69 protein-coding genes, 3 pseudogenes and 2 other annotated features (1 of these 74 running past the window's edge) are annotated in these 55,976 nt (G+C 45.0%); of the genes and pseudogenes, 70 read left to right on the top strand and 2 right to left on the bottom strand.

All coding sequences use genetic code 11. From position 1 onward, the window contains the following. Window positions 1–303: 303 nt before the first annotated feature. From AS030_RS23275 to rpsI, 70 genes and pseudogenes are all read left to right on the top strand, one after another. Window positions 304–598 (top strand): annotated as a pseudogene (locus tag AS030_RS23275) (iron chelate uptake ABC transporter family permease subunit); the annotation flags it as partial. After that, window positions 598–1,332, top strand: a pseudogene (locus AS030_RS24475) (ABC transporter substrate-binding protein); the annotation flags it as partial. The pseudogenes AS030_RS23275 and AS030_RS24475, both read left to right, overlap by 1 nt. 208 nt (window positions 1,333–1,540) lie before the next feature. Then, a complete protein-coding gene (locus AS030_RS21535) occupies window positions 1,541–2,011 on the top strand; it encodes a CtsR family transcriptional regulator (RefSeq protein WP_061975615.1) in 471 nt (156 codons plus the stop codon). 37 nt (window positions 2,012–2,048) lie between these two features. Next, window positions 2,049–2,585 carry a protein-arginine kinase activator protein McsA gene (locus AS030_RS21540; RefSeq protein ID WP_061975617.1) on the top strand — a complete coding sequence of 179 codons (537 nt, stop codon included), beginning with the start codon at window positions 2,049–2,051 and terminating at the stop codon, window positions 2,583–2,585. Between the two features lie 45 nt (window positions 2,586–2,630). Continuing rightward, entirely contained in the window at window positions 2,631–3,656 is a 1,026-nt protein-coding gene (locus AS030_RS21545) for a protein-arginine kinase McsB (RefSeq protein ID WP_420889667.1), read from the top strand. Window positions 3,657–3,681: 25 nt separating this feature from the next. Further along, complete coding sequence (gene clpC / locus AS030_RS21550) at window positions 3,682–6,114, top strand: ATP-dependent protease ATP-binding subunit ClpC (protein ID WP_061975767.1); 2,433 nt, start codon at window positions 3,682–3,684, stop codon at window positions 6,112–6,114. A 196-nt stretch (window positions 6,115–6,310) separates the two neighbouring features. Next, entirely contained in the window at window positions 6,311–7,687 is a 1,377-nt protein-coding gene (gene radA, locus AS030_RS21555) for a DNA repair protein RadA (RefSeq protein ID WP_061975621.1), read from the top strand. A gap of 3 nt (window positions 7,688–7,690) precedes the next feature. Continuing rightward, window positions 7,691–8,764: a DNA integrity scanning diadenylate cyclase DisA gene (gene disA / locus AS030_RS21560; protein ID WP_061975624.1), complete on the top strand. Its 1,074-nt coding sequence runs from the start codon at window positions 7,691–7,693 to the stop codon at window positions 8,762–8,764. An 84-nt stretch (window positions 8,765–8,848) separates the two neighbouring features. Then, the gene (locus AS030_RS21565; protein ID WP_061975626.1) at window positions 8,849–9,940 is read left to right on the top strand and encodes a PIN/TRAM domain-containing protein; all 1,092 of its coding nucleotides are present in this window, start codon (window positions 8,849–8,851) and stop codon (window positions 9,938–9,940) included. A 60-nt stretch (window positions 9,941–10,000) separates the two neighbouring features. Continuing rightward, window positions 10,001–10,714 (top strand): 2-C-methyl-D-erythritol 4-phosphate cytidylyltransferase, encoded by a 714-nt coding sequence (gene ispD, locus AS030_RS21570; RefSeq protein ID WP_061975628.1) that lies wholly within the window; start codon window positions 10,001–10,003, stop codon window positions 10,712–10,714. Further along, window positions 10,689–11,165 carry a 2-C-methyl-D-erythritol 2,4-cyclodiphosphate synthase gene (gene ispF / locus AS030_RS21575; protein ID WP_061975630.1) on the top strand — a complete coding sequence of 159 codons (477 nt, stop codon included), beginning with the start codon at window positions 10,689–10,691 and terminating at the stop codon, window positions 11,163–11,165. The genes ispD and ispF overlap by 26 nt, the downstream gene beginning before the upstream one ends. Before the next feature lie 51 nt (window positions 11,166–11,216). Next, window positions 11,217–12,683 carry a glutamate--tRNA ligase gene (gltX, locus tag AS030_RS21580; protein WP_061975632.1) on the top strand — a complete coding sequence of 489 codons (1,467 nt, stop codon included), beginning with the start codon at window positions 11,217–11,219 and terminating at the stop codon, window positions 12,681–12,683. Between the two features lie 65 nt (window positions 12,684–12,748). Next, window positions 12,749–12,992, top strand: a binding site (T-box leader). 337 nt (window positions 12,993–13,329) lie between these two features. Then, window positions 13,330–13,980, top strand: a complete 651-nt coding sequence (epsC, locus tag AS030_RS21585) for a serine O-acetyltransferase EpsC (RefSeq protein ID WP_061975634.1) — start codon at window positions 13,330–13,332, stop codon at window positions 13,978–13,980. After that, the gene (gene cysS / locus AS030_RS21590; RefSeq protein ID WP_061975636.1) at window positions 13,977–15,377 is read left to right on the top strand and encodes a cysteine--tRNA ligase; all 1,401 of its coding nucleotides are present in this window, start codon (window positions 13,977–13,979) and stop codon (window positions 15,375–15,377) included. Before epsC ends, cysS begins: the two co-directional genes overlap by 4 nt. Further along, window positions 15,378–15,800, top strand: a complete 423-nt coding sequence (locus tag AS030_RS21595; RefSeq protein WP_061975638.1) for a Mini-ribonuclease 3 — start codon at window positions 15,378–15,380, stop codon at window positions 15,798–15,800. Then, window positions 15,800–16,546, top strand: coding sequence for a 23S rRNA (guanosine(2251)-2'-O)-methyltransferase RlmB (gene rlmB, locus AS030_RS21600; protein ID WP_061975640.1), 747 nt, complete (start codon window positions 15,800–15,802; stop codon window positions 16,544–16,546). Before AS030_RS21595 ends, rlmB begins: the two co-directional genes overlap by 1 nt. Beyond that, window positions 16,546–17,055 carry an NYN domain-containing protein gene (locus AS030_RS21605; protein WP_061975642.1) on the top strand — a complete coding sequence of 170 codons (510 nt, stop codon included), beginning with the start codon at window positions 16,546–16,548 and terminating at the stop codon, window positions 17,053–17,055. The genes rlmB and AS030_RS21605 overlap by 1 nt, the downstream gene beginning before the upstream one ends. Before the next feature lie 104 nt (window positions 17,056–17,159). Then, window positions 17,160–17,789 (top strand): annotated as a pseudogene (sigH, locus tag AS030_RS21610) (RNA polymerase sporulation sigma factor SigH). A 163-nt stretch (window positions 17,790–17,952) separates the two neighbouring features. Continuing rightward, window positions 17,953–18,102, top strand: coding sequence for a 50S ribosomal protein L33 (gene rpmG / locus AS030_RS23280; RefSeq protein WP_074440646.1), 150 nt, complete (start codon window positions 17,953–17,955; stop codon window positions 18,100–18,102). A 59-nt stretch (window positions 18,103–18,161) separates the two neighbouring features. Then, window positions 18,162–18,368 carry a preprotein translocase subunit SecE gene (gene secE, locus AS030_RS21615; RefSeq protein ID WP_061975644.1) on the top strand — a complete coding sequence of 69 codons (207 nt, stop codon included), beginning with the start codon at window positions 18,162–18,164 and terminating at the stop codon, window positions 18,366–18,368. Window positions 18,369–18,452: 84 nt separating this feature from the next. Next, window positions 18,453–18,986 carry a transcription termination/antitermination protein NusG gene (nusG, locus tag AS030_RS21620; RefSeq protein ID WP_061975646.1) on the top strand — a complete coding sequence of 178 codons (534 nt, stop codon included), beginning with the start codon at window positions 18,453–18,455 and terminating at the stop codon, window positions 18,984–18,986. A 169-nt stretch (window positions 18,987–19,155) separates the two neighbouring features. Beyond that, on the top strand, window positions 19,156–19,581 hold the full coding sequence (gene rplK, locus AS030_RS21625; RefSeq protein WP_053356210.1) for a 50S ribosomal protein L11: 426 nt from the start codon (window positions 19,156–19,158) through the stop codon (window positions 19,579–19,581). A 200-nt stretch (window positions 19,582–19,781) separates the two neighbouring features. Continuing rightward, on the top strand, window positions 19,782–20,483 hold the full coding sequence (gene rplA, locus AS030_RS21630) for a 50S ribosomal protein L1 (RefSeq protein WP_061975648.1): 702 nt from the start codon (window positions 19,782–19,784) through the stop codon (window positions 20,481–20,483). A gap of 43 nt (window positions 20,484–20,526) precedes the next feature. Continuing rightward, window positions 20,527–20,674 (top strand) — a sequence feature (ribosomal protein L10 leader region). Between the two features lie 40 nt (window positions 20,675–20,714). Next, window positions 20,715–21,215: a 50S ribosomal protein L10 gene (gene rplJ, locus AS030_RS21635; RefSeq protein WP_061975650.1), complete on the top strand. Its 501-nt coding sequence runs from the start codon at window positions 20,715–20,717 to the stop codon at window positions 21,213–21,215. 51 nt (window positions 21,216–21,266) lie between these two features. Further along, window positions 21,267–21,629: a 50S ribosomal protein L7/L12 gene (gene rplL, locus AS030_RS21640; RefSeq protein WP_061975652.1), complete on the top strand. Its 363-nt coding sequence runs from the start codon at window positions 21,267–21,269 to the stop codon at window positions 21,627–21,629. A 102-nt stretch (window positions 21,630–21,731) separates the two neighbouring features. Beyond that, window positions 21,732–22,334 (top strand): class I SAM-dependent methyltransferase, encoded by a 603-nt coding sequence (locus AS030_RS21645; RefSeq protein ID WP_061975654.1) that lies wholly within the window; start codon window positions 21,732–21,734, stop codon window positions 22,332–22,334. Window positions 22,335–22,602: 268 nt separating this feature from the next. Next, entirely contained in the window at window positions 22,603–26,145 is a 3,543-nt protein-coding gene (gene rpoB / locus AS030_RS21650) for a DNA-directed RNA polymerase subunit beta (RefSeq protein ID WP_061975656.1), read from the top strand. A gap of 30 nt (window positions 26,146–26,175) precedes the next feature. Next, window positions 26,176–29,796, top strand: coding sequence for a DNA-directed RNA polymerase subunit beta' (gene rpoC, locus AS030_RS21655; protein WP_061975658.1), 3,621 nt, complete (start codon window positions 26,176–26,178; stop codon window positions 29,794–29,796). A gap of 83 nt (window positions 29,797–29,879) precedes the next feature. Then, window positions 29,880–30,128 (top strand): 50S ribosomal protein L7ae-like protein, encoded by a 249-nt coding sequence (locus tag AS030_RS21660; protein ID WP_061975660.1) that lies wholly within the window; start codon window positions 29,880–29,882, stop codon window positions 30,126–30,128. A 117-nt stretch (window positions 30,129–30,245) separates the two neighbouring features. Beyond that, window positions 30,246–30,668, top strand: a complete 423-nt coding sequence (gene rpsL, locus AS030_RS21665) for a 30S ribosomal protein S12 (RefSeq protein ID WP_061975662.1) — start codon at window positions 30,246–30,248, stop codon at window positions 30,666–30,668. 43 nt (window positions 30,669–30,711) lie between these two features. Continuing rightward, window positions 30,712–31,182 (top strand): 30S ribosomal protein S7, encoded by a 471-nt coding sequence (rpsG, locus tag AS030_RS21670; RefSeq protein WP_061975664.1) that lies wholly within the window; start codon window positions 30,712–30,714, stop codon window positions 31,180–31,182. A gap of 80 nt (window positions 31,183–31,262) precedes the next feature. Beyond that, the gene (fusA, locus tag AS030_RS21675) at window positions 31,263–33,341 is read left to right on the top strand and encodes an elongation factor G (RefSeq protein WP_061975666.1); all 2,079 of its coding nucleotides are present in this window, start codon (window positions 31,263–31,265) and stop codon (window positions 33,339–33,341) included. Window positions 33,342–33,456: 115 nt separating this feature from the next. Continuing rightward, window positions 33,457–34,647 carry an elongation factor Tu gene (tuf, locus tag AS030_RS21680; protein WP_061975668.1) on the top strand — a complete coding sequence of 397 codons (1,191 nt, stop codon included), beginning with the start codon at window positions 33,457–33,459 and terminating at the stop codon, window positions 34,645–34,647. Window positions 34,648–34,988: 341 nt separating this feature from the next. Beyond that, a complete protein-coding gene (gene rpsJ / locus AS030_RS21685) occupies window positions 34,989–35,297 on the top strand; it encodes a 30S ribosomal protein S10 (protein ID WP_007203552.1) in 309 nt (102 codons plus the stop codon). Window positions 35,298–35,354: 57 nt separating this feature from the next. Continuing rightward, window positions 35,355–35,993: a 50S ribosomal protein L3 gene (rplC, locus tag AS030_RS21690; protein ID WP_061975670.1), complete on the top strand. Its 639-nt coding sequence runs from the start codon at window positions 35,355–35,357 to the stop codon at window positions 35,991–35,993. A 17-nt stretch (window positions 35,994–36,010) separates the two neighbouring features. Continuing rightward, window positions 36,011–36,634, top strand: a complete 624-nt coding sequence (gene rplD / locus AS030_RS21695; protein ID WP_061975672.1) for a 50S ribosomal protein L4 — start codon at window positions 36,011–36,013, stop codon at window positions 36,632–36,634. Then, window positions 36,634–36,921 carry a 50S ribosomal protein L23 gene (gene rplW / locus AS030_RS21700; protein WP_061975674.1) on the top strand — a complete coding sequence of 96 codons (288 nt, stop codon included), beginning with the start codon at window positions 36,634–36,636 and terminating at the stop codon, window positions 36,919–36,921. Before rplD ends, rplW begins: the two co-directional genes overlap by 1 nt. 31 nt (window positions 36,922–36,952) lie before the next feature. Then, window positions 36,953–37,783: a 50S ribosomal protein L2 gene (rplB, locus tag AS030_RS21705; protein ID WP_061975676.1), complete on the top strand. Its 831-nt coding sequence runs from the start codon at window positions 36,953–36,955 to the stop codon at window positions 37,781–37,783. A gap of 57 nt (window positions 37,784–37,840) precedes the next feature. Next, a complete protein-coding gene (gene rpsS / locus AS030_RS21710; RefSeq protein ID WP_061975678.1) occupies window positions 37,841–38,119 on the top strand; it encodes a 30S ribosomal protein S19 in 279 nt (92 codons plus the stop codon). A 19-nt stretch (window positions 38,120–38,138) separates the two neighbouring features. Next, window positions 38,139–38,480, top strand: a complete 342-nt coding sequence (gene rplV, locus AS030_RS21715; RefSeq protein WP_007203546.1) for a 50S ribosomal protein L22 — start codon at window positions 38,139–38,141, stop codon at window positions 38,478–38,480. A 3-nt stretch (window positions 38,481–38,483) separates the two neighbouring features. Then, window positions 38,484–39,143, top strand: a complete 660-nt coding sequence (gene rpsC / locus AS030_RS21720; RefSeq protein ID WP_061975680.1) for a 30S ribosomal protein S3 — start codon at window positions 38,484–38,486, stop codon at window positions 39,141–39,143. A gap of 1 nt (window position 39,144) precedes the next feature. Next, entirely contained in the window at window positions 39,145–39,579 is a 435-nt protein-coding gene (gene rplP, locus AS030_RS21725; RefSeq protein ID WP_061975682.1) for a 50S ribosomal protein L16, read from the top strand. Then, complete coding sequence (rpmC, locus tag AS030_RS21730) at window positions 39,569–39,772, top strand: 50S ribosomal protein L29 (protein ID WP_061975685.1); 204 nt, start codon at window positions 39,569–39,571, stop codon at window positions 39,770–39,772. The genes rplP and rpmC overlap by 11 nt, the downstream gene beginning before the upstream one ends. A 21-nt stretch (window positions 39,773–39,793) precedes the next feature. Continuing rightward, window positions 39,794–40,057, top strand: a complete 264-nt coding sequence (gene rpsQ, locus AS030_RS21735; protein WP_061975687.1) for a 30S ribosomal protein S17 — start codon at window positions 39,794–39,796, stop codon at window positions 40,055–40,057. A 44-nt stretch (window positions 40,058–40,101) separates the two neighbouring features. After that, entirely contained in the window at window positions 40,102–40,470 is a 369-nt protein-coding gene (rplN, locus tag AS030_RS21740) for a 50S ribosomal protein L14 (RefSeq protein ID WP_061975689.1), read from the top strand. A 62-nt stretch (window positions 40,471–40,532) separates the two neighbouring features. Continuing rightward, complete coding sequence (gene rplX / locus AS030_RS21745; RefSeq protein WP_061975769.1) at window positions 40,533–40,841, top strand: 50S ribosomal protein L24; 309 nt, start codon at window positions 40,533–40,535, stop codon at window positions 40,839–40,841. 24 nt (window positions 40,842–40,865) lie between these two features. Next, entirely contained in the window at window positions 40,866–41,405 is a 540-nt protein-coding gene (rplE, locus tag AS030_RS21750) for a 50S ribosomal protein L5 (protein ID WP_061975691.1), read from the top strand. Window positions 41,406–41,430: 25 nt separating this feature from the next. After that, window positions 41,431–41,616 carry a 30S ribosomal protein S14 gene (gene rpsN / locus AS030_RS21755; protein ID WP_007203538.1) on the top strand — a complete coding sequence of 62 codons (186 nt, stop codon included), beginning with the start codon at window positions 41,431–41,433 and terminating at the stop codon, window positions 41,614–41,616. A 32-nt stretch (window positions 41,617–41,648) separates the two neighbouring features. Next, on the top strand, window positions 41,649–42,047 hold the full coding sequence (gene rpsH / locus AS030_RS21760; RefSeq protein WP_061975693.1) for a 30S ribosomal protein S8: 399 nt from the start codon (window positions 41,649–41,651) through the stop codon (window positions 42,045–42,047). Window positions 42,048–42,075: 28 nt separating this feature from the next. Beyond that, window positions 42,076–42,612: a 50S ribosomal protein L6 gene (rplF, locus tag AS030_RS21765; protein ID WP_061975696.1), complete on the top strand. Its 537-nt coding sequence runs from the start codon at window positions 42,076–42,078 to the stop codon at window positions 42,610–42,612. Between the two features lie 36 nt (window positions 42,613–42,648). Next, window positions 42,649–43,011 (top strand): 50S ribosomal protein L18, encoded by a 363-nt coding sequence (rplR, locus tag AS030_RS21770; protein ID WP_061975699.1) that lies wholly within the window; start codon window positions 42,649–42,651, stop codon window positions 43,009–43,011. Window positions 43,012–43,025: 14 nt separating this feature from the next. After that, a complete protein-coding gene (gene rpsE / locus AS030_RS21775) occupies window positions 43,026–43,526 on the top strand; it encodes a 30S ribosomal protein S5 (protein ID WP_074440648.1) in 501 nt (166 codons plus the stop codon). 14 nt (window positions 43,527–43,540) lie between these two features. Beyond that, the gene (gene rpmD / locus AS030_RS21780) at window positions 43,541–43,729 is read left to right on the top strand and encodes a 50S ribosomal protein L30 (protein WP_061975703.1); all 189 of its coding nucleotides are present in this window, start codon (window positions 43,541–43,543) and stop codon (window positions 43,727–43,729) included. Window positions 43,730–43,760: 31 nt separating this feature from the next. Further along, complete coding sequence (gene rplO / locus AS030_RS21785) at window positions 43,761–44,201, top strand: 50S ribosomal protein L15 (RefSeq protein ID WP_061975705.1); 441 nt, start codon at window positions 43,761–43,763, stop codon at window positions 44,199–44,201. Next, window positions 44,201–45,502, top strand: a complete 1,302-nt coding sequence (gene secY / locus AS030_RS21790) for a preprotein translocase subunit SecY (protein ID WP_061975707.1) — start codon at window positions 44,201–44,203, stop codon at window positions 45,500–45,502. Before rplO ends, secY begins: the two co-directional genes overlap by 1 nt. 72 nt (window positions 45,503–45,574) lie before the next feature. Continuing rightward, window positions 45,575–46,228, top strand: a complete 654-nt coding sequence (locus AS030_RS21795; RefSeq protein ID WP_061975709.1) for an adenylate kinase — start codon at window positions 45,575–45,577, stop codon at window positions 46,226–46,228. Beyond that, window positions 46,225–46,971 carry a type I methionyl aminopeptidase gene (map, locus tag AS030_RS21800; RefSeq protein WP_061975711.1) on the top strand — a complete coding sequence of 249 codons (747 nt, stop codon included), beginning with the start codon at window positions 46,225–46,227 and terminating at the stop codon, window positions 46,969–46,971. Before AS030_RS21795 ends, map begins: the two co-directional genes overlap by 4 nt. A 14-nt stretch (window positions 46,972–46,985) precedes the next feature. Next, entirely contained in the window at window positions 46,986–47,309 is a 324-nt protein-coding gene (locus AS030_RS21805) for a KOW domain-containing RNA-binding protein (RefSeq protein ID WP_061975713.1), read from the top strand. Further along, the gene (gene infA / locus AS030_RS21810; protein WP_007203527.1) at window positions 47,302–47,520 is read left to right on the top strand and encodes a translation initiation factor IF-1; all 219 of its coding nucleotides are present in this window, start codon (window positions 47,302–47,304) and stop codon (window positions 47,518–47,520) included. The genes AS030_RS21805 and infA overlap by 8 nt, the downstream gene beginning before the upstream one ends. A 36-nt stretch (window positions 47,521–47,556) precedes the next feature. After that, entirely contained in the window at window positions 47,557–47,670 is a 114-nt protein-coding gene (gene rpmJ / locus AS030_RS21815; RefSeq protein WP_007203526.1) for a 50S ribosomal protein L36, read from the top strand. A 19-nt stretch (window positions 47,671–47,689) separates the two neighbouring features. Then, window positions 47,690–48,055 (top strand): 30S ribosomal protein S13, encoded by a 366-nt coding sequence (gene rpsM, locus AS030_RS21820; protein WP_061975715.1) that lies wholly within the window; start codon window positions 47,690–47,692, stop codon window positions 48,053–48,055. A gap of 19 nt (window positions 48,056–48,074) precedes the next feature. Continuing rightward, on the top strand, window positions 48,075–48,473 hold the full coding sequence (rpsK, locus tag AS030_RS21825; protein ID WP_061975716.1) for a 30S ribosomal protein S11: 399 nt from the start codon (window positions 48,075–48,077) through the stop codon (window positions 48,471–48,473). 176 nt (window positions 48,474–48,649) lie between these two features. After that, window positions 48,650–49,594, top strand: coding sequence for a DNA-directed RNA polymerase subunit alpha (locus tag AS030_RS21830; RefSeq protein ID WP_061975719.1), 945 nt, complete (start codon window positions 48,650–48,652; stop codon window positions 49,592–49,594). Window positions 49,595–49,683: 89 nt separating this feature from the next. Beyond that, the gene (rplQ, locus tag AS030_RS21835) at window positions 49,684–50,046 is read left to right on the top strand and encodes a 50S ribosomal protein L17 (protein ID WP_061975721.1); all 363 of its coding nucleotides are present in this window, start codon (window positions 49,684–49,686) and stop codon (window positions 50,044–50,046) included. Window positions 50,047–50,149: 103 nt separating this feature from the next. Then, entirely contained in the window at window positions 50,150–50,989 is an 840-nt protein-coding gene (locus tag AS030_RS21840) for an energy-coupling factor ABC transporter ATP-binding protein (protein WP_061975723.1), read from the top strand. Next, a complete protein-coding gene (locus AS030_RS21845; RefSeq protein WP_061975725.1) occupies window positions 50,965–51,837 on the top strand; it encodes an energy-coupling factor ABC transporter ATP-binding protein in 873 nt (290 codons plus the stop codon). The genes AS030_RS21840 and AS030_RS21845 overlap by 25 nt, the downstream gene beginning before the upstream one ends. Continuing rightward, window positions 51,831–52,634 carry an energy-coupling factor transporter transmembrane component T family protein gene (locus AS030_RS21850; protein WP_061975727.1) on the top strand — a complete coding sequence of 268 codons (804 nt, stop codon included), beginning with the start codon at window positions 51,831–51,833 and terminating at the stop codon, window positions 52,632–52,634. The genes AS030_RS21845 and AS030_RS21850 overlap by 7 nt, the downstream gene beginning before the upstream one ends. Window positions 52,635–52,649: 15 nt before the next feature. Then, window positions 52,650–53,390, top strand: a complete 741-nt coding sequence (gene truA, locus AS030_RS21855) for a tRNA pseudouridine(38-40) synthase TruA (RefSeq protein WP_061975729.1) — start codon at window positions 52,650–52,652, stop codon at window positions 53,388–53,390. Between the two features lie 224 nt (window positions 53,391–53,614). Beyond that, complete coding sequence (gene rplM, locus AS030_RS21860) at window positions 53,615–54,052, top strand: 50S ribosomal protein L13 (RefSeq protein ID WP_007203517.1); 438 nt, start codon at window positions 53,615–53,617, stop codon at window positions 54,050–54,052. An 18-nt stretch (window positions 54,053–54,070) separates the two neighbouring features. Continuing rightward, a complete protein-coding gene (rpsI, locus tag AS030_RS21865; RefSeq protein WP_061975732.1) occupies window positions 54,071–54,463 on the top strand; it encodes a 30S ribosomal protein S9 in 393 nt (130 codons plus the stop codon). A gap of 117 nt (window positions 54,464–54,580) precedes the next feature. Here the strand turns inward: rpsI and AS030_RS21870 are convergent, their stop codons facing one another. Both AS030_RS21870 and AS030_RS21875 read right to left on the bottom strand, forming a co-directional pair. Continuing rightward, the gene (locus tag AS030_RS21870; protein WP_061975734.1) at window positions 54,581–55,732 is read right to left on the bottom strand and encodes a site-specific integrase; all 1,152 of its coding nucleotides are present in this window, start codon (window positions 55,730–55,732) and stop codon (window positions 54,581–54,583) included. 21 nt (window positions 55,733–55,753) lie between these two features. After that, on the bottom strand, window positions 55,754–55,976 hold the 3' end of the coding sequence (locus tag AS030_RS21875; protein WP_061975735.1) for a helix-turn-helix domain-containing protein. It continues 329 nt past the right edge of the window; the window shows 223 of its 552 coding nt (coding positions 330–552); the start codon falls outside the window, past its right edge; its stop codon occupies window positions 55,754–55,756.

Below are 55,976 nucleotides of genomic sequence, written 5' to 3' on the forward strand. Positions count from 1 at the left end.
GCGCCGATGGTAGTTGGGGGCTTCCCCCTGTTAGAGTAGGACGTTGCCGGGCAAAAATTAAGCACTGTTGAGAAATCAGCGGTGCTTTTTTGTTTTGTCGAAAGATGAAAATGACGTGATATGCAAGTAAATCGTGTCGAACCGCAAGTATCCTAGCCACCAGGGGATCAGCAGAGCCTCAAATCCTCGAACCCTCCTGAGTTCCAGCTTTGCCCGCACAAAAAACCCCTCAATTAGTCCTTTTTCTTTTCAAAAAAACAAAATCTTGCCCCGAAAAGCTCCTGACTGGTCCCAAAAATTCATTACGATCCTGCGATTACTTCGCAACAGATCATTCGTGAGCTGCGGCATCCGCGGGTGATTGGGGCTGCGATTGTAGGAGCTGCATTTGCGGTAGCAGGAACACGTATGCAGGGGATTGCCCGGAACCCTTTGGCGGATGCAGGTATTTTAGGAATAAACGGAGGCTCCATGCTGGTCGTCGCACTCTGTTTTGCCTTTTTCCCTCATCTACCGTATTGGGGCGGTTCTGAGCATGTTATTTATTGCGCTTGGTTCGATGTCCCCCGGGGGGATGTCTCCGCTTAGACTTACAGTTTAAAGGATTTTCTTCCTCACGTGAAAGACGAGTTGAAAAATACAAAAAACTTGGGCCTGCAGCTAATCCTGATATGAAAGCCCTGCTTGCTTTAAAGCGCTCAGCTGTTTATATGGACGAAGAATATGGTGGAAAAGAACTTGACAAATTCAAAAAAAATTGCGCCTATTCATGTTTTTAACCTTGATGAAGGGACATGGAGCACCATTTGAAAAAAATAGGGAAACTTGTTAATCGTGAAAAACAGGCTAATGAATTTGTCGAAGATACGAGAAGGAAACAAAAGAAGTAAAAGGCTTAATCAAACAAGAACTTGGAAAAAACAGCAGGGCAATGGCGATTCGTGTAACCGCCAAAGAGCTGCGTGTATTTGGCACCGCTCGTCCCATGGGGCCCCTTTCTATTTGATGATTTAGGGCTTACTCCTGCAAATGGGGTTAAAAAAGTGGATGCCAGCCAGCCATATCAAGTAATCTCCCAGGAGGTGCTGCCTGGTTTTGATGCAGATGCAATTTTTGTCGTAGTGAATCAGGACGATCAATCAAAAACCGATCAATCAAAACCGCCTTTAAGCAGATGGAAAACTCTGCGATCTGGAAAGGGTTAAAAGCAGTAAAAAACAAACATGTTTATGTGATTCCCGATCAGCCGTGGCTTGATTATTCGGCGATAGGCAATAGATGGCGATGGACCAGGCAAAAAAATCTTTTCCAAGCAATAGGTTGTTTCAGTAGAAGTCCCGGCGGTATTTTTGAGGGGCTTCTTTTTTTAATCCTTCAAAAAGGAACGATTAACAGGAAAAATATCGGGTAATACTGTGAGAGAAATACCTTGTTCCCCTATGAGGCAGAAAGTATTCATTAGTTGCATAAAACCTGGGAAACGGACTATAATATATACATATAGTCAAAGATAGTCAAAGTCAGAGGGGAGGGTAGCAGGTTGAGAAATATCTCAGACATTATTGAAGAATATTTGAAGCAGGTCCTTGCAGGTTCGAATGATAAATTTATTGAAATCAAACGGACGGATATTGCTGAAAAATTCCAGTGTGTCCCTTCCCAGATCAACTATGTTATTAATACACGATTCACCGTAGAAAAAGGATTTGTTGTGGAAAGCAAACGGGGGGGCGGGGGATATATCCGCATTATTAAGGTCAAAACAGAAAATTACGTCCACCTGATTGACCAGCTGCTGCTTTTGATCAATGACCGCATTTCACAGGGGAATGCCGAAAATGTGGTGCTGCGGCTGCTGGATGAACAGATCATATCGGAACGCGAGGCGAGAATTATGCTGAGTGTCATTGACCGCACTGTTCTTCAAGTGTTAGACCTTCCTGAGCGTGATCAATTGAGAGCCGAATTATTAAAAGGCATGATTCGGACGCTAAAATTTAGAACCAGATAACGTTGTATCACATTTATTAATAGGGGAGGAGAATAAAATGTTTTGCCAGGATTGCCATGAACGGCCTGCCACTTTGCACTTTACAAAGATTGTAAACGGACAGAAAACAGAATTTCATATTTGTGAGCATTGTGCAAAAGAAAAAGGAGAATTCCTTCCAGGGTCGAATACATTCTCTATTCATCAGCTGCTTTCCGGACTTCTTTACGGAGATCCGGCGATATCGGGAACAGCTTCTCCGGGACTTTCTCAGCAATCAGTTCTGGTGTGCCCGAAATGCGGCATGACATATCAACAGTTTGCCAAAATTGGCCGTTTTGGATGCAGCCATTGCTACGAAGTATTTGACTCCAAGCTTGATCCAATTTTAAAGCGGGTGCACGGAGGAAATACAAAGCATGAGGGGAAAATTCCAAAGCGGATTGGCAGCGGACTTCAGGAAAAACGGGAATTGGAGAATTTAAAGAAATCGATGCAACAGTATATCCTGAGTGAGGAATTCGAAAAAGCTGCTGAAACCCGTGATAAGATCCGGCTTTTAGAGAAGCAAAAGCATCAGGAAAAGGGGGAATAGAGCGTGTCACTTGAACATTTTATAAGTGAAGCCATCAGTCCCTGGATGAAGGAAGAAGGACCTGATTCTGATATTGTGCTAAGCAGCAGGATCCGGCTCGCCCGAAACCTGGAAAATTATAATTTCCCGGATTTTGCTTCCAAAGAAGAATCTGAAACCGTGATTCGTAAATTACACGAAGCGAATGGGGACCAGGAGTTCGGAAATTGGGGCGAATTTGAAATTCTTTCACTGGATCAGCTAAAACCCCTGGCAAAAAGGGTATTGGTAGAAAAGCACCTTATCAGCCCTCATCTTGCCGAACAATCCAAATATGGAGCGGTCATGCTGAATGAGGATGAATCGGTAAGCATTATGATCAACGAAGAAGATCATTTGCGAATTCAGTGCCTGTTTGCAGGCTTCCAGCTGAAAGAAGCGTTAAAGCTTGCCGGAGAACTGGATGACTGGCTTGAAGAAAAAGTGGATTATGCGTTCGACGAAGAAAGAGGCTACCTAACAAGCTGTCCGACCAATGTTGGAACGGGGCTTAGAGCTTCTGTTATGATGCATCTTCCGGCTTTGGTTATTACCAAACAAATAAGCCGCATTATTCCGGCCATCAACCAGCTGGGGCTGGTGGTGAGAGGAATATATGGAGAGGGAACAGAAGCTCAGGGAAATGTGTTCCAAATTTCCAATCAAATTACGCTTGGGAAATCGGAAGAAGATATCGTTGAAGATTTGCGTGGCGTTGTCCTCCAATTGATCCAGCAGGAAAGGGCCGCGCGAAACAATCTCCAGCAGGGATTGAAAATTCAACTGGAAGACCGAATCTTCAGGTCATATGGCGTCTTGGCCAACAGCCGGATCATCCAGTCGAAGGAAGCGGCGCAATGCCTATCCGATGTAAGGCTGGGAATAGATCTGGGAGTGATCCAGGGGATTTCCCGATCGATATTAAATGAGTTAATGATACTTACACAACCGGGCTTTTTACAGCAGTATGCCAATGAAATGTTAAATCCGGATGAGCGTGATATCCTTCGGGCCGCGCTGATCCGGGAAAGAGTTGAACTTGAAGAAGCTTAAAATCCGAATGGGAGTGTGAATGATTATGATGTTTGGTCGATTTACAGAACGAGCTCAAAAAGTACTTGCGCTGGCACAGGAAGAAGCCATCCGTCTTGGCCACAATAATGTTGGAACGGAGCACATTCTGCTTGGCTTAATCCGCGAAGGAGAAGGAATTGCTGCTAAAGCGCTCCATGTCCTCGGACTCGGTCCTGAGAAAATCCAAAAAGAAGTGGAAACACTGATTGGACGCGGTCAGGAATCCGTGCAAACCATCCATTACACTCCAAGGGCAAAAAAGGTGATTGAACTGTCAATGGATGAAGCGAGAAAGCTCGGACATTCTTATGTGGGAACAGAACATATTCTTTTGGGTCTGATTCGTGAGGGAGAAGGAGTAGCAGCCCGTGTACTTAACAATTTGGGCGTCAGCCTGAACAAAGCCCGCCAGCAGGTGCTTCAGCTCCTTGGAAGCAATGAAGCATCCTCCAACCACAGAGGGGCTTCCACCAATGCCAATACACCGACTCTGGACAGTCTTGCGAGAGACTTGACCGCAATCGCCAAGGATGGCAGCCTGGATCCGGTCATCGGCCGATCTAAGGAAATCCAGAGAGTCATTGAGGTGTTGAGCCGCAGAACAAAAAACAACCCGGTTCTGATCGGTGAGCCCGGTGTAGGTAAAACAGCGATCGCCGAAGGCCTTGCCCAGCAAATCATCAACAATGAGGTACCTGAAACCCTTCGTGATAAAAGGGTAATGACATTGGATATGGGAACAGTGGTTGCGGGAACAAAATACCGCGGCGAATTTGAAGACCGTCTGAAGAAGGTGATGGATGAAATCCGCCAGGCCGGAAATATCATTCTTTTCATTGATGAACTTCATACCTTGATCGGGGCAGGCGGGGCAGAAGGCGCAATTGATGCCTCCAATATCTTAAAACCTGCGCTTGCACGCGGTGAACTCCAATGTATCGGTGCTACCACGCTTGACGAGTACCGTAAATACATTGAGAAGGATGCAGCGCTTGAACGCCGATTCCAACCGATTACGGTGAACGAACCGACGAAAGAAGAGAGCACACAGATTCTTCAGGGTCTGCGCGACCGTTATGAAGCCCACCACCGTGTGACCATTACGGATGATGCGATTGAAGCAGCGGTCACCTTGTCCGACCGTTACATTTCCGACCGCTTCCTTCCTGATAAAGCGATCGATCTCATTGACGAGGCCGCATCCAAAGTGAGACTTCGTTCCTATACCGCGCCGCCAAATCTGAAAGAGCTTGAACTTAAGCTTGAAGAAGTGCGCAAGGAAAAAGACGCCGCGGTTCAAAGCCAGGAGTTCGAAAAAGCAGCGTCACTCCGGGATACAGAGCAGCGTCTGCGTGAAGAACTGGAGAAAACCAAGAACGTATGGAAAGAAAAGCAGGGTCAGGAAAACACCGAAGTGACTCCGGAAGACATCGCTCAAGTGGTGTCCAGCTGGACGGGAGTACCGGTTTCCAAACTGGCTGAAGAAGAGACCGAGCGCCTCTTGAAATTGGAGGAAATCCTTCATAACCGGGTAATTGGTCAGCACGAAGCCGTCCAATCGATTTCAAAAGCCATCCGCCGTGCACGCGCCGGACTAAAAGATCCGAAGCGTCCGATCGGTTCCTTCATTTTCCTTGGACCGACTGGGGTTGGTAAGACGGAATTGGCCCGTGCCGTGGCTGAATCCCTCTTTGGTGACGAAGATGCAATTATTCGCATCGACATGTCCGAGTATATGGAAAAACACACGACTTCCCGATTGGTCGGTTCACCTCCAGGATACGTTGGACACGAAGAAGGCGGACAGCTGACTGAAAAAGTTCGCCGCAAGCCTTACTCTGTTATCCTGCTGGATGAGATTGAAAAAGCGCATCCTGAAGTATTTAACATTTTGCTGCAAGTGCTTGAAGATGGCCGCTTAACCGACTCAAAAGGGCGTACCGTGGACTTCCGAAACACGGTCGTCATCATGACGTCCAATGTCGGTGCAAGCACGCTCAAACGCAACAGCTCACTCGGATTCACTGTTCATACAGAAGATCAACAATACAACGACATGAAAACGAAAGTGATGGCTGAGCTGAAAAAGGCGTTCCGCCCAGAGTTCTTGAACCGTATCGATGAGATCATTGTGTTCCATTCCCTTGAGAAAACACATCTCAAGCAGATCGTTACACTGATGGCAGAATCCTTGATCAACCGTCTCAAAGATCAGGGCATTGAAATTGAGCTTACCGATGCTGCATTAGATAAGATTACGGATGAAGGTTATGATCCGGATTATGGAGCACGTCCACTGCGCCGCGCATTACAGCGTAAAATCGAAGACCGGTTATCGGAAGAGCTGTTACGAGGAAACATCAGCAAAGGCAACACGGTCAAAATCGATGTCGACAATAACGACTTTGTTGTAGAGACCGTCGGAGCTTCTTCATAATCGTCAGGATCGTTTTGACAGAACCCGGGAGACATACATGTCTTCCGGGTTTTTTTCCATGATATTTGCGATTTGCCAGAATTCTAAATGTCCCCAATGGAAAGAGGGGTATGATGTTTGCTAAAATAAAGACATAGAGATAAAAAGAAAGAAATTGTATACTGTCAGACGACAGTTGAACATAGAGGAGAACGTAATGGCCAAAAACAAATCTGTTTTTATGTGCCAGGAATGTGGTTATGAATCACCTAAATGGATGGGGAAATGCCCGGGCTGCCACCAATGGAACACCATGGTGGAAGAAGTCATCAAGAAAGATACCCCAACCAGGGGGTTATCCACCTCTTCCTCATCCGGCACACAGCAAAAACCCCAATCCATTGTTTCTGTAAAAAGCGAGCAGGAGCCGCGGATCAATACGCATACTGCAGAACTGAACCGTGTACTCGGAGGCGGCATTGTACCAGGTTCACTCGTATTGGTTGGCGGTGACCCCGGTATCGGAAAGTCTACCCTTCTTTTGCAAACCTCTGCTAAATTGGCAGAGCACGGGCAAAAGGTGCTGTATATTTCAGGAGAGGAGTCCGTCAAGCAGACGAAGCTTCGTTCGGACCGCCTGGATATAGCGGCCGAAGAGCTGTTTGTTTTGGCAGAGACGGACCTCGATCTGATTGAAAAAGCGGTGAACGAAATTAATCCGTCGGTTGTGATCATTGACTCCATTCAGACGGTTTACCGGCCGGAAGTGACAAGTGCTCCGGGCAGTGTTTCCCAGGTGAGAGAATGTACTTCGCATTTTATGCGGATCGCCAAAACGAAGGGCATTGCTATTTTTATCGTGGGCCATGTGACAAAAGAAGGGGCCATCGCCGGCCCGAGGATGCTTGAGCACATGGTGGATGCTGTGCTTTACTTTGAAGGAGAGCGCCATCATACGTACCGGATCTTACGGGCGGTTAAAAACCGCTTCGGCTCAACTAATGAAATCGGCGTATTTGAAATGAAGGAGCTGGGCCTTGCTGAGGTGCTCAATCCGTCGGAAATTTTCCTGGAGGAACGTTCGAAAGGCGTAGCGGGATCAACTGTTGTTGCCTCATTAGAAGGAACCAGGCCCATGCTTGTAGAAATACAGGCATTAGTATCTCCTACAAGTTTTGGAAATCCAAGAAGGATGGCTACCGGCATTGACCACAACCGTGTTTCGCTTCTGATGGCGGTTCTTGAAAAAAGGGTCGGCCTTTTGCTTCAAAACCAGGATGCTTACCTGAATGTTGCTGGAGGAGTAAGGCTGGATGAGCCGGCTGTTGACCTTTCGGTGGCTGTAAGCATCGCTTCGAGCTTTCGGGATGCGCCCACACGCCCAACTGATGTGATCATTGGCGAGGTGGGATTAACAGGCGAGGTCCGGCGGGTATCGAGGATTGACCAGCGGATCCATGAAGCAGCCAAGCTGGGCTTTGAGAGGGCCATCATTCCGGATAAAAACCTTGGGGGCTGGACGATCCCTAATGGAATTGAGGTTATCGGTGTGTCTACTGTCGAAGAGACATTGCACTATACTTTGGGAGGATAACGTATGGATCATATTCTAAAAGAAGCAATCATCAGCAACATGCTGCAGCTTGTTGCGCCGGGAACGCCCCTCAGAGAGGGTATAGACAATGTGCTCCGTGCCAACACCGGCGGCCTCATTGTTGTCGGTTATAATGATAAAGTCACTCAGCTCGTTGATGGAGGGTTCTCTATCAACTGTAAATATTCTCCTGCATCTCTGTATGAGCTGGCCAAAATGGATGGAGCCATCATCCTGAGCGAGGATGCATCACGCATCCTGTACGCCAATACACAGCTTGTACCGGATACCTCCATTCCTTCCACGGAAACGGGAATTCGGCACCGAACGGCTGAACGGGTGGCCCGCCAGACAGGGAACCTTGTCATTTCCATCTCGCAGCGCCGAAATGTCATCACGCTCTATCAGGGTGTGATCCGCTACTCGCTGAAAGATATTGGTGTTATTTTAACGAAGGCCAATCAGGCGATCCAAACGCTTGAAAAATACAAAGTTGTGTTTGACCAGAGTGTTACCAACCTCGGCGCCCTGGAATTTGAAGAACTGGTGACGTTCCAGGAGGTATCCCAGGTCATTCATCGTATTGAAATGGTTCTAAGAATAAAGAATGAAATCATAAAATATGTTAATGAGTTAGGCGTCGAGGGAAGATTAATACGGATGCAGATGGAAGAACTTGTCGCAAACATTGAAGATGAGGCTGTTCTTCTGATCAAGGATTATGTAAAAGACAGAAAGCACGACCCGGCTCATATTCTGCGGCAGCTGAAGAAACTGTCGAGTGATGAACTGTTTGACGAGAATGTCATTGTTAAACTGCTGGGACATTCGCCTTCCGCTAATGTGCAGGAGGAAACGGTTCATCCGCGCGGCTACAGGATCCTTTCAAAGATTCCAAGACTTCCAACTCTGATTGTAGAGAATTTGATCGGCACGTTCGACAGTCTTCCGAGCATTCTCCGGGCTTCCATCAAAGAACTGGATGAAGTGGAAGGCATCGGGGAAATTCGCGCCAAGAAAATTAAGGAAGGGCTGAAACGGATTCAGGAGCAGCTTTTTGTAGACAGGCATATTTAAATGACGAAAATTTTATGGAAATTCTCACACGAACACGTTTCAAAACAGACTTTCTGTAAATAATGGTTAAGGGAGGTGAAATGCATGCTAAAAAGGTTTGTACAGCTATTTTTTGTTGTTGTTGGCGGCATGCTTGGTTTTATCTATGTCCCTGACATTATCCGTATATTGAATTTGGGTGATTTGCCCAGCGAATTAACGTCTTCTTATGCGGGAGCGGTCTTAGGGGCACTTATATTCTTTTTATCTACATTTTGGGTAACAGATTACATCGTTGGGCTGATTCGATGGGTGGAAGAAACCGTCGTTAAAGCACCGGTCACGGATGTACTCTTTGGAACAATCGGACTTATATTTGGACTTATAGTAGCGTTTTTTGTGCAACTTCCGCTTAACAACATCAATATCGTGGTCTTTAGTTCTGTTCTTCCTATCTTTCTTACCCTTTTGCTCGGGTATCTCGGATTTCAGGTGGGCTTTAAAAAGCGGGACGAACTCATCGCGCTTTTTTCCATTAACCGGGCCGGAAAAGAACGAAAAAAGGATGCTGAAGAAGAAAAGCTGAAAGGGAAGTACAAAATTCTGGATACCAGTGTCATTATTGACGGCAGGGTAGCCGATATTTGCCAGACTGGCTTTTTGGAAGGTCCGCTGATTATTCCCCGTTTTGTACTGGAAGAGCTTCAGCACATTGCTGATTCCTCTGATGTCCTGAAACGAAACAGAGGAAGGCGGGGGCTGGATATCCTGAACCGCATCCAAAAAGAGCTTTCGATCAAGGTTGAAATTTACGAAGGAGACTTTGAAGAGGTCAGCGAGGTTGACAGCAAATTGGTGAAACTCGCCCAGCTGCTGTCTGGTGTCGTTGTAACCAATGATTTTAACCTGAACAAGGTTTGTGAGCTTCAAAATGTGTTAGTATTGAACATAAATGATCTTGCCAACGCGGTAAAACCTGTCGTTCTTCCGGGTGAAGAATTAATCGTGCAGGTGATCAAGGACGGCAAGGAACACAATCAGGGAGTCGGCTATTTGGATGACGGCACGATGATCGTAGTCGAAGAAGGCAGAAATTACATTGGCAAGACGATTGATGTCTTGGTTACCAGTGTGTTGCAGACATCTGCCGGACGTATGATTTTTGCGAAGCCGAAACTGCTGGAAAAAGCATTATAACTACAAGCTTACAGGAGAGCTGATTTCTCTGTATGCAGTCTAGAGTGGTGGAGAAGGTTGTTGGAGTATAGCATGGTAATCCCTGCAGCGGGACAGGGGAAAAGGATGAATGCAGGCAAGAACAAACAATGGATCGAGCTGAAGGGAAAGCCGCTGATTGCCCATACGCTGTCCGTCTTTGAGGAAGATCCATGGTGCCGTGAAATTATCCTCGTCGTGAACGAGGCGGAGCAGCATCAATTTCATGAGGCGGTGGACCGTTTTTCTTTTCAAAAGGTCACCAAGATTGTTCGTGGCGGAGCGGAGCGTCAGCACAGTGTATTTGAAGGACTGAAGGCAGTGGCGGAAACGGATCTTGCGTTGATTCATGATGGTGCCCGTCCTTTTGTCCAGCAAGACAGCATCCATAAACTCGTGGTTAAAGCAAATGAAACAGGAGCCGCTATTCTGGCGGTTCCGTTAAAAGATACGGTGAAAAAAGCAAAGGGCGAAACCGTGACGGAAACGATAGACCGTGCGAGCTTGTGGGCTGTCCAAACACCACAAGCTTTTCGTCTGCCTGTCGTTTTACAGGCCCACCAAATAGCGGCGGAATCGGGCTATCTCGGCACCGATGACGCCAGCCTGGTGGAGCAGACAGGGTACCCGGTTTCCATCATTGAGGGAGATTATTTAAATATTAAATTAACGACCGTACACGATCTTATTTTTGCCAATGCGATTTTGGAACAAAGGGAGAGAGAAACATATGATTCGAGTGGGACAAGGCTATGATGTGCACCAGCTGGTGGAAGGGCGGCCACTGATTATCGGGGGAATCACGATTCCTTCTGAAAAAGGCCTGCTTGGCCACTCTGATGCGGATGTGCTTTTGCATGCCGTTACGGACGCGTTGCTCGGTGCTGCTGGAGAAGGGGACATCGGCCAGCATTTTCCGGACACAGATGAAGCATTTAAAGATGCCGATTCCAAAAAACTTCTTCAGGAGTCATGGGAGATAGTGAAGCAAAAGGGATACGAACTTAACAATGTGGATTGCACCATCATTGCTCAAAAGCCAAAAATGGCGCCATACATCGAGGAAATGCGTAATGTCATTGCCAGAATTTTTGGAGCAGAAACTGACCAGATCAATGTAAAGGCGACGACAACCGAGAAGCTAGGCTTTACGGGCCGCAGTGAGGGCATTGCTGCCAACGCAGTAATCCTTATTACCAAAAAGTAGACGAAAGTGGTACAATGAACAAAGCATAAAAATGAACGAGGTGGACGTAAAATGTCAAACGACGTAAGGGTAAGGTATGCGCCAAGCCCAACAGGACATTTACATATAGGGAATGCAAGAACGGCGCTGTTTAATTATTTGTTTGCCCGTCATCATAACGGTAAATTGATCATCCGTATTGAAGACACAGACCAAAAGCGAAATATCAAGGGCGGAGTGGAAAGCCAGTTAACGTATTTAAAATGGCTGGGCATGGACTGGGATGAAAGCATTGATATCGGTGGAGAGTACGGTCCATACACTCAAATGGAGCGCCTGGACATCTATAAAGAGCATTATCAGGATTTGCTTGACCGCGGTTTGGCTTATCCATGCTATTGTACAGAAGAGGAGCTTGAAGCTTCACGCGACGAGCAGGTAGCACGAAATGAAACGCCGCATTATTCCGGAAAGTGCCGTCATCTTACTGAGGATCAGCGCAAGGCGCTTGAAGCGGAAGGACGAAAGCCGAGCATTCGTTTTGCTGTGCCGGCAGACCACACCTATGCATTTTCCGATATGGTAAAAGGTGATGTTTCATTCGATTCCAATGGGATCGGGGATTATGTCATTGTGAAAAAAGATGGCATCCCAACGTATAACTTTGCGGTGGCCATCGATGATCATTTGATGAAGATTTCGCATGTACTGCGCGGGGATGATCATATCTCCAACACACCAAAACAGCTGATGGTTTATGAAGCATTCGGCTGGGAACCACCGGTGTTTGGCCACATGACACTGATTTTTAACGAAAATCGCAAAAAGCTCAGCAAGCGTGACGAGTCGATCATTCAGTTCATTGAACAGTATGAACAGCTCGGCTATATTCCTGAAGCGTTGTTTAACTTTATTGCACTGCTTGGCTGGTCTCCAGTTGGAGAGGAAGAAATTTTTACCAAGGATGAGTTCATCGAAATTTTTGATGCTTCCCGCCTTTCCAAAGCTCCGGCTATTTTTGACAAGCAGAAACTGCTTTGGGTAAACAACCAGTACATGAAAAAGCAAGACCTGGAAACGGTCATTGAGCTTACGATTCCGCATCTGGTGGAAGCCGGACGCTTAAAAGAAGACATGTCAGCAGAGGACCGTGAGTGGGCAGCCAAGCTTGTAGCTCTTTATCAAGAAAAACTCAGCTACGGCGCTGAAATCGTTGAGCAGACCGACGTGTTCTTCAAGAAACAGATTGAATATGAAGAAGAAGCACTTGAAGTGCTGAAAGGCGAAACCGTTCCTGAAGTTGTCGCTTCCTTCAAAGGGCACGTTGAAGCGATCACCGATTTCTCTGCAGAAGAAGTAAAGGCTGCGATCAAGGCAACCCAAAAGGAAACAAAGCAAAAAGGGAAAAATCTCTTTATGCCAATCCGCGTAGCAACCACAGGTCAAACGCACGGACCGGACCTTCCGCAGGCCATTTCCCTGTTCGGAAAAGAAGAGATCCTGAAACGCCTGGATCATACGGCAGCGCACCTTGCATAAATTTATCAGGCAAAATTAGTTAACATTTTGCCCGCAATGTAATATATTAAAAGAAATTAATTACAGCGACAGCAAGGATGAGGAGAGTAAGTTTCTCATTTTCATATTAGAGAGAACCACCTTGGCTGAAAGTGGTTTATGAAAAAGGAAACTGAAGTGCACCTCGGAGCCTTTTATCGAACCAATAGTAGATAAAAGCGGCCCTCCACGTTACGGAGTACAAGGGAAGAGCAAAAATACTGAATTTCCTCGTTGTTTTCGTATTTTTGTTGTTAAACAGAGTGGAACCGCGCCAAAAGCGTCTCTGTGCATATGCACAGAGACGCTTTTTTATATGCCCATGGGCGGGTTCCACGGGGTTTACAAGCGGAAATGGAAGATTTACCGGCGGAAATGAAGTAAATACAGGGCATAACAAAGGATTTAACCGCCGAAATCGCGCATTTACCCGCCAAAACAGGATTATGGTCAACTAGAAGGCAAAGGTTAGCCGTTTCAGCTTTTCTTGATCCAGCTTCAACGGCCAAAAGCTCGGTCGTTTCACTATTTCACCACAACACAAAAAGCGTGTTGCCATTCAAGAGTTCCAACGCCTGCCGCTTTTTAACGGCCCGTTTCAGCTTTTCTTAACTAAGGGGGGATTTCCATGTGGAAGCGCATGAGGGAGGATATACAGGCAGTTTTTGATAATGATCCGGCGGCACGAAGCAAGCTGGAGGTCATTTTAACGTATTCGGGCGTGCATGCGGTCTGGGCCCACCGGGTGGCTCACAAGTTGTTTAGGCACAATTTCTTGTTTCTCGCCCGTCTGGTTTCACAGATCAGCCGCTTTTTTACAGGAATTGAAATTCATCCGGGTGCGCAGATCGGGCGCCGGTTGTTTATAGATCATGGGATGGGTGTAGTTATTGGAGAAACGTGTATTATCGGAAATAATGTTACATTGTATCAGGGAGTAACACTTGGTGGTACTGGTAAGGAAAAAGGAAAACGGCATCCGACACTTGAGGACCATGCATTGGTTGCTTCGGGAGCTAAAGTATTGGGATCCATCACAATTGGGAAACATTCTAAGATAGGGGCCGGTTCGGTTGTTCTTCGGGATGTGCCACCGAACTCGACAGTAGTAGGGATTCCCGGTCGGGTCGTTGTACAGGATGGCGTGAAGGTCGGCCAGGAGCTGGATCACTGCAATCTTCCGGATCCGGTGGCTGCCCAATTCCGCGAACTGCAGGCGGAGATTGAAAGATTGCAGGAAGATATGGAACGTTTACGAAAGGGAAGTGAAGTGCGATGAGCTTAGTGATTTATAATACGTTAACCCGTCAAAAAGAGGTATTTAAACCCCTTGAGGAAGGGAAAGTAAAAATGTATGTATGCGGACCGACCGTTTACAACTACATTCATATCGGAAATGCCCGTCCGGCCATCGTATTTGATACGGTAAGACGCTACCTTGAATACCGCGGCTATGACGTGAATTTTATTTCCAATTTTACCGATGTGGACGATAAACTCATTAGGACGGCTAAAGAGCTCGGTACCGATGTTCCCACAGTAGCAGAACGTTTTATTAACTCGTATCATGAAGATGTTTGCGCGCTTGGTGTCCAGGAAGCGGACTATCATCCAAGAGTAACCGAGACCATGCCGGAAATTATCGATTTTATCAGCAAGCTGGTTGAAAAAGGCTACGCTTATGAAGCAAAAGGCGATGTGTATTTTAAAACACGAGCCTTTGACGGATATGGCAAGCTTTCACATCAATCAATTGATGATCTTCGTTCCGGGGCACGGATTGAAGTAGGCGACATCAAGAAGGACCCTCTAGATTTTGCACTGTGGAAATCAGCCAAAGAGGGAGAAATCTCATGGGAGAGCCCATGGGGGAAAGGCCGTCCGGGCTGGCACATCGAGTGCTCGGCCATGGCGAAAAAGTACCTTGGGGATTCCATTGACATTCATGGAGGAGGCCAGGATTTAACCTTCCCTCACCACGAGAATGAAATCGCCCAGTCAGAAGCGCTAAATGAAGCGCCGATGGCAAAATATTGGATGCATAACGGGTATATTAATATCAATAACGAAAAGATGTCCAAATCACTCGGGAACTTCGTGCTTGTTCACGATATGATTAAAGAGTTCGACCCGCAGGTGATCCGCTTTTTCATGATGGCCGTTCATTATCGCAACCCGATCAACTTTAGTAATGAATTGCTTCAAAGTGCCGAGGTCAGCTTGAACCGGATTCGTACGGCTTATGGAAATCTGAAGCACCGCCTGGAAGTCAGCGCGGATCTTGCTTCTGATGCCGAGCAATGGAACGAAAAAATAGAGCAATTCAAACAAAGCTTCATCACTGAAATGGATGATGACTTCAATACCGCAAACGCCATTGCAGTCCTGTTTGATATGGCAAGAGAGGCGAATGTGTACTTGCAGTCAGAAAACACCTCAACCGCGGTGCTTGCCAAATTTATCGGTCTTTTCGAAGAGCTTGCCGGAGTGCTTGGCCTGACGCTGACAGAAGAGAAAGAGCTGCTGGACGAAGACATTGAAGCGCTCATTGAAGAGCGGAACAACGCCAGGAGAGAACGCAATTTCGCCCGGGCGGATGAAATTCGTGACCAGCTGCGCGACCTGAATATCGTATTGGAAGATACGCCGCAGGGTGTTCGCTGGAAGAGGCAGTAAATGAGCAAACAAATCACTAATGCTGATGTTAAACAATTAAATGGAATGACCCTTGCGTATATGGGAGATGCCGTGCTGGAAACGTTTGTGCGGCATCACCTCATTCATTCAGGGCAGGTGAAACCGAACAAACTCCATACCCTTGCCACCAAGTATGTATCTGCGAAAGCGCAGGCATCGGTCGTTAAACGGCTGCTTGAAGAGGGCTTTTTTGATGAAGAAGAAACTGCTGTCATCATGCGGGGCAGAAACGCAAACCAAGGGTCAGTCCCAAAAAACACAGATGTCCAAACGTACCGGTACGGGACAGGCTTTGAAGCCATTATTGGCTATCACCATTTGTTGGGCCGAGAGGAACGGCTGGATATGATTTTTGAAAAAGTAGTGTCTTTCGTTGAACAGGCGGAAGAGGGAGGAAAATAATGAGCGAAGAATTTATTATCGGAAGAAACCCTGTACTCGAAGTGCTGCGTTCAGGAAGAGATATCAATAAAATTTTTGTGGGAGAAGGCTCTCAAAAAGGGCCAGTGAGCCAGGTCATACACATGGCCAAAGAAAATAATGTGCTTGTTCAGTTCGTTCCGAAAAAAAAGCTGGATTTGCTGAGTGATGGAGGAAACCACCAGGGTGTCATTGCGGCAGTAGCGGCTTATGAATATTCAGAGATCGACGATTTATTTCAAAAAGCGGAAGAAAAGGGAGAAGATCCTTTTTTCATTATTCTGGATGAAATCGAGGATCCCCACAATTTGGGCTCGATCATCAGAACGGCTGACGCGGTCGGAGCCCATGGCGTCATTATTCCCAAACGGCGGGCGGTAGGGCTTACGGCGGCTGTTGCCAAAGCCTCCACGGGAGCCATTGAATATATCCCGGTTGTTCGTGTGACGAATATTGTTCAAACGATGAAGGAATTGAAGGAGCGCGGCCTTTGGTTTGTGGGAGCCGACATGAAAGGGCAAGAAGACTACAGGGAAGCCAAGCTGGATTTGCCGATCGGCCTTGTCATTGGAAGTGAGGGCAAGGGGATGGGCCGCCTGGTGAAGGATACATGCGACTTTCTTGTACGGCTGCCGATGGAAGGGAAGGTTACTTCTCTTAATGCATCAGTGGCAGCAGGCCTGCTCTTATACGAGGTTTACCGCAAACGCCATCCGCAATCATCATAATGGAAAACATCCTGATCGTTGACGGATACAATGTGATTGGAGCCTGGCCGGAGCTGAGATCCCTGAAAGACTTGGATTTTGCGAAGGCCAGGGATATTCTCATTGAAAAAATGGCAGAATATCAGGCATTTACCGGATACAGAGTGATCGTGGTCTTTGACGCTCACTTGGTGCCGGGCATTGAAAAGAAATCAAAGAACTATAAGGTTGAAGTCATTTTTACAAGAGAGAATGAAACCGCAGATGAACGGATTGAGAAACTGGCTTCGGAGTTTAAGAATGTGAATACCCGGATTTTCGTAGCGACTTCGGACTATACCGAACAATGGGTAGTTTTTGCTAAGGGGGCTCTTCGAAAGTCTTCCAGGGAACTGAAAATCGAGATGGAGGATATCGAAAAGCGGATTGACCGAAAAGTAAAGTCGGCCAGGGGACGCAACTTCTCGAGTATCTCTTTGTCTGAAGAAATCGCTGAAATATTCGAAAAATGGAGAAGAGGACAAAAATAAACAATCTTGACGCAATTTCCTGCCATGCTGTATAATATTGTTATATTTTGCCTTGCATTCAGGCGCTGACCGGGGGGATTGTCGTGAGCATTTACCTCAAAGAAATGACGGTTCTGGATTATGAACAGATCGAAGACGAAAGTCTGGTAGAACATGTCCATGTAGGAGACAGTGCCGCGTTGGAATTTTTGATTAACAAATACAAAAATTTTGTGCGCGCAAAAGCAAGGTCCTATTTTCTAATCGGTGCTGACCGGGAAGATATTATCCAGGAAGGCATGATCGGCCTTTATAAAGCCATCAGAGATTATAAAGAGGACAAGCTTTCATCCTTTAAGGCTTTTGCCGAACTGTGCATCACACGGCAAATGATAACGGCCATCAAAACCGCAACAAGGCAAAAACACATACCGCTGAATTCGTATGTCTCGCTGGACAAGCCGATTTATGATGAAGAATCGGACAGGACATTGATGGATGTGATATGCGGAACAAAGGTAACCGATCCGGAAGAACTCATCATTAACCAGGAAGAGTTCGATGATATCGAGCTGAAAATGGGTGAGATATTAAGCGATCTCGAACGGAAAGTGCTGATGCTCTACCTGGATGGAAGGTCATATTAGGAAATATCCATTGACCTGGACAGGCATGTCAAGTCGATAGACAATGCACTTCAGCGTGTAAAAAGAAAACTTGAACGATATCTTGAATTACGGGAAATAACATTATAAGCAGGGGGGCTACCCCTGTTTTTCTTTTTGTATTCATAAGGCCGGTTGCTGCCGCCAGAGCCGTTCCGACCTTTATTGACAAGCCTTTTGCCCTGTGATAATGTGGTAAAAGTAATATAGATATCGTGGATGAGTGGGTCTAAACAGCACGGAAGGTGTTATTATGCGAAAAAAAGTTATTTTAGCCTGCGATCAATGCAGCAGCCGAAATTATACCACCATGAAAAACCAGGCAGCAAATCCTGAACGTATCGAGGTTAAGAAATTTTGCAGTCATTGCAATGCACACACTACCCACAAAGAAACGAAATAAGATGCCGGCTTGCCGGCTGTTTGCACATATATTAACTTTTAGCTAATGGGGGTAACATGATGGCTGACATTGCAGAAAAAACAAGAAAGTCTCCTGCAAAGTTTTTATCCGACGTTAAGAAGGAAATGAAGAAAGTTAGCTGGCCGAAGCGGGATGAATTGATTCGCTATACAACGGTTACGATCGGTACTGTTATAGTGATGGCGCTCTTCTTCTGGGTAGTTGACCTAGGCATTTCAAAACTTGTTGAACTCATTGTTGACTAATTTGTTTATATAGAAAGATAACTGGATACACTGCTTAGAGTATATCCGCTTAGGAGGGAAAGGACACGGGTTGTCCCGATAAATATGGAAAAAAACTGGTATGTCGTTCATACGTATTCAGGGTATGAAAACAAAGTGAAAACGAACCTGGAAAAGCGCGTGGAATCAATGGGGATGTCGGACAAGATCTTCCGTGTGCTCGTTCCTGTCGAAGAAGAAACGGAAGTAAAGAACGGCAAAACAAAAACAGCCATGAAAAAGGTTTTCCCTGGTTATGTTTTGACTGAAATGGTCATGACTGACGATTCATGGTATGTAGTTCGAAATACCCCGGGTGTTACAGGATTCGTAGGATCTGCAGGAGCGGGTTCCAAACCAACTCCGCTTTTGCCTGAAGAGGTTGAACACATCCTTAAAGGCATGGGTATGGAAGAGCCTCGCATCGAAGTGGACTTTGAGCTTAAGGAAGCGGTGAAAGTGAAGGAAGGTCCGTTTGCTGACTTTGTGGGTACGATTGAAGAGATCGATCCGACCAAGCGGAAACTTAAGGTTCATGTCAACATGTTTGGCCGTGAAACGCCGGTTGAATTGGATTTCAACCAGGTCGTCAAGCTCTAGTTTCAAAGTAATTTTAAAAACGCTTGAAATCCAACTTAAAAAGTGATAGACTTTTTAATGTTTGATATTTCTAAACAACTGCTTTCTCCTAAGCATGGGGGAAGCGTATTTTTGAGTGGGAGGGTATTGCACCCATATACCACATCACGGACTTAAGGAGGTGTGTCGCGTGGCTAAAAAGGTTATTAAAATGGTAAAGCTTCAGATCCCTGCTGGTAAAGCAAATCCGGCACCACCGGTTGGACCTGCATTAGGACAAGCTGGTGTTAACATCATGGGATTCTGTAAAGAGTTCAACGCTCGTACTGCTGATCAAGCTGGTTTAATTATCCCGGTTGAAATCACGGTTTTTGAAGACCGTTCATTTACATTCATTACTAAAACCCCTCCAGCTGCTGTACTTCTAAAAGTAGCTGCTGGTATCGAGTCTGGTTCTGGTGAGCCAAACAAGAAAAAGGTTGCAACTGTAAAACGTGATAAAGTTCGCGAAATTGCAGAATCAAAAATGCCTGACCTAAACGCTGCAAACGTTGAGTCTGCAATGCGTATGGTTGAAGGTACAGCACGCAGCATGGGAATTGTTATCGAAGACTAATCCTGATGCGTCAAACGGGTTGCGAGTAAAGGAGACATCCTACCGGTAAAACGGTTCGCAACCTTTATTAATGAAACAAAGCCTGAAAGCACCGGCGTTTAATTCCGGTGCCAGAGAGGCGCAGCGGCCCTCAAAATCTCGGGTGGCCGTTTAAGTGGGAGGTATATCCGCTAAACCACATAAGGGAGGAAATTTTTACAATGGCTAAAAAAGGTAAGAAATACCAAGAAGCGGCTAAATTAGTAGACCGCCAAAAAGCTTATGAGGCTACTGAAGCGATTGAGCTTGTAAAAAAGACTGCAACAGCTAAGTTTGACGAGTCTGTTGAAGTAGCAGTACGTCTTGGGGTGGACCCTAAGAAAGCGGACCAACAAATCCGTGGTGCTGTCGTGCTACCGCACGGTACTGGTAAAACTCAACGTGTATTAGTATTCGCTAAAGGCGAAAAAGCAAAAGAAGCAGAAGCTGCCGGAGCTGACTTCGTAGGCGATACTGACTACATCAACAAAATCCAACAAGGATGGTTCGACTTCGACGTAATCGTGGCAACACCTGACATGATGGCTGAAGTTGGTCGCCTTGGACGTGTATTAGGACCTAAAGGCTTAATGCCAAACCCTAAAACAGGTACTGTAACTTTTGAAGTTGAAAAAGCGGTTAACGATATTAAAGCAGGTAAAGTGGAATACCGTGTTGACAAAGCCGGTAACATTCACGTGCCGATCGGGAAAGTTTCTTTCGAAGACAACAAATTGTCCGAGAACCTTGGAACAATCATCGATACGCTTATTAAAGTTAAGCCAGCTGCTGCAAAGGGTACTTATATCCGCAACGTAGCGATCTCTTCTACAATGGGACCTGGAATTAAAGTTAACCCGTCTAACTTTTCTCTTAAAAAATAGTTGACAAACATTTTTTAAACTGATATAGTTTGGAATGTTGAAAATAAATATCTATGTCATGCCGTAGACAGCAGGGGCTTTATGCTTAATCATCCTGCCGAGGTGTGTAGCACAGAATACATCAATTTTTAATTGCTTGATTTCTGAAACTACGCCTTCATGTCTAACATGAAGGCTTTTCTTATGGCTACGGTATGAAGATGACTAGACTATTCTACAGGAGGTGTAAGGATGAGCAGCATTATTGAAACTAAGAAGCAGTTGGTTTCTGACATCGCTGGACAATTGCGCGAGAGCAAATCAACAATTCTTGTTGACTATCGTGGTTTGACTGTAGCGGCAGTAACTGAGCTTCGTAAACAACTTCGTGAAGCTGGAATCGAGTTTAAAGTTTACAAAAACTCAATGACTCGGCGTGCAGCTGACGAAACCGGCTTATCTGAGATTAACGAGCATTTGGTTGGACCTACAGCGATTGCATTCAGCAATGACGATGTAGTGGCTCCGGCTAAAATCCTTAACAACTTTGCTAAGGAACACGACGCTCTTGAAATCAAAGCTGGTGTAATTGAAGGCCGTATCGCAACACTTGAGGAAGTTAAAGCTCTTGCGGATCTTCCATCACGCGAAGGACTTCTTTCTATGGTACTCAGCGTGCTTCAAGCGCCAATCCGCAACTTTGCGTTGGTTACTAAAGCCGTTGCTGAACAAAAAGAAGAACAAGGCGCATAAGCCTTTCGTTTTAAATCAAATAAGATTTAACTAACTAAGGAGGAAATTATAATGTCTAAAGAAATCATTGAAAGCCTAAAAAGCATGACAGTTTTAGAACTTAACGACCTAGTTAAGGCAATTGAAGAAGAGTTTGGTGTAACTGCTGCAGCTCCTGTAGCTGTTGCTGGTGGAGCTGCTGGTGCAGACGCTGCTGCTGAGCAAACTGAATTTGATGTAGTTCTTACAAGCGCTGGCGCTTCTAAGATCAAAGTTATCAAAGTAGTTCGTGAGCTTACTGGACTTGGTCTTAAAGAAGCTAAAGAACTAGTTGACGGCGCTCCAAGCAATGTTAAAGAAGGCGTTGCTAAAGAAGAAGCTGAAGAAGTCAAAGCTAAACTTGAAGAAGCTGGAGCTTCTGTAGAAGTTAAGTAATTTTAAATCTAAAAAAGGTTCGCCAACAGGCGGGCCTTTTTATTTGAAATCATTTGGGTAATACTGATACCAGGAATTCCTTTGGATGAAAGGGAGAAAAACATGAGTGGCCATTATTATTCAGAAAATCCTGATGCAAAAAGCAATCCGAAAACCTGGACGTTTGTTCTGAGAGACCGCGAATTGAAATTCACATCGGATGCCGGTGTGTTCTCCAAAAAAGAAGTCGATTTTGGGAGCAGGCTGCTGATCGAGGAATTTGTCTTTCCGAAAATCGGTGGAGATTGTTTGGATGTGGGCTGCGGGTATGGTCCGATTGGGCTTGCGCTCGCCAAAGAAGATGAAAGCCGTCAATTATTGATGGTGGATGTGAACGAACGGGCGCTCGAGTTGACCCGGGAAAACGCAAGGAAAAATGGAATCTCCAATATTGAGGTGCGAAAGAGTAATCTTTTTGACAATGTGCAGGAGTCGGAATTTGCAGCTATACTCACCAATCCGCCCATCCGTGCAGGGAAAAAGGTTGTTCATCAGCTTTTTGAAGATTCCTACGGGAAATTGCAAAGCAATGGAGAGCTGTGGGTTGTGATTCAAAAGAAGCAGGGAGCTCCTTCTGCCATCGAGAAACTGAAGGGAGTTTTCGACGAGGTGGAAATTGTTTCCAAGAACAAAGGATATTATATTATTCGCGCAAAAAAACATTGACTCTGCCTATGCTCTATGCTATTATTGTAAAATGCCAATGAATTCACATTTTCTGCCTTTGTGCTCAAATGCAGAAAAAACCTCGATATAACAACTATTTCTAGGTATATCAAGAGAAGAAATTGGACAAAATTATATAATCTGTTGCTCGATTGAAATTGTGGTTTTGTAAGAAAACCCTTTTTCTTTTTGTCTTTCTGGCATTCGATAGTAGAATGTTAGAGTATATAGGAACAAGAAAAAACGCTGGATTTGAGGGGTGAATCAGTTGACAGGTCAACTAGTTCAGTTTGGACGCCACCGCCAACGAAGAAGTTACGCAAGAATTAGCGAAGTGCTTGAATTACCGAATCTAATCGAGATTCAAACAGCTTCGTATCAGTGGTTTCTTGATGAGGGACTGCGTGAAATGTTCCAGGACATTTCGCCAATTGAAGATTTTACAGGAAATCTCGTGCTAGAGTTTATCGACTATAGCTTAGGAGAGCCAAAATATCCTGTAGAAGAATCAAAAGAGCGTGATGTAACTTATGCTGCGCCGCTTCGAGTAAAGGTGCGTCTCATTAATAAAGAGACTGGCGAAGTGAAAGAGCAAGAAGTATTTATGGGAGATTTCCCGTTAATGACAGATACAGGCACGTTTGTGATCAACGGTGCTGAACGTGTAATTGTTTCTCAGCTTGTTCGTTCACCAAGTGTCTACTACAGTGAAAAGATTGATAAAAACGGTAAAAAGGGTTTCACTGCCACTGTTATACCAAACCGGGGTGCCTGGCTTGAGTTTGAAACAGACGCCAAGGACATCGTTTATGTGCGCATTGACCGCACAAGGAAAATCCCTATTACCGTATTGCTTCGTGCATTAGGGTTTGGTTCTGATCAAGAAATCATAGACCTTCTTGGCGAAGACGAGTATTTAAGAAACACTCTTGATAAAGACAACACAGAGGGTACGGAAAAAGCACTCCTGGAAATCTATGAGCGCCTTCGCCCCGGCGAACCGCCTACAGTCGATAATGCCAAGAGTTTGTTAGACTCACGCTTCTTTGATCCAAAACGTTATGACCTTGCAAGCGTGGGCCGTTATAAAATCAACAAAAAGCTTCATATCAAAAACCGCTTATTCAACCAAAAGCTGGCTGAAACCCTTGCAGATCCAGAAACAGGCGAAGTTCTTGCGGAAGCAGGCACTCTGCTGGACCGGCGTACGCTGGACAAGGTGCTTCCGTACCTTGAAAACGGCATTGGGTTCCGTCATGTGACTCCGGCAGGCGGAGTAGCTGAAGATCAGGATATCCCGCTTCAGTCTATTAACATTTATGCTCCGGACGATCCAGACGGTGAGCGCGTCATTAAAGTAATTGGTAATGCGTACGTTGAGAAGTCTGTTAAAAACATTACAGTCTCTGATATTATCGCTTCTATTAATTACTTCTTCAACTTGCTTCACAGTGTGGGCAACACCGATGATATTGACCACCTTGGAAACCGCCGCTTGCGTTCTGTAGGCGAGCTGCTCCAAAACCAGTTCCGTATTGGTCTGTCCCGTATGGAGCGTGTGGTTCGTGAGCGTATGTCCATTCAGGATACAAACGCCATTACACCACAGGCATTGATCAATATCCGTCCGGTAATTGCTGCAATCAAAGAGTTCTTTGGAAGCTCTCAGCTTTCTCAATTCATGGACCAAACCAACCCGCTTGCAGAACTTACACATAAGCGCCGTCTATCCGCATTGGGACCAGGTGGACTTACGCGTGAGCGCGCAGGATTTGAGGTTCGTGACGTTCACTATTCCCACTATGGGCGTATGTGTCCGATCGAGACGCCAGAGGGACCAAACATTGGTTTGATCAACTCCTTATCCAGCTATGCGAAGGTAAATGAGTATGGTTTCATTGAAACTCCATACCGTCGCGTTGACCCTGAAACTGGTAAAGTAACAGAGCGAATCGACTACCTCACAGCTGATGAGGAAGATAACTATGTAGTAGCACAGGCGAACTCCCTTCTTGGTGATGATGGTTCGTTCCTGAACGAAGACGTTATTGCCCGTTTCCGTGGTGAAAACACGATTGTCCGCCGTGATCGAATTGATTACATGGACGTTTCCCCAAAGCAGGTTGTATCTGCTGCGACAGCTTGTATCCCGTTCCTTGAAAACGATGACTCCAACCGTGCCTTGATGGGCGCGAACATGCAGCGTCAAGCGGTTCCTTTGATGGTTCCGGAAGCGCCGGTTGTCGGAACAGGAATGGAGCACGTTTCTGCAAAAGACTCTGGTGCGGCTGTTATCTGTAAATACGAGGGAATTGTTGAAAAAGTAACTGCGAAACAAGTCCAGGTGCGACGAATTCAAGTCGTGGATGGAAAAGAAGTAGAAGGTCAGCTTGACCGCTACAACTGTCTTAAATTTATCCGTTCCAACCAGGGAACGTGCTATAACCAGCGTCCGATCGTTTCTAAAGGCGACCGCGTAGTAAAAGGAGAAATCCTTGCAGACGGACCATCCATGGAAAAAGGAGAACTTGCGCTTGGCCGTAACGTTCTTGTCGGATTCATGACATGGGAAGGCTACAACTACGAGGATGCCGTTATCATGAGTGAGCGTCTGGTAAAAGACGATGTGTATACATCTATTCACATCGAGGAGTACGAGTCTGAAGCACGTGATACAAAACTCGGGCCTGAAGAGATTACAAGAGACATCCCGAACGTAGGGGAAGAGGCTCTTCGCAATCTGGATGACCGCGGTATTATCCGTGTTGGTGCTGAAGTAAAAGACGGAGATATTCTTGTAGGTAAAGTAACACCTAAAGGGGTTACCGAGCTTACAGCTGAAGAACGTCTTCTACACGCCATCTTTGGTGAAAAGGCACGTGAAGTTCGCGATACATCCCTTCGAGTACCTCACGGAGGCGACGGGATTATCCTTGACGTAAAAGTATTTAACCGTGAAGACGGCGATGAGCTGCCTCCTGGTGTGAATCAACTTGTGCGTGCTTATATCGTGCAAAAGCGTAAGATCCACGAAGGAGATAAAATGGCGGGCCGCCACGGTAACAAAGGTGTTATCTCCCGCATTATGCCGGAAGAAGATATGCCGTACCTTCCAGATGGAACACCAATCGATATCATGTTGAACCCGCTGGGCGTACCTTCCCGTATGAACATCGGGCAAGTGCTTGAACTTCACTTGGGAATGGCTGCAAGACAGCTGGGCCTTCATATGGCAACGCCAGTATTTGACGGAGCCCGTGAGGAAGATGTTTGGGAAACCATTGAAGAAGCAGGAATGGCCCGTGACGGTAAAACCGTTCTTTATGACGGAAGAACCGGTGTTCCATTCGACAACCGTGTGTCTGTCGGGGTCATGTACATGATCAAACTGGCTCACATGGTTGATGATAAACTTCATGCCCGTTCAACCGGACCATACTCTCTTGTTACCCAGCAGCCGCTTGGTGGTAAGGCGCAGTTTGGTGGACAGCGTTTCGGTGAGATGGAGGTATGGGCACTCGAAGCATACGGTGCCGCTTATACACTTCAAGAAATTCTTACCGTTAAGTCCGATGACGTGGTCGGCCGTGTGAAAACATACGAAGCGATCGTCAAAGGCGAGAACGTTCCGGAACCAGGAGTTCCTGAATCATTCAAAGTATTGATCAAAGAACTTCAGTCACTCGGAATGGACGTTAAGATCATGTCCGGAGACGACACAGAAATTGAAATGCGCGAGCTTGATGATGAAGAAGATCAGGCAAGCGAAAAGCTTAATCTAAATCTTGAATCTTACACTGTGAGTGAATAAAAACAGGATATCATAAGGGAGGTTTGCTCCTTGATAGACGTAAACAATTTTGAGTATATGAAAATAGGCCTCGCTTCTCCAGACAAGATCCGTTCCTGGTCAAGAGGAGAAGTGAAAAAACCAGAAACGATCAACTATCGTACATTAAAGCCTGAAAAAGACGGTTTGTTCTGTGAACGAATTTTTGGTCCCCAAAAGGACTGGGAATGTCATTGCGGAAAATACAAACGCGTCCGTTATAAAGGCGTTGTATGTGATCGCTGTGGCGTAGAAGTAACTCGTGCTAAAGTTCGACGTGACCGTATGGGTCACATCGAGCTTGCTGCACCTGTTTCGCACATTTGGTATTTCAAAGGAATACCAAGCCGTATGGGTCTTGTACTCGATATGTCTCCAAGAGCACTGGAAGAAGTCATTTACTTTGCATCTTACGTGGTGACAGATACGGGTGAAACGCCGCTGGAGAAAAAACAGCTGCTTTCTGAAAAAGAATACCGGTCATACCGTGAAAAATACGGTCAGGGCTTTTCTGCACAAATGGGAGCGGAAGCGATCCGCCGTCTTCTTGAAGATATTGATCTTGTAAAAGAAGTCGACCAGCTGAAAGAAGAATTGAAAACAGCGCAAGGACAGCGCCGTACCCGTGCGATTAAACGCCTTGAAGTACTGGAAGCGTTCCGTCATTCAGGAAACGAGCCACACTGGATGATCTTGGATGTTCTTCCTGTCATTCCGCCTGAGCTTCGCCCGATGGTGCAGCTTGACGGAGGACGTTTTGCCACATCCGATTTGAACGACTTGTACCGCCGTGTGATTAACCGTAACAACCGTTTGAAGCGTCTTTTGGACTTGGGTGCGCCGAACATCATCGTACAAAACGAAAAACGTATGCTTCAGGAAGCGGTTGATGCGCTAATCGACAACGGACGCCGCGGCCGTCCTGTAACAGGGCCGGGTAACCGTCCATTGAAATCACTTTCTCATATGCTTAAAGGGAAACAAGGTCGTTTCCGTCAAAACCTTCTTGGTAAGCGTGTTGACTATTCCGGCCGATCCGTAATCGTAGTAGGTCCTCACCTTAAGATGTACCAATGTGGTCTTCCTAAGGAAATGGCTCTTGAGCTTTTCAAACCATTTGTAATGAAAGAGCTCGTGGCCAAAGGTCTTGCTCATAATATTAAGAGTGCGAAGCGCAAAGTAGAGCGCGTTCAGCCTGATGTATGGGATGTGCTTGAAGATGTAATCAAAGAGCACCCGGTACTCCTGAACCGTGCCCCTACGCTTCACAGACTGGGTATCCAGGCATTCGAACCAACGCTTGTTGAAGGCCGTGCGATTCGTCTTCACCCGCTCGTATGTACAGCATACAACGCTGACTTTGATGGTGACCAAATGGCGGTTCACGTACCTTTATCCGCTGAAGCACAAGCTGAAGCACGTTTGCTCATGCTGGCTGCTCAAAACATCCTAAATCCGAAAGACGGTAAACCGGTTGTTACACCGTCACAGGATATGGTATTAGGTAACTACTACCTTACAATGGAGCGTGCAGGTGCAATTGGTGAAGGATCTGTCTTTAAAGATGCAAACGAAGCAATCGTGGCGTACGAAAATGGTTATGTCCATCTTCATACTCGTATTGCTGTTCCAGTTTCAACTTTAAACAAACCTTCATTTAAAGAACACCAGCAAAACATGATGTTGATGACAACTGTCGGTAAACTTCTCTTCAACGAGATTCTTCCGGAGTCGTTCCCATACATCAATGAGCCGACAACAAACAACCTGCAAATTGAAACACCAGAGAAATACTTCCTTCCTCAAGCTGCGAATATTAAAGAAGAAATCGCTAAACATGATGAAGTAGATCCGTTCAAAAAAGGAATTCTCGGGAAAATCATTGCAGAAGTATTTAAACGATTCAAGATTACTGAAACATCCAAGATGCTTGACCGCATGAAAGAGCTTGGATTTAAATATTCCACACGAGCTGGTATTACCGTTGGTGTTTCCGACATCGTCGTATTGCCGGAGAAACAGGGTATCCTTGAAAAAGCGGAAGAAAAGGTTACTACGGTAACGAAACAATTCCGCCGCGGTCTGATTACAGAAGACGAGCGATATGAGCGCGTCATCAACATCTGGAGCCAGGCGAAGGATGAAATCCAGCAAAAACTGATGCTTACCCTTGATAAGAGAAACCCGATCTTCATGATGAGTGACTCTGGTGCCCGTGGTAACGCATCTAACTTTACACAGCTTGCCGGTATGCGTGGTCTCATGGCCAACCCGGCTGGTAAAATCATTGAGTTGCCGATCAAGTCCAGCTTCCGTGAAGGTCTGACGGTACTCGAATACTTTATCTCTACACACGGTGCACGTAAAGGTCTTGCCGATACTGCACTGAAAACAGCTGACTCCGGTTACTTGACACGCCGTCTTGTAGACGTTGCACAGGACGTTATTGTCCGTGAGGATGACTGCGGAACTGACCGCGGACTTAAAGTGGCAGCGATCAAAGAAGGCAACGAAGTAATCGAGAACCTATACGAGCGTCTTGTTGGCCGTACAGCCTTCAGAACCGTATACCATCCGGAAACGAATGAAGTTCTTGTCAGCAAAAACGAACAAATTACGGAAGACTCCGCTCAGGCTGTAGTCGATGCCGGAGTGCAAGAAGTAACCCTTCGTTCCGTATTTACATGTGATACCCGTCACGGTGTTTGTAAGAAATGTTACGGCCGCAACCTGGCAACAGGCTCTGACGTCGAAGTTGGGGAAGCGGTTGGTATCATCGCTGCACAATCCATCGGGGAGCCGGGAACACAGCTTACCATGCGTACCTTCCATACAGGTGGTGTAGCAGGAGACGATATCACACAAGGTTTACCGCGTATCCAGGAATTGTTTGAAGCACGTAACCCGAAAGGTCAGGCATTGATTTCTGAACTTGAAGGTACCGTAATTAACATCAACGAGTCCAAAGAGAAGCGTGAGATCCTTGTTCAAGGTGAAATCGAAACCCGTTCTTACACCGTTCCATATGGTGCCCGCATTAAAGTTGCAGAAGGTGATGTAGTAACTGCCGGTCAGGTACTGACTGAAGGTTCCATTGACCCGAAAGAACTGATCAAAGTCCGTGGAGCAGAAGGTGTTCAGGAATACTTACTGCGTGAAGTTCAAAAAGTATACCGTATGCAAGGGGTAGAAATTGGCGACAAGCACGTGGAAGTAATGGTTCGCCAGATGCTTCGTAAAGTCCGTATCATCGATGCCGGCCATACCGATGTATTGCCTGGTGCGTTGGTTGATATTCATACCTTTACCGATGCAAACAGAAAGATTCTTCTCGAAGGTGGAATTCCGGCAACAGGACGTCCTGTATTGCTTGGTATTACCAAAGCATCTCTTGAAACTGAATCCTTCTTGTCAGCAGCATCCTTCCAGGAAACAACTCGTGTCCTGACTGATGCGGCAATCAAAGGTAAGCGCGATGAATTGCTCGGATTGAAAGAGAACGTAATTATTGGTAAACTGATTCCTGCAGGTACAGGTATGTCCCTATACCGCAACGTTGGAATGGATTCTCCGGTCTCCACTGACGAAGAAACTGTAGGTTCAGAAGCAACAGAGCTAGTCTCTCAAGATTAACAAGAGAAGTGTTGACATTGGGAGCACAAGAGTGATATTATATCTGAGTGCTCCTAAGAAATGTTACTTTGGAGGATATAACGATGTCTTATGAAAAAGTGACACAGGCTTCTGATTTTATCGTAGGAACTAAGCAAACCATTAAGGCTTTGCAAAACGGGGAAGTTAGAGAGCTCGTCGTTGCTGACGATGCCGACCCTCGTGTAACCGGTAAAGTATTGCAGATTGCACAGGAAAGACTTGTCCCGATTACGAGAGTCGATTCCATGAAAAAGCTTGGCAAAGCTTGCGGGATTGATGTTGGAGCCGCAACTGTTGCGATAAAAGGATAAATTAAATGTTTTTGCGACGCCGCCTGCGTGGCCTCTCGCAAAAACTTTCTTTTGTCCAAAGATGAACCACCTGGTTCAGTGGTCTTAGAAAAAAGGATAAGAAGGGAGGAAAAACAAATGCCTACAATTAATCAATTGGTTCGTAATGGCCGTGAGTCAAAAGGTAAAAAATCTGATTCCCCAGCACTTAACAAAGGTTATAACAGCTTCAAGAAAGCTCAAACCAATGTTTCATCTCCGCAAAAACGTGGGGTATGTACTCGTGTTGGTACAATGACACCGAAGAAACCGAACTCGGCTCTTCGTAAATACGCTCGTGTACGTCTAACTAACGGAATTGAAGTGACTGCTTACATCCCTGGGATCGGGCACAACCTTCAAGAGCACAGCGTTGTGTTGATTCGTGGCGGACGTGTAAAAGACTTACCGGGGGTACGTTACCACATCGTTCGTGGTGCGCTTGATACTGCTGGTGTAAACAACCGTATGCAAGGACGTTCCAAATACGGAACTAAGCGTCCTAAAGCTGCTAAAAAGTAAGCTGAAATAAATAAAAAATAAATAGGAGAAAGGAGGGGACACAATGCCTCGTAAAGGACCTGTATCTCGTCGTGATGTGTTACCTGATCCAATTTACAAGTCTAAGCTTGTAACTCGTCTAATCAACAAAATTATGATTGACGGTAAAAGAGGAGTAGCACAAACCATTCTTTATAATGCATTTGACATTATTAAAGAACGCTCAAACACAGAGCCAATGGAAGTTTTCGAACAAGCTCTTAAAAACATCATGCCTGTTCTTGAAGTTCGTGCCCGCCGTGTGGGCGGAGCCAACTATCAAGTTCCAGTTGAAGTTCGTCCCGAGCGCCGTACGACTCTAGGACTTCGTTGGTTGACTAACTACGCTCGTCTTCGTGGTGAAAAGACAATGGAAGAACGTCTTGCCAACGAAATCATGGATGCTGCTAACAATGCTGGAGCTTCCGTGAAGAAGCGTGAAGATATGCACAAAATGGCAGAAGCGAACAAAGCGTTTGCTCACTACCGCTGGTAGAAAACACATGAGACAGTTTATTGGCTGTCTCTATCCCACTATAAAAAATTATTTCCTATGTATAGGAAGGAGAGAAATTCATGGCACGAGAATTCTCCTTAAAAAATACGCGTAACATCGGGATCATGGCTCACATCGATGCCGGTAAAACGACAACAACTGAACGTGTACTTTACTATACAGGTCGAATCCACAAAATTGGTGAAACTCACGAAGGTGCTTCCCAAATGGACTGGATGGAGCAGGAACAAGAGCGCGGAATCACAATCACTTCCGCTGCTACAACTGCTCAGTGGAAAGGTCACCGTATCAACATCATTGATACTCCTGGACACGTAGACTTTACAGTAGAAGTAGAACGCTCATTGCGTGTATTAGACGGAGCTGTAGCTGTACTAGATGCACAGTCTGGGGTTGAACCACAAACTGAAACTGTATGGCGTCAAGCAACAACTTACGGGGTTCCCCGTGTAGTTTTCGTAAACAAAATGGACAAGATTGGTGCTGATTTCCTTTACTCTGTAAAGACACTTCATGACCGTCTTGGTGCAAACGCACACCCAATTCAGCTTCCAATCGGTGCTGAAGATCAATTCGAAGCCATTATCGACCTTATCGAGATGAAAGCTGTATTCTACAGTAACGACCTTGGAACTGATATCACAATAGGTGAAATTCCTTCTGAATATCAAGAACAAGCAGAAGAGTACCGTGGAAAGCTTATCGAAGCTGTAGCTGAGCTTGATGAAGAATTGATGATGAAATACTTAGAAGGCGAAGAGTTGACTAACGACGAAATCAAAGGCGCAATTCGTCAGGGTACTGTAAATGTTGAATTTTACCCTGTAATCTGTGGCTCTGCTTTCAAAAACAAAGGTGTTCAGCTTATGCTGGATGCGGTTCTTGACTACTTGCCGGCTCCTACTGATGTAGAAGCGATCACAGGACATCTTCCTGATTCTGAAGAAGAAGTTTCTCGTCTATCAAGCGACGAAGCTCCATTCTCAGCATTGGCATTTAAAGTTATGACTGACCCTTACGTTGGTAAACTTACTTTCTTCCGTGTATATTCCGGTACATTGAACTCAGGTTCATACGTACAGAACTCTACAAAAGGTAAGCGTGAGCGCGTAGGACGTATCCTTCAAATGCACGCAAACCACCGTGAAGAGATCTCTACTGTATATGCTGGAGATATCGCGGCAGCTGTAGGTTTGAAAGATACTACAACTGGTGATACTCTTTGTGATGAGAAGGATCAGGTTATCCTTGAATCCATGGTATTCCCTGAGCCGGTAATCCACTTATCCATCGAGCCTAAATCCAAGGCTGACCAGGACAAAATGGGTATGGCTCTTGCGAAACTTGCTGAAGAGGATCCAACGTTCCGAACTGAAACTGATGAAGAAACAGGACAAACGATCATCGGCGGTATGGGTGAACTTCACCTTGATATCCTTGTTGACCGTATGAAGCGTGAATTTAAAGTTGAAGCAAACGTTGGTGCTCCGCAGGTTGCTTACCGGGAAACCATCCGCCAAGCGGCTAAGGTTGAAGGTAAGTTCGTACGTCAGTCCGGTGGTCGTGGTCAATATGGTCACGTTTGGATCGAGTTCGAACCAGGTGAAGAAGGATCTGGATTCGTATTTGAAAACAAAATCGTCGGTGGTGTAGTTCCTCGTGAATACATCCCAGCGGTACAATCTGGTATTGAAGAATCAATGAAAAATGGTATGCTTGCAGGATTCCCATTGCTTGATCTTAAAGCAAGAATCGTTGACGGTTCTTACCATGACGTTGACTCCAACGAAATGGCGTTTAAGATTGCCGGTTCAATGGCACTTAAGAACGCTAAATCAAAATGTGACCCTGCTATCCTTGAGCCAATCATGAAAGTTGAAGTGGTTGTTCCTGAAGAATACATGGGAGACATTATGGGTGACGTAACTTCCCGACGCGGACGTGTTGAAGGTATGGAAGCTCGCGGTAACGCTCAAGTGGTTAAAGCGATGGTACCACTTGCTGAAATGTTTGGTTATGCAACATCTCTTCGTTCTCGTACACAAGGACGTGGAACTTATTCCATGCACTTTGACCACTACGAAGAAGTGCCAAAATCCATTTCAGAAGAAATCATCAAAAAATCAACTGGACAATAATGGTTGACAGTTGTAACAGGCTTGCTTTTCATGTAAGCTAGAATAGGCAGACAATCTGTCTGTTTATATAAATAAATCAACTAATTTTCACACATAATAAGGAGGAATCTTTCTCATGGCTAAAGAGAAATTTGATCGTTCCAAAACGCATGCCAATATCGGCACAATTGGTCACGTTGACCACGGTAAAACAACTTTAACAGCTGCTATCACATCTGTACTTGCTAAAAGAAGCGGTAAAGGTGCTGCAATGGCTTACGACCAAATCGACGGTGCTCCAGAAGAGCGCGAACGTGGAATCACAATCTCAACTGCACACGTTGAGTACGAAACTGACAAGCGTCACTATGCACACGTTGACTGCCCAGGACACGCTGACTATGTTAAAAACATGATCACTGGTGCTGCACAAATGGACGGAGGGATCCTAGTAGTATCTGCTGCTGACGGCCCAATGCCACAAACTCGTGAGCACATCCTTCTTTCTCGTCAAGTAGGTGTTCCTTACCTAGTTGTATTCTTGAACAAATGTGACATGGTAGATGACGAAGAACTTCTTGAACTAGTTGAAATGGAAGTTCGTGACCTTCTTACCGAGTACGATTTCCCAGGAGACGATGTTCCTGTAATCAAAGGTTCTGCTCTTAAAGCTCTTGAAGGAGATGCTGAGTGGGAAGAAAAAATCATCGAACTTATGGACGCAGTTGACGAGTACATCCCAACTCCTCCACGTGACACTGAAAAGCCATTCATGATGCCTGTTGAGGATGTATTCTCAATCACTGGCCGTGGTACAGTTGCTACTGGACGTGTTGAGCGTGGACAAGTTAAAGTCGGTGACGTTGTTGAGATCCTTGGTCTTACTGAAGAGCCAAAATCAACTACTGTAACTGGTGTTGAAATGTTCCGTAAACTTCTTGACTATGCTGAAGCTGGTGACAACATCGGTGCACTTCTTCGTGGGGTATCCCGTGAGGATGTTGAGCGTGGACAAGTTCTTGCTAAGCCAGGAACTGTTAAAGCTCACACTAAATTCAAATCTGAAGTTTACGTTCTTTCAAAAGAAGAAGGTGGACGTCACACTCCATTCTTCTCTAACTACCGTCCTCAGTTCTACTTCCGTACAACTGACGTAACGGGTATCATCCAACTTCCAGAAGGAACTGAAATGGTTATGCCTGGAGACAACATCGAAATGACTGTTGAACTAATCGCTCCAATCGCGATCGAAGAAGGAACTAAGTTCTCTATTCGTGAAGGTGGACGTACAGTAGGTGCTGGAGTAGTAGCAACTATCACTGAATAGTCTTTCATATAAAAAAGCATCCCGATTGCCGGGGTGCTTTTTTTGTTTTTATAATATAGAAGAAACACGACATGACCATTTTTTCAATTTGTATTTTCCCTTGATTTTGAGCGGTTTTACCCCTATAATAGTAAAAGTGTGCGATCGAGAAAAATATTTATAAGAATAGCTTGCAATGGGCAGCTGTTTTTACTATAATAAGTAATGTTGGTCATTCATTTGCGATGATCCGGAAGGTTGCTGACACACCCGGCCCCATTGCCATGGCGGATGTCTGTCAGGTAAATTTCCGTGGGAGTAATGTCTGTTTATCAAAATGGGCGAATAAAGGAGGGAAAATAATGGCAAAGCAAAAGATTCGTATTCGATTAAAAGCGTATGATCACAGAATTCTTGATCAGTCTGCTGAGAAAATTGTTGAGACAGCAAAACGTTCTGGTGCAAAAGTATCCGGACCGATTCCGCTTCCAACTGAGAAAGCTGTATACACAATCCTTCGTGCGGTGCACAAATATAAGGATTCTCGTGAGCAGTTCGAAATGCGTACACATAAGCGCTTGATCGATATCATCGAGCCAACGCCGCAAACTGTTGATTCATTAATGCGTTTGGATCTTCCATCTGGCGTGGACATTGAAATCAAACTTTAATTCGTGTGAATTCACAATATAAAAACAACATTTAACATTTAATAGGAGGTGTGACTAATGGCCAAAGGAATCTTAGGTAAAAAAGTTGGAATGACTCAAGTGTTTGCAGAAAACGGTGATCTTATCCCAGTTACTGTGGTAGAAGTTACTCCAAACGTTGTTCTTCAAAAGAAAAGTGCTGAAAACGACGGATACGAAGCAATCCAATTAGGATTTGATGACAAGAAAGAAAGCCGTGTGAACAAGCCTGCAAAAGGGCATGCTGCTAAAGCTAACACAAACCCTAAGCGCTTCGTTAAAGAATTCCGCAATGTAGAAGGCGCGGAATATGAGGTTGGTCAGGAAGTCAAGGTTGATATTTTCGCAGAAGGTGACATCGTGGATGTAACCGGCACATCAAAAGGTAAAGGATTCCAAGGTGTAATCAAGCGCCACGGACAATCCCGCGGACCGATGAGCCATGGTTCCCGTTACCACCGTCGTCCTGGTTCTATGGGTGCAGTTGACCCTAACCGTGTATTCAAAGGTAAAAACCTACCTGGACGTACAGGCGGAGATACAATTACTGTTCAAAACCTAGAAGTAGTAAAAGTTGACGCTGAGCGCAACTTGCTTCTAATCAAAGGTAACGTACCTGGTGCGAAGAAAAGCTACGTTACAATCAATGCAGCTGTAAAAGCAAAAGAAGCTAAATAAGAAGGGAGGATACATCGATGCCTAAAGTAGCTATTTACAAACAAGATGGTTCTCAAGCAGGCGACCTAGAGCTTAATGCTTCCGTTTTCGGTATTGAACCAAACCAAAATGTGTTATTTGATGCTGTTGTTATGCAGCAAGCGTCTCAACGCCAAGGCAACCATGACGTGAAAAACCGTTCTGAAGTTGCTGGTGGTGGACGCAAGCCATGGAGACAAAAAGGAACTGGACGTGCTCGTCAAGGTTCAATCCGCTCTCCACAATGGGTTGGCGGTGGAGTGGTTTTCGGACCAACACCAAGAAGCTATTCATTTAAATTACCTAAGAAAGTACGCCGTTTAGCAATTAAATCCGCACTTTCTTCAAAGGTTATCGATAATAACCTAGTCGTACTTGAAGCTCTTTCTTTTGACGCTCCTAAGACAAAAGACATGAAACAAGTACTAACAAATCTATCCGCAGATCGCAAAGCACTTGTTGTGACAGGTGACTTCAACGAATTTGTTGCGTTATCTGCTCGTAACATCCCTGGTGTAACAGTCGTTACAGCAAGCGGTGTAAACGTGCTTGATGTGCTTAACCACGACAAGCTTGTTATGACAAGAGACGCTGTGGAAAAAGTAGAGGAGGTGCTTGCATAATGGATGCACGAGATATTATTAAGCGCCCCGTAATTACAGAGCGTTCTACTGAAATTATGGCTGATGGTAAATACACTTTTGAAGTCGACACTCGCGCAACAAAGACTCAAATCAAGTCTTCTCTTGAAGAAATCTTTGGGATTAAAGTTGCATCAGTAAACACTGTAAACTCCAAAGGGAAATTCAAGCGTGTAGGTCGTCATTCTGGTTACACTGCAAAGCGTAAGAAGGCGATTATTACACTAACTCCAGAAAGCAAAGAACTAGACTTCTTTGAGGGAGTATAAACCGAGAAACAGGTAAAGGAGGGAAACACACATGGGTATCAAAAAGTTTAAACCGATCACTAACGGTCGTCGTAATATGACTCAATTGGACTTCGCTGAGATTACAACTGACCAACCGGAAAAATCATTGCTTGCTCCGCTAAGCAAAAAGGCTGGACGTAACAACCAAGGTAAACTTACTGTTCGTCACCAAGGCGGTGGGCACAAGCGTAAATACAGAATTATCGACTTTAAGCGTAACAAAGATGGAATACCAGGACGCGTTGCTACGATCGAATATGATCCAAACCGTACGGCTAACATCGCGCTAATCAACTATGTTGATGGTGAAAAACGTTACATTCTTGCTCCTAAAGGACTTAAAGTTGGTCAAGAAATCATGGCCGGCCCTGAGGCTGACATTAAAGTAGGGAATGCACTTCCACTTGCGAACATTCCTGTAGGTTCTACAATCCACAATATCGAGCTTAAACCTGGTAAAGGCGGTCAGCTGGTTCGTTCTGCTGGTGCTGAAGCTCAGCTTCTTGGTAAAGAAGAAAAGTACGCTCTTGTTCGTCTAGGTTCTGGCGAAGTTCGTATGATCCTTCTAACTTGCCGTGCAACAATCGGTCAAGTAGGTAACCTTGAACATGAACTAGTTAACGTAGGTAAAGCCGGTCGTTCTCGCTGGATGGGTATCCGTCCGACAGTTCGTGGTTCTGTAATGAACCCTAATGATCACCCACACGGTGGTGGTGAAGGACGCGCTCCAATCGGACGTAAATCACCAATGTCACCATGGGGCAAACCGACTCTTGGTTACAAGACTCGTAAGAAAAACAATCCAACAGACAAGTACATCGTACGTCGTCGTAAAAAATAACGTGTTTGTTCTACGGTTCAATCGAACCGTAGCGCAATCGCGAAGGGAGGTTCACGTATGGGTCGCAGTTTGAAAAAAGGACCTTTTGTTGATGACCACTTAATGAAAAAAGTTGAAGGCTTGAACGAATCTAATGACAAAAAAGTTATTAAAACTTGGTCTCGCCGTTCAACAATTTTCCCGGAATTCATCGGACACACATTAGCAGTATATGATGGCCGTAAGCATGTACCGGTTTATGTTACAGAAGACATGGTCGGACACAAGTTGGGTGAATTTGCACCAACACGTACTTATAAAGGTCATGCCGCTGATGATAAGAAAACAAGACGTTAATTGAGGGGAGGTACACAAAATGCAAGCAAAAGCTGTTGCTAAACAAGTGCGTATTGCTCCTCGTAAAGCTAGAATTGTTATCGATTTGATTCGAGGTAAGCAAGTAGGCGAAGCACTTGCGATTCTACGCCTTACACCAAAAGCTGCTTCTCCAGTGATTGAAAAGGTGTTAAAATCTGCTATCGCAAACGCGGAACACAACTATGAAATGGAACCAAACAACCTTGTGGTATCATCTGCATTCGTAGATGAAGGCATTACGTTAAAACGTTTCCGTCCTCGTGCAATGGGACGTGCAAGCCGTATTAACAAGCGTACTAGCCACATCACTATCGTTGTTTCTGAAAAGAAGGAGGGATAAGACGTGGGTCAAAAAGTAAATCCGATAGGACTACGTATTGGCGTTATTCGTGACTGGGATTCAAAATGGTACGCTGATAAAGACTATGCTGATCTATTACACGAAGATCTTAAAATTCGTAAATATATCGAAAAACGACTAAAAGACGCGGCTGTATCCGGTGTTGAAATCGAGCGTGCAGCAAACCGCGTAAATATCACGATCAAAACTGCTAAGCCTGGTATGGTTATCGGTAAGGGTGGTACTGAAGTTGAAGCACTTCGTAAAGCACTTAACGAACTAACTGGCAAGCGAGTACACGTAAACATTTTTGAAATCAAGCAAGCGGATGTTGATGCTAAGCTTGTTGCCGAAAATATTGCTCGTCAATTGGAAAACCGTGTGTCTTTCCGCCGTGCAATGAAGCAATCAATCCAACGTTCTATGCGTGCTGGAGCAAAAGGTATCAAGACTGAAGTTTCCGGACGTCTTGGTGGAGCTGATATCGCTCGTTCAGAATCTTACAGTGAAGGAACTGTTCCTCTTCATACCCTTCGTGCAGACATCGACTATGGAACTGCAGAAGCTGACACAACTTACGGTAAAATCGGTGTGAAAATCTGGATCTACCGTGGGGAAGTCCTTCCAACAAGAGGAACGAAAAAAGAGGAAGGAGGCAAATAATATGTTATTGCCAAAACGTGTTAAATACCGCCGTGAACACCGCGGAAAAATGCGCGGACGTGCAAAAGGTGGCGCTGAAATAGCATTCGGCGAATATGGTTTACAAGCTATTGAAGCATCTTGGATTACTAACCGTCAGATCGAAGCAGCTCGTATCGCGATGACTCGTTATATGAAGCGTGGCGGTAAAGTATGGATCAAAATTTTCCCGTCAAAGCCTTACACAGCTAAGCCTCTAGAAGTTCGAATGGGTTCCGGTAAAGGGGCACCCGAAGGATGGGTTGCTGTAGTAAAACCAGGAAAAATTATGTTTGAAATCGCTGGTGTATCTGAAGAAGTAGCTCGTGAAGCACTTCGTCTTGCTGCACACAAGCTTCCAATCAAATGTAAATTTGTAAAACGCGAAGAAGTGGGTGGTGACACTAATGAAGGCTAATGATATCCGTAACATGACCACTGCTGAAGTCGAACAAAACGCTAAGTCTCTAAAAGAAGAGCTTTTCAATCTTCGTTTTCAACTCGCTACAGGTCAATTAGAAAACCCTGCCCGCATTCGTGAAGTTCGTAAAGCAATTGCCCGTGCAAAAACTGTTTTACGTGAAAGAGAGCTAGGGATTACTAACGCTTAATATTGAGAGGAGGTTCGCACAATGAGTGAACGAAATCAACGTAAAGTTTATCTTGGCCGTGTAGTTTCTGACAAGATGGACAAAACAATCACTGTGCTTGTAGAGACTTACAAAAAGCACCCTTTATATAACAAGCGTGTTAAGTACTCTAAAAAGTTCAAAGCTCATGATGAAAACAACACTGCAAAAGTGAATGATTTGGTAAGAATCATGGAAACTCGTCCGCTTTCTAAAGACAAGCGTTTCCGTTTGGTAGAAGTGGTTGAAGAAGCAGTAGTTATTTAATATATGTTCGGATCGAAAATGTATCCGAAAGGAGGTCAATTCGCATGATTCAACAAGAGACTCGTTTAAAAGTAGCTGACAACTCTGGTGCTCGTGAGTTATTATGCATTAAAGTTCTTGGCGGCTCTGGACGCAAATACGCTAACGTTGGTGACATCATCGTCTGTTCTGTAAAATCCGCAACACCAGGCGGCGTTGTTAAGAAAGGTGACGTTGTTAAAGCGGTAGTTGTTCGCACAAAACGCGGAATGCACCGTAACGACGGATCCACTATCCGTTTTGACGAGAACGCAGCAGTAATCGTTCGTGATGATAAAGGTCCTCGTGGTACTCGTATCTTTGGACCAGTTGCTCGTGAACTTCGTGACAAACAGTTCATGAAGATCGTTTCACTTGCTCCAGAAGTGCTTTAATATCAATAGAATGCAAGGCTCAAATCTGCAGGCTTGTAAGGAGGTGCAACACGCTCATGCCAATGCATGTTAAAAAAGGCGATAAAGTACAAGTGATTTCCGGTAAGGATAAAGGCAAACAAGGAGTAATTCTTGAAGCTTATCCGAAACAAAATCGTGTCCTTGTAGAAGGCGTTAATATCGTTAAGAAACACTCGAAACCGTCTCAGGCTAATCCACAAGGTGGAATCGTAAGCCTAGAAGCTCCGGTTCATGTTTCTAACGTAATGCCTCTAGATCCAAAGACAAACGTTCCTACCCGTGTAGGATACAAAGAAGTCGATGGTAAAAAAGTTCGTGTAGCTAAATCAGGTGAAGTTTTAGATAAATAATCGCAGTGAAAGGAGGGCATCTTGATGAACCGTCTACAAGAGCGTTATAAAAGTGAGATTGTTCCTTCTCTAGTAGAGAAGTTTAACTACACTTCTGTAATGGAAGTTCCAAAGATCGAAAAAATCGTAATCAACATGGGTGTTGGTGACGCAGTTTCCAACTCTAAAGTGCTGGATACAGCTGTTGAAGAACTAACTACAATCGCTGGTCAAAAGCCAGTTATTACTCGTGCTAAGAAATCTATCGCAGGCTTCAAGCTTCGTGAAGGGATGCCAATCGGTACAAAAGTTACTCTTCGCGGAGAGCGCATGTATGATTTCTTAGACAAACTAATCGCAGTTGCACTTCCACGTGTACGTGACTTCCGTGGTATTTCAAAGAAAGCTTTTGATGGCCGTGGTAACTACACTCTTGGTGTTAAAGAACAATTGATCTTCCCAGAGATCGATTACGATAAAGTAAATAAAGTTCGCGGTATGGACATCGTTATCGTAACGACTGCCAACACGGACGAAGAGGCTCGTGAGCTATTGACTCAAGTAGGAATGCCTTTCCAAAAATAATCTTTAAGCCAAAGGAGGTAAACCCGTGGCAAAGAAATCTATGATTGCTAAGCAACAACGCCAGCAAAAGTTCAAAGTGCAGGAATACACTCGCTGTGAACGATGCGGGCGTCCTCATTCAGTCATCCGCAAGTTTAAACTCTGCCGTATTTGCTTTAGAGAACTTGCTTATAAAGGTCAAATTCCTGGTGTTAAAAAAGCCAGCTGGTAATACCCTGAACAAAGGGAAGGAGGTAAATATCAATGGTCATGACAGATCCAATTGCAGATATGCTTACTCGTATTCGCAACGCTAACACCGTTCGTCACGATAAATTAGAGGTTCCTGGTTCTACAATTAAAAAAGAGATCGCAGAAATCCTCAAGCGTGAAGGTTTTGTACGCGATGTAGAATACATTGAAGATAATAAACAAGGGATGATTCGCATCTTCCTTAAATACGGTTCTAACAATGAGCGTGTAATTACTGGTCTTAAGAGAATCAGTAAGCCTGGACTTCGTGTATACGCAAAATCAACTGAACTTCCACGAGTACTTGGAGGATTGGGGATTGCGCTTGTATCCACTTCAAAAGGCATTCTAACTGACAAAGAAGCTCGCCAGCAACAAGTCGGCGGCGAAGTATTAGCATACGTTTGGTAAAATTTTAGCAGCGAATGGAGGTGTCATTATGTCTCGCATAGGTAATAAACCTGTTGAGATCCCAAGCGGCGTAACAGTTGATGTGAAGGATAACTTCGTAACTGTTAAAGGTCCAAAGGGAGAACTAACTCGACAATTCAGCAAAGATATTAAAATTAACGTGGCTGAAAGCACAATCACTTTTGAACGCCCGAGCGATCACAAAGAGCACCGTGCTTTACACGGAACAACTAGAAGCGTACTTAACAACATGGTTATCGGTGTTACTAACGGCTACGAAAGAGCACTCGAAATCATTGGTGTAGGTTACCGTGCATCTAAATCTGGAAACAAACTGATCCTTAACGTTGGATACTCTCACCCAGTAGAAATCGTTCCTGAAAACGGAATCGACATCGATGTTCCTTCTAACACAAGAGTGGTAGTTAAAGGTATCGATAAGCAGCGTGTTGGTGAAGTTGCAGCAAACATCCGTTCAATCCGTTCTCCAGAGCCTTACAAAGGTAAAGGAATTCGTTATGAAGGTGAGTTTGTACGACGTAAAGAAGGTAAGACTGGTAAATAAGACCGGTTAAGAAGTTAGCGGAAAGGAGTGCATAGGATGATCACTAAAGCGGATAAAAATGTCGCTCGTAAAAAAAGACATGCTCGTGTTCGCCGCTCTGTAATCGGAACAGCAGAACGTCCTCGTTTGAACGTATTCCGTTCTAGCAAGCACATTTATGCTCAACTGATCGACGATGTGAACGGAGTAACAATCGCATCTGCCTCTTCTATGGATAAAGAAGCAGGTATCGAAAACGGCGGTAACGTTGAAGCAGCGAAAGCAGTCGGCGAAGCTATTGCTAAGCGTGGTTCAGAAAATGGCGTTAAAGTAGTAGTATTCGACCGTGGCGGTTATTTATATCATGGACGTGTAAAAGCATTAGCTGATGCAGCCCGTGAGGCTGGGTTAGAATTTTAATAGAAGGAGGGAAACTGATGCGTATCGACCCTAATAAACTTGAACTTGAAGAACGTGTCGTAACGGTCAACCGTGTAGCGAAGGTTGTAAAAGGTGGACGTCGTTTCCGCTTTGCTGCAGTTGTTGTCGTTGGTGACAAAAATGGTCATGTCGGATTTGGTACTGGTAAAGCTCAAGAGGTACCAGATGCGATCCGCAAAGCAATTGAAGACGCAAAGAAAAATCTTATTACAGTACCAGTTGTTCGTACAACAATCCCTCACCAAATTACAGGACAATTTGGCGCAGGAAAAGTATTGCTTAAGCCTGCTTCCGAGGGTACTGGAGTTATCGCAGGTGGACCTGTCCGTGCGGTACTAGAACTTGCTGGAGTAGCTGATATTCTTTCTAAATCACTTGGATCTAACAACCCAATCAACATGGTGCGTGCTACGATCGAAGGATTAAGAAATCTTAAACGTGCTGAGGACGTTGCGAAACTTCGCGGCAAATCAGTCGAAGAGCTTTTAGGTTAAGGAGGGAACAGTAGATGGCTAAGAAATTAGAAATCACCCTCACACGCAGTGTTATCGGACGTCCTGAGAATCAGCGTGTAACTGTTAAGACTTTAGGTCTTAGAAAAATGCATCAAACGGTTGTACACGAAGACAACCAAGCTATCCGTGGTATGGTTAACAAGGTATCTCACCTTGTAACTGTAAACGAAATCGACGCGTAAAACGCTAATAAAATCATGAGGAGGTGCTCACATGAAACTTCATGAGTTGAAACCAGCTGAAGGATCCCGTTCAACACGCAACCGCGTAGGACGTGGTATCGGTTCAGGAAATGGTAAAACAAGTGGTCGTGGACACAAAGGTCAAAAAGCACGTTCTGGTGGCGGAGTTCGTCCTGGATTTGAGGGTGGACAAAACCCATTAGCACGTCGTTTGCCTAAACGTGGATTCACAAACCCAACTCGCAAAGAGTACTCAATTGTTAATCTTGAAAAGCTTACACGTTTTGAAGAAGGTACAGAGGTAACTCCGGAACTTCTTATCGAGACTGGTGTGGTAAGCAAAGAAAACAGCGGCATTAAAGTGTTAGGAAATGGCAAGTTAGGAGTTAAGCTTACAGTTAAGGCCCATAAGTTCTCCGCTTCTGCTAAAGAAGCGATTGAAGCGGCCGGCGGAAAAACTGAGGTGATTTAATGTTCCGGACAATCTCCAACATTATGCGTGTGGGTGATCTCAGAAACAAGATTCTATTTACACTTTTGATGCTGATCGTTTTCAGGATCGGAACGTTTATTCCTGTTCCAGGTGTGAATCGCGAGGTCCTTAAGTTTGGTACTGAAAATAACGCAAGTATTTTTGGATTCTTGAACACGTTCGGTGGTGGAGCATTAAAAAACTTCTCCATCTTTGCAATGGGTATCATGCCATACATTACAGCATCAATCATTGTTCAGCTGCTTCAAATGGATGTGGTTCCTAAGTTCACAGAGTGGAGTAAACAAGGGGAAGTGGGCCGACGCAAGCTGGCTCAGTTCACCAGATACGGAACGATTGTCCTTGGATTTATCCAGGCCATCGGGATGTCTATCGGGTTTAACAACCTGTTCCCTGGACTGATTTCAAACCCTGGAATCATGACGTATTTGTTTATTGCGTTGGTGTTGACTGCCGGAACTTCCTTTTTGATGTGGTTAGGTGAGCAGATTACCCTTAAGGGAATCGGAAATGGGATTTCCGTTCTCATTTTCGCGGGGATTGTCGCAGCTATTCCTACAGCTGTTAACCAGATATATGCAGCGCAATTCAAAGGCGCAAACGATCAGATGTTTATGCACATTGTAACTGTACTTCTGTTACTGGTAGCTATTATTTTAATCGTTGTCGGCGTTATCTACATTCAACAAGGTTTACGTAAGATCCCGATTCAGTATGCAAAACGCGTCGTCGGTACAAACCCTGTTGGCGGCCAATCCACGCATTTGCCGATTAAAGTCAACGCGGCAGGAGTTATCCCGGTTATCTTTGCGATTTCCCTGATTATTACTCCTCGTACGATTGCCGGCTTTTTCGAGCAAAACGATATAACAAAGTGGATTGTCAGCACGTTTGACTACACCCAGCCAGTCGGAATGATTTTATATGCGCTTTTAATTATTGGATTTTCGTACTTCTACACGTTCATTCAGGTCAATCCAGAGCAAATGGCTGATAACTTGAAGAAACAGGGTGGTTACATCCCGGGTATTCGTCCAGGAGCAAACACCCAATCGTATATTACGAAAATTTTATATCGATTAACTTTTGTAGGATCTCTATTCCTTGCGTTTATCGCTATTCTCCCGGTAATCTTTACAGCAATTCCAGGGCTCAACCTTCCGTCTTCGATTCAGATTGGCGGCACGAGCTTACTGATTGTTGTAGGTGTGGCATTAGACACGATGAAGCAGATTGAAAGCCAGTTGATTAAACGGCATTACAAAGGCTTCATTAAGTAGAGGAAAGGGAAGACGTCTTCTTCCCTCAAACCCTCGGTCTATTGGCAAGATTAGTGAGTATGGAGGGATTAGATGTATCTTGTATTGATGGGATTGCCTGGTGCCGGAAAAGGGACACAGGCAGAACAAATTGTTGAGCAGTACGGCATTCCCCATATCTCAACAGGAGATATGTTCAGGGCTGCAATCAAGGAAGGCACTCCTCTTGGTCTGAAGGCAAAGTCATATATGGATTCCGGTAACTTGGTTCCGGATGATGTAACGATCGGAATTGTCCGTGAACGTCTTGCCAAAGATGACTGTGAGAAGGGATACCTGCTTGATGGTTTTCCTCGGACTGTTGCTCAGGCCGAAGCGCTTGAGGACATCACGTCTGAGCTGGATCGCCGAATCGATTATGTACTCAACATCTCTGTAGAAAAAGATCAGTTGATGCAGCGATTGACCGGCCGCCGGATTTGTCCGGTATGCGGAACCACTTATCACATCATTTTCAATCCTCCAAAAGTGGATGGGAAATGTGATAAGGATGGGGCTGACTTAATCCAGCGCGAAGATGACAACGAAGAAACGGTTCGTACTCGCTTGGAAGTAAACATGGAGCAATCCAAACCATTATTGGATTTCTATAAGGGTAAAGGCTACCTCAAGAATATTGATGGTGACCAGGAAATCAATAAAGTCTATGCAGACATTAACGAACTTATCGGAGGGCTGGCAAAATGATTATCTGCAAAACGCCGCGGGAGATCGATCTCATGCGGGAAGCAGGGAGAATCGTTGCCCTAACTCACGAGGAGTTAAAGAAACACATTAAACCTGGTGTGACAACAAAAGAGCTGGATAACATTGCTGAAAAGTTTATTCGCAGCCAGGGTGCAATCCCTTCATTCAAGGATTATAATGGATTTACGGGAAGCATCTGTACTTCCGTGAATGAAGAGCTTGTACATGGAATTCCGGGAAAGCGTGTATTGAACCATGGCGACATTATCTCTTTGGATATAGGGGCGAAATACAAAGGCTACCACGGCGATTCTGCCTGGACTTACGGAGTCGGAGAGATCTCGGAAGAGTCTCGAAAGCTTCTTGATGTAACTGAGCAATCTCTTTTCAAAGGATTGGAGAAAGCGAAGGCAGGTGCCAGACTTACAGATATCTCCCATGAGATTCAAGTATATGCAGAGGCTGAAGGGTTTTCTGTTGTACGCGAATACGTGGGGCATGGAGTCGGCCAGGAATTGCATGAAGATCCGCAAATTCCTCATTATGGACCGCCCGGTAAAGGGCCGATCCTGAAAAAAGGAATGGTCTTGGCCATCGAGCCGATGATCAATGCCGGATCTCGTTATGTTAAAACATTATCCGATAACTGGACGGTTGTGACAACGGATGGCAAATGGTGTGCTCATTTTGAACATACTGTGGCCATTACGGAGGAAGGATACGAAATCCTAACAAAGATCTAGGTGAAGGTGATATAATGGTTAGCGATTCTGAATCGATGCCTCAGATAGGACAGATGGTTCGAATCATAAAGGGAAGAGACGCAGAGAAATTAGGTGTCATCGTAAATATCCTGGATGATCGCTTTGTACTTGTCGCAGATGGCGATAAGCGCAAATATGATCGCGCCAAACGTAAAAACCTGATTCACTTAGAACTTCTTGATTTTATTTCTCCGGAAGTTGCAAGAAGCATTCTTGAAACAGGCCGTGTAACAAATGGCAAACTACGGTACGCAGTAGCGAAGTTTTCCGACGAGAAAGTCATTGCTCTGAAGAAGGGAGACCATATCGATGGCTAAAGACGATGTAATTGAGGTAGAAGGTACGGTTATCGAACCACTGCCAAACGCCATGTTCCGAGTGGAGCTTGAGAATGGACATAAAATTCTAGCACATGTTTCCGGAAAGATCCGCATGCACTACATTCGGATTTTACCAGGAGATAAAGTTACCGTAGAATTGTCTCCATATGACTTATCACGTGGTCGTATAACGTATCGCTTTAAATAAAAAATCGTACTCCGTGACATAAGGAGGTTTAAAAAAATGAAGGTTAGACCATCAGTCAAACCCATTTGTGAAAAGTGTAAAGTTATTCGTCGTAGAGGAACTGTAATGGTGATCTGCGAAAACCCTAAACACAAGCAAAAACAAGGTTAATCTAAGGAGGTGCTACATTATGGCACGTATTGCAGGAGTCGACGTTCCACGCGATAAGCGAGTTGTCATTTCGCTAACTTACATCTTTGGAATCGGTAAAGCGAAAGCTCAACAAGTTCTTGCTGAAGCTGGTGTATCTGAAGAAACTCGCGTTCGTGATCTTACAGAAGATGAATTGAATAAAATCCGTGAAGCAATCGACAAGATTAAAGTTGAAGGTGACCTTCGTCGTGAAGTATCCCTTAACATCAAACGTCTAATCGAGATCGGCAGCTTCCGTGGAATCCGCCACCGTCGCGGTCTTCCAGTTCGCGGTCAAAATACGAAGAACAACTCTCGTACTCGTAAAGGACCTCGTCGTACAGTAGCGAATAAGAAAAAGTAAGTAAAGGAGGTAAACTCTAATGGCGAAGCAACAACGTAAAACAAACACTCGTAAACGTCGTGTGAAAAAGAATGTTGAGACCGGTATCGCGCATATCCGTTCTACATTCAACAACACAATCATTACGATTACTGATACTCACGGGAACGCAATCTCTTGGGCTACATCTGGCCACATGGGATTCAAAGGTTCTCGTAAATCAACTCCATTCGCAGCACAAATGGCAGCTGAAACTGCTGGTAAGACTGCAATGGAAAATGGCATGAAAACACTAGAGGTTTCTGTTAAAGGCCCTGGTGCTGGCCGTGAAGCTGCGATTCGTGCCCTTCAAGCGGTAGGTCTAGAAGTAACAGCTATTCGCGATGTTACACCTGTTCCTCATAACGGATGCCGTCCTCCAAAACGCCGCCGCGTGTAACTTTAGTTACACTCTGCGGTATATTATATGTATAACCTGTCTATAATGGGTATGTATAATATAAGATTTGGTGAAGAACACTAATTAGTTGTTTTAGTCGGGAATGCCATTGGGGAATTTCGGCTGGGCAATTCGCCCGAAGTCGAGGTTCGACGTTTGAAGGAGGGTTTAGTTGAATGATCGAAATCGAAAAGCCAAGAATTGAAACGGTTGAAATCAGCGACGATGCCACATATGGAAAGTTTGTTGTTGAACCACTTGAACGTGGATATGGTACTACACTGGGCAACTCCTTACGTCGTATCCTATTATCCTCACTGCCTGGTGCAGCTGTTACATCCATTCAGATTAATGGCGTGTTGCATGAGTTCTCTACAGTAGAAGGTGTGGTGGAAGATGTAACTACCATCATCCTTAACCTGAAGAAGCTTGCAATGAAGATTTATTCTGATGAAGATAAGACATTGGAAATAGATGTACAGGGTGAGGGAGTCGTTACAGCTGGTGATATTACACATGATAGTGATGTAGAGATTCTGAATCCGGATCTTCACATTGCCACTCTTGCGGAAGGTGCTCATTTCCAAATGAAGCTGAATGCGAGAAGAGGCCGCGGTTATGTACAAGCGGAAGGCAATAAGTCAGAAGATCTTCCAATCGGAGTTATTCCGGTTGATTCTATCTACACACCGATCTCCCGTGTAAACTACCAGGTTGAAAATACTCGCGTTGGACAAGTGACAAATTACGATAAACTCACATTTGACATTTGGACAGATGGAAGCATCCGTCCTGAAGAGGCAGTTTCTCTTGGAGCGAAGATCATTACCGAACATTTGAATATCTTTGTCGGACTAACCGATCAAGCGCAAAAAGCAGAAATTATGGTTGAAAAAGAAGAAGACCAAAAGGAAAAAGTTCTTGAAATGACGATTGAAGAACTTGATCTTTCTGTGCGTTCTTACAACTGCCTTAAACGCGCTGGTATTAATACAGTTCAAGAACTTGCTAATAAATCAGAAGAAGACATGATGAAAGTACGCAACCTCGGTAAGAAGTCTCTTGAAGAAGTTCAGGAGAAACTTGACGAGCTTGGGCTTTCCTTACGTGCTGACGATTAATCTGACAGACTAGAATTTGCTTTTTCACAGGTGACTGTTACTTGTAACAGCCTCCCTGTCTGCAAAAAGCACAGAAGGAGGGAATAGACATGGCATACCAAAAGTTGGGTCGTGTTTCAGCTGTTCGCCGCGCAATGCTGCGTGACTTGGCAACAGACTTAATTATCAACGATCGTATTGAAACAACAGAAGCGCGTGCTAAGGAAGTACGTAAATTTGTTGAGAAGATGATCACGCTTGGTAAGCGTGGAGACCTTCACGCACGCCGTCAAGCTGCAAGCTTCGTTCGCAATGAAGTAGCTAACGAAGAATCTGGCCAAAAGGCACTTCAAAAACTATTTAGTGACCTTGGACCTCGTTATGCAGAGCGTAATGGTGGTTACACTCGTATCGCTAAGATCGGTCCTCGCCGTGGTGACGGTGCACCAATGGTCATCATTGAATTAGTTTAATAATGAATAAAGGGCGGGACAGGGTCATTACGATCGTTTCTTGCCCTTTTTTTATGTTTTAAAATGCATTTATCAATAGAGCTGAGCTGAGGGGGAGAAAAACGTGAAGGAACTCATTACAGTTAACAACGTTTCCTTCCAGTACCCGAGTGAGGACGACTTGACTCTGACAGAATTGAGCCTCTCGGTGTACAAAGGAGAATGGCTGGCGATCGTCGGCCATAACGGTTCTGGGAAATCTACATTGGCCAAGCTGCTCAATGGACTTCTTCTGCCTACCTCAGGAGAAGTTAAGGTAGAGGACTATACAACCGCAAATGAAAAAGAGCTCTGGGAGATCAGAAGGCGGGTCGGCATCGTTTTTCAGAATCCGGACAACCAGTTTGTCGGGACAAGCGTAAGAGACGATGTGGCATTCGGCCTTGAGAACTTTGGAGTGCCCCGTGATGAAATGATCGAGCGCATACAAACGAGTATTGCCCGAGTGAACATGCAGGACTTTATCGAGAGTGAGCCCCATCATCTTTCTGGAGGGCAAAAACAGCGAGTGGCCATTGCAGGCATTATCGCCCAAAAGCCATCCATCATTATTCTGGACGAAGCGACGTCCATGCTTGATCCGATGGGCCGCAAGGAAGTTATTGATACAGTGAAACAGCTGAATGAGGAAGAAGGAATTACCGTCATTTCCATCACTCATGACCTGGAAGAAGCCGTACGCGCTGACAGGGTGATTGTGATGAAACAAGGAGCCATTCTGACTACCGGCAGTCCACGGGAAGTGTTTCAGAACGAAGCGCTGCTGCTGGATGCAGGGCTTGATCTTCCATTTTCGCTTAAACTTGGACTAGCGCTCAGGGACTATGGCGTCAGCCTGAAAGAACAACATTTGACACAGGAAGAATTGGTGGATGCATTATGGACATTAAAATCAGCGGATTGACCCATCGCTACAAAGCAGGAACGCCCTTTGAGCGGCTTGCCCTCCATGATGTCAGCCTGTCCATCCCCTCGGGGACATTCCTTGCTGTCATCGGCCACACCGGTTCAGGCAAATCAACCTTGATTCAGCATTTGAATGGGCTATTAAAGCCATCTGAAGGAACCATTAAAGTAGGGGACCTCACGATTGCTGCCGGAGGAAAGAAAAAACAGCTGAAGGCACTCCGCAAACGGGTGGGAATTGTCTTTCAATATCCTGAACATCAGCTGTTTGATGAAACGGTGGAAAAAGACGTTATGTTCGGACCGATGAACTTTGGCCAAAGCGAAGAGGCGGCCAGAGCGGCAGCGCATGAGATGATTAAGCTTGTCGGACTTCCTGTCGAGGTGCTTCAGAAGTCACCCTTTGATCTCAGCGGAGGACAGATGCGCCGGGTAGCTATAGCCGGAGTGCTCGCCATGGAGCCTGACGTCTTGATTCTGGATGAACCGACAGCGGGTCTTGATCCGCGTGGAAGAAAAGAAATTATGGATTTGTTCCGTACCCTTCATGATCAAAGGAACATGACGACCATCCTTGTCACGCATTCCATGGAGGATGCGGCTTATTATGCAGATCGCATTCTTGTTATGGAAAAAGGGTCCACCTATCTTGAAGGGACCCCTGCTGAAATCTTTGCTAAACGGGAAGAACTTCAGGCGGTCGGCCTGGATGTTCCTGAAACCGTTCAGTTTTTGCTGAGGTGGCAGGGGAAGACCGGTAAACCGGCAGAGATGTCGTCATTTACCATTGAGGACACAGCCAAGGCCATCTCTGCCGACTTTGGCAAAGGAGGGTCCACATGTTAGATAATGTGATCATCGGCCAGTATATACCGGGCACCTCCGTACTTCACAAAATGGATCCGCGGGCAAAGCTTCTTGGCATCTTTGTGTTTATCTTTGTTGTCTTTTTGGCTAACAACTGGCTGACCTACGGGATCCTCGGTGTGTTTGCAGTGGCTGCGATCCTGTTGTCGCAAGTCTCACTCCGTTATATGTATAAAGGCCTGAAGCCGATCTTTTTTATTGTAATCTTTACGTTCGTCCTGCACATCCTTATGACCAAGCAGGGAGAGGTGGTCTATGACCTGGGATGGCTGAAAATCTACAACGGCGGGGTGAAGCAGGGTGTCTTCATTTCCCTGCGGCTGGTGTATCTTGTCCTTGTCACATCTCTTTTGACATTGACGACCACACCAATCGATATTACGGACGGACTTGAATACCTGCTGGCCCCGTTTAAAAAGATCAAGCTCCCTGTTCACGAGTTTGCTCTTATGATGTCAATCTCCCTCCGTTTTATTCCGACCCTGCTTCAGGAGACAGAGAAGATCATGAAGGCCCAGATGGCCCGTGGTGCGGAGTTTACCGCAGGACCAATTAAAGAGCGGGTCAAAGCCTTTGTGCCGCTTCTGGTACCCTTATTTATCTCTTCATTTAAGCGGGCGGAAGACCTGGCTCTGGCCATGGAAGCACGCGGCTACCGTGGAGGAGAAGGAAGGACAAGGCTCCGTGTTCTCCACTGGAGGTTCAGGGATACAGGAGCGCTTTTGCTGCTGGTGATTCTGGCGGCTGTGCTGGTTGTTTTAAGGACGCATGGGTAAAGGAGAGTTTGAGGTATGCAGCGCTGGAAAGCGACCGTAAGCTACGACGGCACTCAATTTGCCGGGTATCAGGTCCAGCCTGGAGCCCGCACGGTTCAGGGGGAGATTGAAAAAAGCCTGTCCAAAATGCATAAAGGGACCTCTGTAAGAATTTCCGCTTCCGGAAGAACGGATGCAGGGGTACATGCCATCGGGCAGGTGTTCCACTTTGACAGCCCGCTTGCCATTGTCCCGGAACGATGGCAAAAGGCGGTGAATGCCCTGTTGCCGGCCGACATTCGTATCCTGGAAGTGGAAGCAGTGCCTTTGGACTTTCATGCGCGTTTCAGTGCGGTAGAGAAGGAATATCATTACCGGCTGATGACAAGCGGCGAACCGGATGTTTTTCGGCGGAACTATGCCTCCCATTTCCCTTATCCACTGGATCATACGGCGATCCAGGAAGCCATGGGGATCTTCATGGGCACCCATGATTTTACGTCGTTTTCCTCGGCCCGCTCGGAAGTGGAAGATAAGGTAAGGACCATTACCATGTTTGAGCTGGTAACAGCGGGAGACGAGCTTATTTTTAAAGTGCGGGGCAACGGCTTTTTATATAACATGGTCCGGATAATGGCCGGTACGCTTTTGGATGCCGGACAGGGCAAAATTCAGCCGGAGGAAATCCGTTCCATGCTCGCGGAAAAGGACAGAAGCGCCGCAGGTAAAACGGCACCGCCGCACGGTTTGTACTTATATCGCGTCACCTATAAATGATGCGAAAAATACTCGCGGAAATTTCGCGACACACTTGACATCGTTGTTTATATGTTATAAGATATTCTTTGGTATTTCTAAGATTATCTCCCTGCCCCGGAAGGTAATTCGGTGAAATGTTTAGTAACTAAAAATGTTCAGCTGACCGTAATTTACAGTGAGTGGAACAGCACCCATAAAAAAATTAAGCGATTTAGCGAATGAAGATACAGGAGGGAAAATTCATGCGTACGACATTCATGGCGAAAGCTTCTGAAGTAGAACGTAAGTGGTTGTTGATTGACGCTGAAGGAAAGACTTTAGGTCGTCTTGCAAGTGAAGTTGCAGCAATCCTTCGCGGAAAACACAAACCAACTTTTACACCACACGTTGATACTGGGGATCATGTAATCCTAATCAACGCTGAAAAAATTCATCTAACAGGTAAGAAGTTAAGTGACAAGATTTACTACCGTCACACTGGACATCCAGGTGGACTTCGTACAAGAACTGCATTAGAAATGCGTACAACTCGTTCTGAGCAAATGCTTGAACTAGCGATCAAAGGTATGCTTCCTAAGAACAGCCTTGGCCGTCAAATGATCAAAAAGCTTCACGTATATGCTGGAGCTGAGCACCAACATCAAGCACAAAAGCCAGAAAAATACGAATTACGCGGATAATAAAAGGGAGGTATTCACGTGGCACAAGTACAATATTACGGTACTGGGCGTCGTAAGCACTCCGTTGCTCGCGTACGTTTAGTTCCTGGTGATGGCCGTATCGTAATCAACGGTCGCAGCATTGACGAATATTTCGGTTTGGAAACACTAAAACTTATCGTAAGACAACCACTTAACGAAACAGCAACAGAAGGTAACTACGACGTTCTTGTTACTGTTCAAGGTGGAGGATATACAGGACAAGCAGGAGCGATCCGTCATGGTATCTCTCGCGCTCTTCTACAAGCTGATCCTGAATTCCGCGGCAACCTTAAAGCTGCTGGATTCTTGACTCGTGACGCTCGTATGAAAGAACGTAAGAAATACGGTCTTAAAGGCGCTCGTCGTGCACCACAGTTCTCAAAACGTTAATTCTCAACGTTTCAAAGGCTCTCAACCATTTTGGTTGGGGGTCTTTTTTATACTTGAAAATAGCTTCTGACCACATTTTGACCACGAAAATATTTTTCGACCTCATATGACCACTAATCACAGCTCAATATACCTTTGGAATTTTTCCGCGGTTTGCTCTTTCAGTGTGTCAGTAACGTGCGTATAGATGTTCATAGTCATTTTGATGTCGGTATGTCCTAACCGCTCCTGTACTTCTTTTATGCTGGCTCCTGCTTCAAATAGGAGAGATGCATGAGTATGTCTTAATCCATGAATAGTAATTCTGTGAAGCTGATGTTTTTTTATCACTATATTGAGTTTCTCATTCAGGTAGGCCAATCGCATTGGAGACCCATTTTCTCGTGTGAAGACCACATTATTAAGGACGATATTACTCCCGCTAGCTAAAATGGCTTCATATTGCCTTGTACGCCATTTTTTTAGTAGATGGAGGGTATTTCTGTCCAAACTAATTAAACGCCGAGATTCCTTAGTTTTAGGCGTTTGAAATACAAAACCTCCTTCGTTTTGAAAGAGTGTCTTTGCTAAACGAATAGAACCGTCTCCAAAATTAATATCGTCCCACGTAAGTGCTAATAATTCACCCTTCCTTGCTCCGGTATATATTAAAAGGTGGAAAAGGACATGATCACGAAACTCTAATTCCCTTTCCGTTATCATTAAAAAGTTTTTTATTTCATCCTTTCTCCAATAGTTTCGATCCGTTTGATCATTATCCTCACTGATCATCTCCCTTTGTTTCCTAGGAATACTAACATGCTCCATAGGATTTTTTGAGATGATGTCCATTTTTAATGCATAGTTGAAAACTTGATTAGCTTGTATTTTTATGTCATTTACAGATGCTATTAACTCAGCTATCTCATTAATCATCTCCTGGCAGTATGCTTTTGTTACATCCTTCATTTTTATTTTTCCAAAGCGGGGAAGAATATGCTTCTTAAATTTTGACTGGATAGTTTTTTGGGTGCTTGCCTTGATGGTTTTTCTGTGATTGGTGAACCACTGATTAAATACCTCATCGAAAGTATAGTTATTGGTGCTTATCCAAATGCCACTTGATATTTCAAGCTCAAGTGTACTAGCAGCTTTCTGAGCTTCTTTTTTTGTCTTAAATCCCCTACGTGTCGTGGTCTGCCGCTTTCCTGTCTCTGGGTTAGTCCCAGTATCCATTTTGAATAACCACATTGGTCCTTGTTTTGTTGTGTATTTCTGAAAAGATGCCACTTATTCCACTCCCATAACATTTTACTTAAACCGTTTGCTATAAATTTCTAAAAGGTCATTAAACTCCTTGTCAAGGATCCGTTTTTCTTTTAGATATTGAACAGCAAATTCATATGAGTTTGATGCTTTAAAGAAACCATAGTCACTTTTACTCCAGACAAAACCATTTTTCATTCTAAAAATAAAATTTACAATCTCAAATATTATTTTTAACTCTTTAGTAATATCCAACTCTGATTCCATG

The organism is Fictibacillus enclensis (assembly GCF_001457035.1).
Lineage (GTDB): Bacteria > Bacillota > Bacilli > Bacillales > Fictibacillaceae > Fictibacillus_C > Fictibacillus_C enclensis.

Coding starts and splice junctions, on each gene's coding strand:
- AS030_RS21540 (WP_061975617.1), top strand. CDS start 2,049: ATGTTTTGCCAGGATTGCCATGAACGGCCTGCCACTTTGCACTTTACA.
- AS030_RS21545 (WP_420889667.1), top strand. CDS start 2,631: ATGAAGGAAGAAGGACCTGATTCTGATATTGTGCTAAGCAGCAGGATC.
- clpC (WP_061975767.1), top strand. CDS start 3,682: ATGATGTTTGGTCGATTTACAGAACGAGCTCAAAAAGTACTTGCGCTG.
- radA (WP_061975621.1), top strand. CDS start 6,311: ATGGCCAAAAACAAATCTGTTTTTATGTGCCAGGAATGTGGTTATGAA.
- disA (WP_061975624.1), top strand. CDS start 7,691: ATGGATCATATTCTAAAAGAAGCAATCATCAGCAACATGCTGCAGCTT.
- AS030_RS21565 (WP_061975626.1), top strand. CDS start 8,849: ATGCTAAAAAGGTTTGTACAGCTATTTTTTGTTGTTGTTGGCGGCATG.
- ispF (WP_061975630.1), top strand. CDS start 10,689: ATGATTCGAGTGGGACAAGGCTATGATGTGCACCAGCTGGTGGAAGGG.
- gltX (WP_061975632.1), top strand. CDS start 11,217: ATGTCAAACGACGTAAGGGTAAGGTATGCGCCAAGCCCAACAGGACAT.
- epsC (WP_061975634.1), top strand. CDS start 13,330: ATGTGGAAGCGCATGAGGGAGGATATACAGGCAGTTTTTGATAATGAT.
- cysS (WP_061975636.1), top strand. CDS start 13,977: ATGAGCTTAGTGATTTATAATACGTTAACCCGTCAAAAAGAGGTATTT.
- AS030_RS21595 (WP_061975638.1), top strand. CDS start 15,378: ATGAGCAAACAAATCACTAATGCTGATGTTAAACAATTAAATGGAATG.
- rlmB (WP_061975640.1), top strand. CDS start 15,800: ATGAGCGAAGAATTTATTATCGGAAGAAACCCTGTACTCGAAGTGCTG.
- AS030_RS21605 (WP_061975642.1), top strand. CDS start 16,546: ATGGAAAACATCCTGATCGTTGACGGATACAATGTGATTGGAGCCTGG.
- rpmG (WP_074440646.1), top strand. CDS start 17,953: ATGCGAAAAAAAGTTATTTTAGCCTGCGATCAATGCAGCAGCCGAAAT.
- secE (WP_061975644.1), top strand. CDS start 18,162: ATGGCTGACATTGCAGAAAAAACAAGAAAGTCTCCTGCAAAGTTTTTA.
- nusG (WP_061975646.1), top strand. CDS start 18,453: ATGGAAAAAAACTGGTATGTCGTTCATACGTATTCAGGGTATGAAAAC.
- rplA (WP_061975648.1), top strand. CDS start 19,782: ATGGCTAAAAAAGGTAAGAAATACCAAGAAGCGGCTAAATTAGTAGAC.
- rplJ (WP_061975650.1), top strand. CDS start 20,715: ATGAGCAGCATTATTGAAACTAAGAAGCAGTTGGTTTCTGACATCGCT.
- rplL (WP_061975652.1), top strand. CDS start 21,267: ATGTCTAAAGAAATCATTGAAAGCCTAAAAAGCATGACAGTTTTAGAA.
- AS030_RS21645 (WP_061975654.1), top strand. CDS start 21,732: ATGAGTGGCCATTATTATTCAGAAAATCCTGATGCAAAAAGCAATCCG.
- AS030_RS21660 (WP_061975660.1), top strand. CDS start 29,880: ATGTCTTATGAAAAAGTGACACAGGCTTCTGATTTTATCGTAGGAACT.
- rpsL (WP_061975662.1), top strand. CDS start 30,246: ATGCCTACAATTAATCAATTGGTTCGTAATGGCCGTGAGTCAAAAGGT.
- rpsG (WP_061975664.1), top strand. CDS start 30,712: ATGCCTCGTAAAGGACCTGTATCTCGTCGTGATGTGTTACCTGATCCA.
- fusA (WP_061975666.1), top strand. CDS start 31,263: ATGGCACGAGAATTCTCCTTAAAAAATACGCGTAACATCGGGATCATG.
- tuf (WP_061975668.1), top strand. CDS start 33,457: ATGGCTAAAGAGAAATTTGATCGTTCCAAAACGCATGCCAATATCGGC.
- rpsJ (WP_007203552.1), top strand. CDS start 34,989: ATGGCAAAGCAAAAGATTCGTATTCGATTAAAAGCGTATGATCACAGA.
- rplC (WP_061975670.1), top strand. CDS start 35,355: ATGGCCAAAGGAATCTTAGGTAAAAAAGTTGGAATGACTCAAGTGTTT.
- rplD (WP_061975672.1), top strand. CDS start 36,011: ATGCCTAAAGTAGCTATTTACAAACAAGATGGTTCTCAAGCAGGCGAC.
- rplW (WP_061975674.1), top strand. CDS start 36,634: ATGGATGCACGAGATATTATTAAGCGCCCCGTAATTACAGAGCGTTCT.
- rplB (WP_061975676.1), top strand. CDS start 36,953: ATGGGTATCAAAAAGTTTAAACCGATCACTAACGGTCGTCGTAATATG.
- rpsS (WP_061975678.1), top strand. CDS start 37,841: ATGGGTCGCAGTTTGAAAAAAGGACCTTTTGTTGATGACCACTTAATG.
- rplV (WP_007203546.1), top strand. CDS start 38,139: ATGCAAGCAAAAGCTGTTGCTAAACAAGTGCGTATTGCTCCTCGTAAA.
- rplP (WP_061975682.1), top strand. CDS start 39,145: ATGTTATTGCCAAAACGTGTTAAATACCGCCGTGAACACCGCGGAAAA.
- rpmC (WP_061975685.1), top strand. CDS start 39,569: ATGAAGGCTAATGATATCCGTAACATGACCACTGCTGAAGTCGAACAA.
- rpsQ (WP_061975687.1), top strand. CDS start 39,794: ATGAGTGAACGAAATCAACGTAAAGTTTATCTTGGCCGTGTAGTTTCT.
- rplN (WP_061975689.1), top strand. CDS start 40,102: ATGATTCAACAAGAGACTCGTTTAAAAGTAGCTGACAACTCTGGTGCT.
- rplX (WP_061975769.1), top strand. CDS start 40,533: ATGCATGTTAAAAAAGGCGATAAAGTACAAGTGATTTCCGGTAAGGAT.
- rplE (WP_061975691.1), top strand. CDS start 40,866: ATGAACCGTCTACAAGAGCGTTATAAAAGTGAGATTGTTCCTTCTCTA.
- rpsH (WP_061975693.1), top strand. CDS start 41,649: ATGGTCATGACAGATCCAATTGCAGATATGCTTACTCGTATTCGCAAC.
- rplF (WP_061975696.1), top strand. CDS start 42,076: ATGTCTCGCATAGGTAATAAACCTGTTGAGATCCCAAGCGGCGTAACA.
- rplR (WP_061975699.1), top strand. CDS start 42,649: ATGATCACTAAAGCGGATAAAAATGTCGCTCGTAAAAAAAGACATGCT.
- rpmD (WP_061975703.1), top strand. CDS start 43,541: ATGGCTAAGAAATTAGAAATCACCCTCACACGCAGTGTTATCGGACGT.
- rplO (WP_061975705.1), top strand. CDS start 43,761: ATGAAACTTCATGAGTTGAAACCAGCTGAAGGATCCCGTTCAACACGC.
- secY (WP_061975707.1), top strand. CDS start 44,201: ATGTTCCGGACAATCTCCAACATTATGCGTGTGGGTGATCTCAGAAAC.
- AS030_RS21795 (WP_061975709.1), top strand. CDS start 45,575: ATGTATCTTGTATTGATGGGATTGCCTGGTGCCGGAAAAGGGACACAG.
- map (WP_061975711.1), top strand. CDS start 46,225: ATGATTATCTGCAAAACGCCGCGGGAGATCGATCTCATGCGGGAAGCA.
- AS030_RS21805 (WP_061975713.1), top strand. CDS start 46,986: ATGGTTAGCGATTCTGAATCGATGCCTCAGATAGGACAGATGGTTCGA.
- infA (WP_007203527.1), top strand. CDS start 47,302: ATGGCTAAAGACGATGTAATTGAGGTAGAAGGTACGGTTATCGAACCA.
- rpmJ (WP_007203526.1), top strand. CDS start 47,557: ATGAAGGTTAGACCATCAGTCAAACCCATTTGTGAAAAGTGTAAAGTT.
- rpsM (WP_061975715.1), top strand. CDS start 47,690: ATGGCACGTATTGCAGGAGTCGACGTTCCACGCGATAAGCGAGTTGTC.
- rpsK (WP_061975716.1), top strand. CDS start 48,075: ATGGCGAAGCAACAACGTAAAACAAACACTCGTAAACGTCGTGTGAAA.
- AS030_RS21830 (WP_061975719.1), top strand. CDS start 48,650: ATGATCGAAATCGAAAAGCCAAGAATTGAAACGGTTGAAATCAGCGAC.
- rplQ (WP_061975721.1), top strand. CDS start 49,684: ATGGCATACCAAAAGTTGGGTCGTGTTTCAGCTGTTCGCCGCGCAATG.
- AS030_RS21845 (WP_061975725.1), top strand. CDS start 50,965: ATGGACATTAAAATCAGCGGATTGACCCATCGCTACAAAGCAGGAACG.
- AS030_RS21850 (WP_061975727.1), top strand. CDS start 51,831: ATGTTAGATAATGTGATCATCGGCCAGTATATACCGGGCACCTCCGTA.
- truA (WP_061975729.1), top strand. CDS start 52,650: ATGCAGCGCTGGAAAGCGACCGTAAGCTACGACGGCACTCAATTTGCC.
- rplM (WP_007203517.1), top strand. CDS start 53,615: ATGCGTACGACATTCATGGCGAAAGCTTCTGAAGTAGAACGTAAGTGG.